The sequence below is a fragment of the Streptomyces sp. DH10 genome (assembly GCF_029813805.1).
GTDB lineage: Bacteria > Actinomycetota > Actinomycetes > Streptomycetales > Streptomycetaceae > Streptomyces > Streptomyces coeruleofuscus.
Genome location: NZ_JARVKU010000021.1, coordinates 1 through 57671, shown reverse-complemented (window position 1 = coordinate 57671; position 57671 = coordinate 1). Strand labels below are relative to the sequence as shown.

Annotated in this window: 46 protein-coding genes and 3 pseudogenes (1 of these 49 running past the window's edge); 11 read left to right on the top strand and 38 right to left on the bottom strand. The window is 69.0% G+C overall.

Going from position 1 to position 57671, the window contains the following annotated elements; all coding sequences use genetic code 11:
- The 8 genes from tmk to bldG all read right to left on the bottom strand — a co-directional run.
- Window positions 1-1820, bottom strand: partial view of a dTMP kinase gene (gene tmk, locus QC385_RS33620; RefSeq protein WP_279545141.1) — the 5' portion only. It extends 1351 nt beyond the left edge of the window; only the first 1820 of its 3171 coding nucleotides appear in the window; the start codon lies at window positions 1818-1820; its stop codon lies off the left edge, out of view.
- A 385-nt stretch (window positions 1821-2205) separates the two neighbouring features.
- Entirely contained in the window at window positions 2206-5037 is a 2832-nt protein-coding gene (gene topA, locus QC385_RS33615) for a type I DNA topoisomerase (RefSeq protein WP_279545140.1), read from the bottom strand.
- A gap of 246 nt (window positions 5038-5283) precedes the next feature.
- Complete coding sequence (locus QC385_RS33610; RefSeq protein WP_279545139.1) at window positions 5284-5481, bottom strand: hypothetical protein; 198 nt, start codon at window positions 5479-5481, stop codon at window positions 5284-5286.
- Between the two features lie 347 nt (window positions 5482-5828).
- Entirely contained in the window at window positions 5829-7364 is a 1536-nt protein-coding gene (locus QC385_RS33605) for a class I SAM-dependent methyltransferase (RefSeq protein WP_279545138.1), read from the bottom strand.
- Between the two features lie 255 nt (window positions 7365-7619).
- Window positions 7620-8201, bottom strand: coding sequence for a small secreted protein (locus QC385_RS33600; RefSeq protein WP_279545137.1), 582 nt, complete (start codon window positions 8199-8201; stop codon window positions 7620-7622).
- A 194-nt stretch (window positions 8202-8395) separates the two neighbouring features.
- Window positions 8396-10801, bottom strand: a complete 2406-nt coding sequence (locus QC385_RS33595; protein WP_279545136.1) for a sodium-translocating pyrophosphatase — start codon at window positions 10799-10801, stop codon at window positions 8396-8398.
- A gap of 275 nt (window positions 10802-11076) precedes the next feature.
- Window positions 11077-11511 carry an ATP-binding protein gene (locus QC385_RS33590; RefSeq protein WP_279545135.1) on the bottom strand — a complete coding sequence of 145 codons (435 nt, stop codon included), beginning with the start codon at window positions 11509-11511 and terminating at the stop codon, window positions 11077-11079.
- A gap of 136 nt (window positions 11512-11647) precedes the next feature.
- Window positions 11648-11989 (bottom strand): anti-sigma factor antagonist BldG, encoded by a 342-nt coding sequence (bldG, locus tag QC385_RS33585; protein ID WP_003991900.1) that lies wholly within the window; start codon window positions 11987-11989, stop codon window positions 11648-11650.
- 79 nt (window positions 11990-12068) lie between these two features.
- On the opposite strand from bldG, the gene QC385_RS33580 reads away from it, so the two are divergent.
- Window positions 12069-14585 (top strand): DEAD/DEAH box helicase, encoded by a 2517-nt coding sequence (locus QC385_RS33580; protein ID WP_279545134.1) that lies wholly within the window; start codon window positions 12069-12071, stop codon window positions 14583-14585.
- A 289-nt stretch (window positions 14586-14874) separates the two neighbouring features.
- Here QC385_RS33580 and QC385_RS33575 read toward each other — a convergent pair whose 3' ends face one another.
- The 18 genes and pseudogenes from QC385_RS33575 to QC385_RS33490 all read right to left on the bottom strand — a co-directional run.
- Window positions 14875-15231, bottom strand: coding sequence for an Rv3654c family TadE-like protein (locus QC385_RS33575; protein WP_279545133.1), 357 nt, complete (start codon window positions 15229-15231; stop codon window positions 14875-14877).
- Window positions 15232-15290: 59 nt separating this feature from the next.
- A complete protein-coding gene (locus QC385_RS33570) occupies window positions 15291-15656 on the bottom strand; it encodes a TadE family type IV pilus minor pilin (protein ID WP_279545132.1) in 366 nt (121 codons plus the stop codon).
- A pseudogene (locus tag QC385_RS33565) lies at window positions 15643-15765 on the bottom strand (DUF4244 domain-containing protein); the annotation flags it as partial. The pseudogene QC385_RS33565 and the gene QC385_RS33570, both read right to left, overlap by 14 nt.
- A gap of 76 nt (window positions 15766-15841) precedes the next feature.
- A complete protein-coding gene (locus QC385_RS33560; protein WP_279545131.1) occupies window positions 15842-16096 on the bottom strand; it encodes a hypothetical protein in 255 nt (84 codons plus the stop codon).
- A gap of 995 nt (window positions 16097-17091) precedes the next feature.
- A complete protein-coding gene (locus tag QC385_RS33555; RefSeq protein ID WP_279545130.1) occupies window positions 17092-17940 on the bottom strand; it encodes a helix-turn-helix domain-containing protein in 849 nt (282 codons plus the stop codon).
- A 12-nt stretch (window positions 17941-17952) separates the two neighbouring features.
- Complete coding sequence (locus tag QC385_RS33550; protein ID WP_336621341.1) at window positions 17953-18471, bottom strand: DUF6879 family protein; 519 nt, start codon at window positions 18469-18471, stop codon at window positions 17953-17955.
- Window positions 18452-18718 carry a hypothetical protein gene (locus QC385_RS33545; RefSeq protein ID WP_279545129.1) on the bottom strand — a complete coding sequence of 89 codons (267 nt, stop codon included), beginning with the start codon at window positions 18716-18718 and terminating at the stop codon, window positions 18452-18454. Before QC385_RS33545 ends, QC385_RS33550 begins: the two co-directional genes overlap by 20 nt.
- Before the next feature lie 154 nt (window positions 18719-18872).
- Entirely contained in the window at window positions 18873-19055 is a 183-nt protein-coding gene (locus tag QC385_RS33540) for a hypothetical protein (RefSeq protein WP_279545128.1), read from the bottom strand.
- Window positions 19052-19459, bottom strand: coding sequence for a hypothetical protein (locus QC385_RS33535; RefSeq protein WP_279545127.1), 408 nt, complete (start codon window positions 19457-19459; stop codon window positions 19052-19054). Before QC385_RS33535 ends, QC385_RS33540 begins: the two co-directional genes overlap by 4 nt.
- A gap of 249 nt (window positions 19460-19708) precedes the next feature.
- Window positions 19709-20140: a hypothetical protein gene (locus QC385_RS33530; RefSeq protein ID WP_279545126.1), complete on the bottom strand. Its 432-nt coding sequence runs from the start codon at window positions 20138-20140 to the stop codon at window positions 19709-19711.
- The gene (locus tag QC385_RS33525) at window positions 20133-20291 is read right to left on the bottom strand and encodes a hypothetical protein (RefSeq protein ID WP_279545125.1); all 159 of its coding nucleotides are present in this window, start codon (window positions 20289-20291) and stop codon (window positions 20133-20135) included. Before QC385_RS33525 ends, QC385_RS33530 begins: the two co-directional genes overlap by 8 nt.
- 328 nt (window positions 20292-20619) lie before the next feature.
- Window positions 20620-21738 carry a phage major capsid family protein gene (locus QC385_RS33520; RefSeq protein ID WP_279545124.1) on the bottom strand — a complete coding sequence of 373 codons (1119 nt, stop codon included), beginning with the start codon at window positions 21736-21738 and terminating at the stop codon, window positions 20620-20622.
- A 757-nt stretch (window positions 21739-22495) separates the two neighbouring features.
- Complete coding sequence (locus QC385_RS33515) at window positions 22496-22897, bottom strand: hypothetical protein (RefSeq protein WP_279545123.1); 402 nt, start codon at window positions 22895-22897, stop codon at window positions 22496-22498.
- Window positions 22898-23611: 714 nt separating this feature from the next.
- The gene (locus tag QC385_RS33510) at window positions 23612-25177 is read right to left on the bottom strand and encodes a recombinase family protein (protein WP_279545122.1); all 1566 of its coding nucleotides are present in this window, start codon (window positions 25175-25177) and stop codon (window positions 23612-23614) included.
- A 258-nt stretch (window positions 25178-25435) separates the two neighbouring features.
- Window positions 25436-26224, bottom strand: coding sequence for a type II secretion system F family protein (locus QC385_RS33505; protein ID WP_279545121.1), 789 nt, complete (start codon window positions 26222-26224; stop codon window positions 25436-25438).
- On the bottom strand, window positions 26221-27093 hold the full coding sequence (locus QC385_RS33500) for a type II secretion system F family protein (RefSeq protein ID WP_279545120.1): 873 nt from the start codon (window positions 27091-27093) through the stop codon (window positions 26221-26223). Before QC385_RS33500 ends, QC385_RS33505 begins: the two co-directional genes overlap by 4 nt.
- Complete coding sequence (locus tag QC385_RS33495; protein ID WP_279545119.1) at window positions 27090-28304, bottom strand: TadA family conjugal transfer-associated ATPase; 1215 nt, start codon at window positions 28302-28304, stop codon at window positions 27090-27092. The genes QC385_RS33500 and QC385_RS33495 overlap by 4 nt, the downstream gene beginning before the upstream one ends.
- Window positions 28301-28750 (bottom strand): annotated as a pseudogene (locus tag QC385_RS33490) (septum site-determining protein Ssd); the annotation flags it as partial. The gene QC385_RS33495 and the pseudogene QC385_RS33490, both read right to left, overlap by 4 nt.
- A 501-nt stretch (window positions 28751-29251) precedes the next feature.
- Here QC385_RS33490 and QC385_RS33485 point away from each other — a divergent pair.
- Window positions 29252-31336 (top strand): AAA family ATPase, encoded by a 2085-nt coding sequence (locus QC385_RS33485; RefSeq protein WP_279545118.1) that lies wholly within the window; start codon window positions 29252-29254, stop codon window positions 31334-31336.
- A gap of 281 nt (window positions 31337-31617) precedes the next feature.
- Here QC385_RS33485 and QC385_RS33480 read toward each other — a convergent pair whose 3' ends face one another.
- From QC385_RS33480 to ssd, 5 genes and pseudogenes are all read right to left on the bottom strand, one after another.
- Window positions 31618-32115, bottom strand: a complete 498-nt coding sequence (locus QC385_RS33480; RefSeq protein ID WP_279545117.1) for a hypothetical protein — start codon at window positions 32113-32115, stop codon at window positions 31618-31620.
- Between the two features lies 1 nt (window position 32116).
- On the bottom strand, window positions 32117-34288 hold the full coding sequence (locus QC385_RS33475; RefSeq protein ID WP_279545116.1) for a site-specific integrase: 2172 nt from the start codon (window positions 34286-34288) through the stop codon (window positions 32117-32119).
- A complete protein-coding gene (locus tag QC385_RS33470; protein ID WP_279545115.1) occupies window positions 34285-35976 on the bottom strand; it encodes a hypothetical protein in 1692 nt (563 codons plus the stop codon). The genes QC385_RS33475 and QC385_RS33470 overlap by 4 nt, the downstream gene beginning before the upstream one ends.
- 83 nt (window positions 35977-36059) lie before the next feature.
- On the bottom strand, window positions 36060-37520 hold the full coding sequence (locus QC385_RS33465; protein ID WP_336621340.1) for a site-specific integrase: 1461 nt from the start codon (window positions 37518-37520) through the stop codon (window positions 36060-36062).
- Window positions 37521-37624: 104 nt separating this feature from the next.
- Window positions 37625-38290 (bottom strand): annotated as a pseudogene (gene ssd / locus QC385_RS33460) (septum site-determining protein Ssd); the annotation flags it as partial.
- Window positions 38291-38865: 575 nt separating this feature from the next.
- Between ssd and QC385_RS33455 the strand changes: the two are divergent.
- A complete protein-coding gene (locus QC385_RS33455) occupies window positions 38866-39699 on the top strand; it encodes an HAD family hydrolase (RefSeq protein ID WP_279545114.1) in 834 nt (277 codons plus the stop codon).
- Window positions 39700-40036: 337 nt separating this feature from the next.
- On the opposite strand, the gene QC385_RS33450 is transcribed toward QC385_RS33455, so the two are convergent.
- Both QC385_RS33450 and QC385_RS33445 read right to left on the bottom strand, forming a co-directional pair.
- Window positions 40037-40858 carry an oxidoreductase gene (locus QC385_RS33450; RefSeq protein ID WP_279545113.1) on the bottom strand — a complete coding sequence of 274 codons (822 nt, stop codon included), beginning with the start codon at window positions 40856-40858 and terminating at the stop codon, window positions 40037-40039.
- 64 nt (window positions 40859-40922) lie between these two features.
- Window positions 40923-42185 (bottom strand): hypothetical protein, encoded by a 1263-nt coding sequence (locus tag QC385_RS33445; protein WP_279545112.1) that lies wholly within the window; start codon window positions 42183-42185, stop codon window positions 40923-40925.
- 295 nt (window positions 42186-42480) lie between these two features.
- Here QC385_RS33445 and QC385_RS33440 point away from each other — a divergent pair, with 295 nt between their 5' ends.
- The 6 genes from QC385_RS33440 (at window position 42481) to QC385_RS33415 (ending at window position 50698) form a co-directional block, all read left to right on the top strand.
- The gene (locus QC385_RS33440) at window positions 42481-44850 is read left to right on the top strand and encodes a bifunctional SulP family inorganic anion transporter/carbonic anhydrase (protein WP_279545111.1); all 2370 of its coding nucleotides are present in this window, start codon (window positions 42481-42483) and stop codon (window positions 44848-44850) included.
- A 377-nt stretch (window positions 44851-45227) separates the two neighbouring features.
- Entirely contained in the window at window positions 45228-47183 is a 1956-nt protein-coding gene (acs, locus tag QC385_RS33435) for an acetate--CoA ligase (RefSeq protein ID WP_279545110.1), read from the top strand.
- A 225-nt stretch (window positions 47184-47408) separates the two neighbouring features.
- Complete coding sequence (nhaA, locus tag QC385_RS33430) at window positions 47409-48845, top strand: Na+/H+ antiporter NhaA (protein WP_279545109.1); 1437 nt, start codon at window positions 47409-47411, stop codon at window positions 48843-48845.
- A gap of 119 nt (window positions 48846-48964) precedes the next feature.
- Window positions 48965-49453: a phage holin family protein gene (locus tag QC385_RS33425; RefSeq protein WP_020271817.1), complete on the top strand. Its 489-nt coding sequence runs from the start codon at window positions 48965-48967 to the stop codon at window positions 49451-49453.
- Window positions 49450-50388, top strand: a complete 939-nt coding sequence (locus QC385_RS33420; RefSeq protein ID WP_279545108.1) for an alpha/beta fold hydrolase — start codon at window positions 49450-49452, stop codon at window positions 50386-50388. Before QC385_RS33425 ends, QC385_RS33420 begins: the two co-directional genes overlap by 4 nt.
- Window positions 50389-50515: 127 nt before the next feature.
- Window positions 50516-50698, top strand: coding sequence for a hypothetical protein (locus QC385_RS33415; protein ID WP_078602692.1), 183 nt, complete (start codon window positions 50516-50518; stop codon window positions 50696-50698).
- A gap of 50 nt (window positions 50699-50748) precedes the next feature.
- Here QC385_RS33415 and QC385_RS33410 read toward each other — a convergent pair whose 3' ends face one another.
- From QC385_RS33410 to nth, 3 genes are all read right to left on the bottom strand, one after another.
- Entirely contained in the window at window positions 50749-51948 is a 1200-nt protein-coding gene (locus tag QC385_RS33410; protein ID WP_279545107.1) for a MarP family serine protease, read from the bottom strand.
- A 13-nt stretch (window positions 51949-51961) separates the two neighbouring features.
- The gene (locus tag QC385_RS33405; RefSeq protein ID WP_086603735.1) at window positions 51962-52657 is read right to left on the bottom strand and encodes an NUDIX hydrolase; all 696 of its coding nucleotides are present in this window, start codon (window positions 52655-52657) and stop codon (window positions 51962-51964) included.
- 97 nt (window positions 52658-52754) lie between these two features.
- The gene (gene nth, locus QC385_RS33400) at window positions 52755-53756 is read right to left on the bottom strand and encodes an endonuclease III (protein ID WP_279545106.1); all 1002 of its coding nucleotides are present in this window, start codon (window positions 53754-53756) and stop codon (window positions 52755-52757) included.
- Window positions 53757-54164: 408 nt separating this feature from the next.
- On the opposite strand from nth, the gene QC385_RS33395 reads away from it, so the two are divergent.
- Window positions 54165-54839 carry a Crp/Fnr family transcriptional regulator gene (locus QC385_RS33395; protein ID WP_010031945.1) on the top strand — a complete coding sequence of 225 codons (675 nt, stop codon included), beginning with the start codon at window positions 54165-54167 and terminating at the stop codon, window positions 54837-54839.
- A 115-nt stretch (window positions 54840-54954) separates the two neighbouring features.
- Complete coding sequence (locus QC385_RS33390; RefSeq protein ID WP_279545105.1) at window positions 54955-55773, top strand: nucleotidyltransferase domain-containing protein; 819 nt, start codon at window positions 54955-54957, stop codon at window positions 55771-55773.
- Window positions 55774-55778: 5 nt separating this feature from the next.
- Here QC385_RS33390 and QC385_RS33385 read toward each other — a convergent pair whose 3' ends face one another.
- Both QC385_RS33385 and QC385_RS33380 read right to left on the bottom strand, forming a co-directional pair.
- Entirely contained in the window at window positions 55779-56609 is an 831-nt protein-coding gene (locus tag QC385_RS33385; RefSeq protein WP_279545104.1) for an MBL fold metallo-hydrolase, read from the bottom strand.
- Window positions 56606-57484, bottom strand: coding sequence for an NUDIX hydrolase (locus QC385_RS33380; RefSeq protein ID WP_279545103.1), 879 nt, complete (start codon window positions 57482-57484; stop codon window positions 56606-56608). Before QC385_RS33380 ends, QC385_RS33385 begins: the two co-directional genes overlap by 4 nt.
- Window positions 57485-57671: the final 187 nt, after the last annotated feature.

The window sequence follows — 57671 nt, the reverse complement described above, 5'->3', positions numbered from 1 at the left end:
GAGGAGTCGATGTACCGGTCGGAGATGACGACCGCGCCGCGCTCCAGGGCTGGCCGTACGACGGTGTCGATGTGCTCGGCCCGGTCGGCCGCGTACAGCAGGGCCTCCGCGCGGTGCGACAGCCCCTCGCTCGACACGTCCAGCAGGATCGACCGCAGCCGCTTGCCCACCGGCGTCGCCCCCGGCTCGCGCGTGAGCACGACCTCGTGGCCCTTGCCGCGGATCCACTCGGCGAGCGCCTCGGCCTGCGTGGACTTCCCGGCCCCGTCGCCGCCCTCCAGGGCGATGAAGAAACCGGAGGCGGCGGGCGCCTGCTCCGGGTCGTCACCGCGCAACAGCGCGTCGCGCAGGTCCTGACGCAGCGGGACTCCGGAACGGTCGTCGACCTTGGCCAGTACCAGTGCGGCCACCGGCAGCAGCAGGGCGCCGGCCAGCATCAGTGTGAAGGCCGCGCCGCCGTGCGCGAAGACGAACTTGCCGCTTTCCAGCCGGTGCGGCCCGATCCCCGCCGCCACCGCCGGGGCGATCACCGCGCCGAGCGCCACGCAGACGCGGACGACCGCGTGCAGGTGCTCCGTCGTACGGGACCGCCGGTATTCCTCGGTCTCCTGGTCGAGCAGGGTGTGCCCGGTGTTGGCGGACATGCCCGCGCCGACGCCGGCCAGCGCGAGGATCAGCAGCACGCTGGTGACGTCCGGGACGAGCCCGGCGGCCAGCAGCGCGACACCGGTGAAGGCGATGGCCAGCGCGAGCAGCCGGCGGCGCGACAGGGCGGGCAGCAGCGAGGACGCCGTACGGATGCCGACGACGACGCCGCCGGTCAGCGCGGCCACGAACAGCCCGTAGAGCACCGGGCCGCCGCCCAGGTCCTTGGCGTGCAGCACGGCCACGGCGACGGCGGCGGACACCGCGGCGGCGACGGCCGCGCAGGCCAGCACCAGCAGCGGCATCACACCGGTGCGGCCCTTGTCGGCGCCGGTGCCGGTCTTCGGGCGGCGCAGCCCCTCGAGCGGCGACCGCGCGCGGGGGGTACGCGTGGCGGGCAGTTCCAGGAAGGTCAGCACGGACAGGGAGGCGGCGAACAGCCCTGCCGCGACGTAGGAGGCGAGGGCCGCCTGGTGCTGGGCGAACCAGTCGATGCCGGTGCCCAGCAGATTGTTGAACAGGGCCGCGACGACAAGGGCGACGGCCGCGAGCGGGATCGAGACGAAGCCGGTGCGCAGCGACAGACGGCGCAGGGTGTCCATGTGGTCGGGCAGCGGCCGTACCGTCGCGCCTTCCGGCGGCGGGGGCGGCAGCAGCGCGGGGGCCGCGCTCTCGCGGCACACCGTCCAGAACCGCTCGGCGACTCCGGTCACGAAGGCCGTGACAAGGAGAATGGCCAGCGCGTCATCGGGGGTCCAGTCGATCCACAGCGGGGCGACGATGAGCAGCGCCGCGCGCAGTCCGTCCGCGCCCACCATGGTCCAGCGGCGGTCCAGCGGGCCGTCCTGTGAGGTGAGCGCGGTGAGCGGCCCGAGGAGCACGGCGCCGAACAGGAGCGTCGCCAGGATGCGCACCCCGAAAACGGTCGCCACTGCGAACGCCACGCCTCGGTAGCCGCCCCCGAACGAGCCCTCGGCGACGGCCGTTTGGAGGGCGAGGACGACCAGCACGAGTAGGGCCAGGGTGTCGCCCACGCCGCCCACGAGCTGTGCGCTCCACAACCGCTTCAACTGCGGACGGCGCAGCAGGGCGCGGACGGCACGCTCGCGGGAGTCCGCGACCAGGGCGTCGTCGGGGGCTGGCTGAGAGGCCGTTGGATGCTCGGCTCGCGTCATGCATTCAGCCTATCGGGAGCCACCGACACGCTGTGATGCCCGGCCTGGCATGAGCACGCCCCGACACCGAAGTGTTGCCGGGGCGTTCGCTTTCCGAACCCTGGGCGAAGATCCGGACCCTGACAGTCCGGATACCGGACGGGCCCGACGCGAATCCCGAACGGGCGCGCGACTCCGAAACCGATCCCGCGCGAATCCCGAACGGGCACACGCGACTCCGGAACTGATCCCGCGCGAATCCTGAACGGTTCCGACGAATCCCGAACCGGTCCCGCACGACTCCCCGCGCAGATCCCGCGCGACTCCCCGCGCAGATCCCGCGCGACTCCCCGCGCAGATCCCGCGCGAGTCCTCGCGCAGATCCCGAACCGGCCCTGAACGGGCCTCAGTCCTCCGCCGGCTCCGAGGCGGTCACCGTCTTGGCGGCCGTCTTCTTCGCGGTGGTGGTCTTCTTGGCCGTCGTCTTCTTCGCGGTCGTGGTCTTCTTCGCCGCGGTCTTCTTGGCCGTTGTCGTCTTCTTCGCCGGAGCCTTCTTGGCCGCCTTCTTCGCGGTCTTCTTCGCCGGCGCCTTCGCGCGCTTCTCGGCGAGCAGCTCGAAGCCGCGCTCCGGGGTGATCTCCTCGACGCTGTCGCCGGAGCGCAGGGTCGCGTTGGTCTCCCCGTCGGTGACGTACGGCCCGAAGCGGCCGTCCTTGACGACGACCGGCTTCTCGCTCACCGGGTCCGTGCCCAGCTCCTTCAGCGGCGGCTTGGCGGCCGCCCGGCCACGCTGCTTCGGCTGGGCGTAGATCGCCAGCGCCTCTTCCAGCGTGATCGTGAAGAGCTGCTCCTCGGACTGGAGCGAGCGCGAGTCCGTGCCCTTCTTCAGATACGGGCCGTAGCGGCCGTTCTGCGCGGTGATCTCCTGGCCCTCGGCGTCGGCGCCGACGACGCGCGGCAGCGACATGAGCTTCAGGGCGTCGTCGAGGGTCACCGTGTCCAGCGACATCGACTTGAACAGGGACGCCGTGCGCGGCTTGACCGCGTTCTTGCCCGTCTTCGGGGTGCCCTCGGGGAGGATCTCCGTCACGTACGGGCCGTAACGGCCGTCCTTGGCGACGATCGTGTGGCCGGTGGCCGGGTCCGTGCCCAGTTCGTAGTCGCCGCTCGGCTTGGCGAGCAGCTCCTCCGCGAGGTCGACGGTCAGCTCGTCCGGCGCCAGGTCGTCGGGGATGTCGGCGCGCTGATGCTGCTCGGTGTCCTTCTCGCCGCGCTCGATGTACGGGCCGTAGCGGCCGACCCGCAGCACGATGTCGTTGCCCACGGGGAACGACGACACCTCGCGCGCGTCGATCGCGCCCAGGTCCGTCACCAGCTCCTTGAGGCCACCGAGGTGGTCCCCGTCGCCGTTGCCGGCGTCGGCGGCACCGCCCCCGCCTGTGCCCTCGCCGAAGTAGAACCGCTTCAGCCACGGCACGGACTGCGCCTCACCGCGGGCGATGCGGTCGAGGTCGTCCTCCATCTTGGCGGTGAAGTCGTAGTCGACGAGCCGCCCGAAGTGCTTCTCCAGGAGGTTGACCACGGCGAAGGACAGGAAGGACGGCACCAGGGCCGTGCCCTTCTTGAACACATAGCCGCGGTCCAGGATCGTGCCGATGATCGACGCGTACGTCGACGGGCGGCCGATCTCGCGCTCTTCCAGCTCCTTGACGAGGGAGGCCTCGGTGTAGCGGGCCGGGGGCTTGGTGGCGTGCCCGTCGACCGTGATCTCCTCGGCGCTCAGGGCGTCGCCCTCGGAGACCTGGGGCAGCCGGCGCTCGCGGTCGTCGAGCTCGGCGTTCGGGTCGTCGGCGCCTTCGACGTAGGCCTTGAGGAAGCCGTGGAAGGTGATCGTCTTGCCGGACGCGCTGAACTCGACGTCCCGGCCGTCGGCCGCCGTGCCGCCGATCTTCACCGTGACGCTGTTGCCGGTCGCGTCCTTCATCTGGGAGGCGACAGTCCGCTTCCAGATCAGCTCGTACAGCTTGAACTGGTCACCGGTCAGTCCGGTCTCGGCGGGAGTGCGGAAACGATCACCCGAGGGGCGGATCGCCTCGTGGGCCTCCTGCGCGTTCTTGACCTTCCCGGCGTACGTCCTCGGCTGCGGCGGCAGGTAGTCGGCGCCGTACAGCTGCGTGACCTGGGCGCGGGCGGCGGCGACCGCGGTGTCGCTCAGGGTCGTGGAGTCCGTACGCATGTACGTGATGTAGCCGTTCTCGTACAGCTTCTGGGCGATCTGCATGGTCGCCTTCGCGCCGAAGCCGAGCTTGCGGCTCGCCTCCTGCTGCAACGTCGTCGTACGGAACGGGGCGTACGGCGAGCGGCGGTACGGCTTGGACTCGACGGACCGGACCGCGAAGCTCGTGTTCTCCAGGGCGGCGGCCAGGGCGCGGGCGTTCGCCTCGTCGAGGTGGAGGGTGTTCGCGCTCTTCAGTTGTCCCAGGGAGTCGAAGTCGCGGCCCTGCGCGACCCGCCTGCCGTCGACGGTCTGGAGGCGCGCGACCAGCGACGACGGGTCCGACTGGTCTCCCGCGCGGCCGGTCGCAAAGGTGCCCGTCAGGTCCCAGTACTCAGCCGAACGAAAGGCGATGCGCTCGCGTTCCCGCTCCACGACGAGTCGTGTGGCGACCGACTGGACACGGCCCGCGGACAGCCGCGGCATGACCTTCTTCCACAGGACCGGCGAGACCTCGTAGCCGTAGAGGCGGTCGAGGATGCGGCGGGTCTCCTGGGCGTCGACGAGCTTCTGGTTCAGCTCGCGCGGGTTGGCCACGGCGGCCTGGATCGCGGCCTTGGTGATCTCGTGGAAGACCATCCGCTTGACCGGGACCTTGGGCTTGAGGACCTCCTGGAGGTGCCAGGCGATGGCCTCGCCCTCGCGGTCCTCATCGGTGGCGAGGAAGAGCTCGTCGGAGTCCTTCAGCAGGTCCTTGAGCTTCTTGACCTGCGCCTTCTTATCAGCGTTGACCACATAGATCGGCTGGAAGTCGTGTTCGACGTCCACACCGAGGCGGCGGACCTCGCCGGTGTACTTGTCGGGCACCTCGGCGGCGCCGTTGGGAAGGTCGCGGATGTGCCCGACGCTCGCCTCGACTACGTAGCCGGGGCCCAGGTAGCCCTTGATCGTCTTCGCCTTGGCAGGCGACTCGACGATGACGAGTCGGCGGCCGCCCTGTGCGGTCTCGCTGGTCGGGGACAACTTCGCTCTTCTCTCCGGTCGACGCTGGGGCCTCCCCAGGGTTCGTCTCCCGGGGTCGGGTCGTGGTGACGCTGCGGAGTGTGACGGTACATCCCGCCCCCGTGTCAAACGGGGAAAGCCCGCAACGGCCACTCGAACGGTAACCCGACTACCACCGTTCCTGCCGCCCGGAGTGCCCGGAGCAGGCCCGGGTCGATGCGGAGTGCAACCTCCCGGTTACCCACGGGAGCCTCACCGGCACGGGCTTCAGAGGCGGGTGAAGCACCAGGTTCCGGCCGCCAGGGCGAGCAGCGCGACGACGCTCGCGAGGGTCGCCGATGCGACCGGGCTCACACCTTGGGCGACAGGCTGGTGCTGGCGCACGCGCGTCACGGTCCAGGCCAGCAGTCCGCCTCCGAACAGGGAGAACACCGCTCCCGCGAAGATCGCCGGTTCGCTCTCCATCGCTCGCCGCGCCCCTTTTCTCCTGTCCGCGTCTCCCCAGCCAACGGAGGCTGACACGCGTGGGCGGCGGGCAGGCGAACCGGAGGTGAACGCCGGGGCGACACAGCTGCGGATCGGGGACGTCCGGGCCCTCACGGACCGTTTCGGACGAGGTGTTCAAATCGACTCGAATTTTATTGACGGGTCTCCTCACCGAGGGCCTGTGAGAGTTGAACACGGGATGGGGGGTGCGCTGAGTGACCCGTGGGGCAGGCGTGGTGCACGGCCGCCCCGCGGAAGTCCTGCCGGGCGCCCCCTCGGATGTGGTGCACGAGCGGGCCTCTCGGCAGGCGCCCCTGCCGAGTCCCTCAGCGGACCGGCTCCAGGAACCCCTGCTCGACGAGCAGCCGGATCTGCGCCGGAGTGCGGTCGCGCAGCAGCACCGGGTCCTCGCCGATCAGCTGGGCGATGGCGTCGAGGATGCGGCCGGCGCTCATCGTGCCGTCGCACACGCCCGCGAAGCCGGCGCCGACCGTGTCCACCCGGGTGGCCCGGCGCATGCCGCGGTTCTGGCGCAGCACGACATGCTCGGGATCCTCCGCGCCGGGCAGCCCGACCTGTTCCTGCACGACCTCGGCGCCGAGCCGGAAGTGTGCTTCGAGCAGGGCGGCGTCGTCGTGGTCGCGCAGGTAGTCGAGCCGGTCGAAGTGGGCCCGGATGGCGTCCCCGAGCGGCTGCTCGACCGGATGCGGCCACTCCTCCGCCGTGACGGAGGGCACGGCGGCGCCCGTCCTGCGCAGGGTGATCCAGCCGAAGCCGACCGCCTTCACCTTGCGCGCCTCGAACTCGTCGAGCCAGGCGTCGTACCGCGCCTGGTACTCCGCCACGTCCTCGCGGTGGTCGCCCGCGTCCCGCAGCCACAGCTCGGCGTACTGGTTGACGTCCTGCACCTCGCGCTGCACGACCCACGCGTCACAGCCCCGAGGCACCCATGACCTGAGCCGCTCCTGCCAGTCCTCCCCTTCCACGTGCTGCCAGTTGGCGAGGAACTGCGCGAACCCGCCCTCGTTCAGCCGCTCCCCCGCCTCCTGAACGAGCGTGCGGCACAGATCGTCCCCGCCCATCCCGCCGTCGCGGTAGGTGAGCCGTGCGCCGGGAGAGATCACGAACGGCGGGTTCGAGACGATCAGGTCGTACTTCTCGTCGTCCCGCACCGGCTCGAAGAGGGAGCCCTCGCGCAGATCGGCGGCCGGGGTGCCGGACAGCGCCAGCGTGAGGGCGGTGATGTGCAGCGCGCGCGGGTTGAGGTCGGTGGCGGTCACGCGCGTGGCGTGCTGCGCGGCGTGCAGCGCCTGGATACCGGAGCCGGTGCCGAGGTCGAGCGCGGCGGCGACGGGGGTACGGACGGTGATGCCGGCGAGCGTCGTCGAGGCGCCGCCGACTCCCAGGACGACTCCCTCGTCACGCCGGCCGATCCCGCCGGCGCCGCCGACCGCGCAGCCCAGGTCCGAGACGATGAACCAGTCCTCGCCACCGGGCCCGCCGTAAGGCCGTACGTCCACGGCGGCGGCGAGTTCGTCGCCGGCGCGCGTCAGCCAGCCGCTCTCCAGGCACGCCTCGACGGGCAGGACGTCCACCACGCGCGCGTGCGGCACGGGCTGCTGAAGGAGGAACAGCCGGACGAGCAACTCCAGCGGCGTGTCCCCGCGGGTCGCCCGGAGCGCGGGCACGGTCTCGCTCCGGGCCAGGGCCGCGTACGCGGGGGCGCCGAGCAGTTCGAGCAGCCCGTCGGCGGTGAAGGAGGCTCCGAGCAGGGCGTCCCGGAGCCGGGCGGCGACATCGGGACGGTCGGAGGAGGGCAGCGGGGACAGGGGTGACTGGCTGGCGTTACTCACGCCCCCCATTGTGTCCGCAGGCGCCGGTATCGCGAGTGCCCGTGCCGGGCAACGGGCGCGGCTCGGCGGACCGGCCCGGCAGTCGCACTCGGCTCAGCGGCGGACCGGCCCGGCAGTCACCCTCAGCTCAGCGGCGGACCGGCCCGGCAGTCACCCTCAGCTCAGCGGCGGACCGGCCCGGCAGTCACCCTCAGCTCAGCGGCGGACCGGCCCGACCGTCACTTCCGGCTCAACTGTCCCGTCGGCCCCAAGAAGGCTCGTTGCTCAGCTCTGGGTCGCCGGCGCCGTGGCCGCCTTGCAGCTGTCCTGCCGGGCCATCGCCTGGCCGACCTCGCCCTCCTCCAGGGTCCGGAGCGCGTCGTTCCCGCTCTTGCCGAGCTTGTCGAGCTCGGTGGCGATGTCCTTGAGGCCGTCCGCGAACTTGCCCTGGTCCTTGGTGTCGAGCGCGTCGACCTGCTTCTTCAGGGAGGCGTACGAGGTGGAGATCGTGTTGAGCTCCTTGACGGCGTCCTGCTGCTTCTTCTCGCCGTTCTCGACGTCCGGTGCCCCGGCCTTGGTCACCGCGGCCCCGATGGCCTTGTAGGCGTCGGACATGTCCTGGAAGGCCTTGGCGTCGGTCTTCTGGACGTCCTCCGGCTTGCTGTTGTCCGAGGTCTCCTTCTGGATCGAGGCATTGGCCGACTCGATCTTCTTGGCCTGCGGCTGTACGGCGTCGCAGACCTGCTTGGCCCAGGAGTCCAGCTTCTCGTTGTCGTCGCCGCCGCAACCCGACAGCGCCAGTACCAGTACCGCACCGCCGGACAGTGCGGCCGCGAGCTTCTTGTTCACCGGTTTGGTCCCTTCCATGGCTCTCGGCCCCGGAACATACACGCCGGATGCACGGCACCCGCACGCCGAGAGTCTATTAAGACCTTTTTGTAACCTTTTGCACCAAGCGAGAGAAGCCTCACGACGCGGTGGTGCAAACGCACAGAGCGGGCGGGCGACGCGTCAACGCGCGCCGCCCGCCCGCACCTTGAGCTGGGGCTTGGACGACCTCCCTACGAAACCACCGCCGGGTCTGCCGACTTGGGTTCCGGTTCGGCGTTGTCTTCGTCACCCATGGCGATTCCGCGCCGCTTTGACACGTACACCGCACCGGCGATGACGACGAACGCGAGGGCCGCGATCAGGATTCGTACTCCGATGCTCTTGTCCGGGCCGTAGGAAAACTTGATCACCGCGGGCGCGATGAGCAGCGACACCAGGTTCATGACCTTCAGCAGCGGGTTGATCGCGGGACCGGCGGTGTCCTTGAAGGGGTCGCCGACGGTGTCGCCGATCACGGTCGCCGCATGGGCCTCACTGCCCTTGCCTCCGTGGTGGCCGTCCTCGACGAGCTTCTTGGCGTTGTCCCAGGCGCCACCGGAGTTGGCCAGGAACACCGCCATCAGCGTGCCCGCGCCGATCGCGCCGGCCAGGAACGCGCCGAGCGGGCCGACCCCGAGCGTGAACCCGATGAAGATGGGCGCCATCACGGCGAGCAGACCGGGCGTGGCGAGCTCGCGCAAGGCGTCCTTGGTGCAGATGTCGACGACCTTGCCGTACTCCGGTTTCTCCGTGTAGTCCATGATCCCGGGCCGCTCGCGGAACTGCCGCCGCACTTCGAAGACCACGGCACCGGCCGACCGCGACACGGCGTTGATCGCCAGCCCCGAGAAGAGGAAGACGACCGCCGCACCCGCGATGAGACCCACGAGGTTGTTGGGCTGCGAGATGTCCATCATCAGGCTCAGCGGCGCCCCCGCCCCGGACAACTGCTCGCCCACGTCTCGGGCTCCGGTGAAGATCGCGTCCCGGTACGACCCGAACAGCGCCGCCGCCGCGAGCACGGCCGTGGCGATCGCGATGCCCTTGGTGATCGCCTTGGTGGTGTTGCCGACCGCGTCCAGGTTCGTGAGCACCTGCGCGCCCGCGCCCTGGACGTCGCCGGACATCTCCGCGATGCCCTGCGCGTTGTCGGAGACCGGCCCGAAGGTGTCCATCGCGACGATCACGCCGACCGTGGTGAGCAGGCCGGTGCCCGCCAGCGCCACCGCGAACAGCGCCAGCATGATCGACGTGCCGCCGAGCAGGAACGCCCCGTACACGCCGAGGCCGATCAACAGGGCGGTGTAGACGGCGGATTCGAGACCCACGGAGATACCGGCGAGGACGACGGTGGCCGGGCCGGTGAGCGAGGTCTTGCCGATGTCCCGGACGGGACGCCGGGTGGTCTCGGTGAAGTAGCCGGTCAGTTGCTGGATCAGGGCGGCGAGCACGATGCCGATGGCCACCGCCACGAGCGCGAGGATCCGGGGGTCGCCGTCCTTGCCGGTGATCGCCGCGTCCGTCACGCCGTCCAGGTCCGAGTACTTCCCGGGCAGGTAGACGAAGACGGCCACGGCCACCAGCACGAGCGAGATCACCGCGGAGATGAAGAAGCCGCGGTTGATGGCGCTCATGCCGCTGCGGTCGGCCCGCCTCGGCGCCACCGCGAAGATGCCGATCATGGCGGTGATCACCCCGATCGCCGGCACGAGCAGCGGGAAGCCGAGCCCGGCGTCGCCGAAGGCCGCCGAGCCCAGGATCAGCGCGGCGACCAGGGTCACGGCGTACGACTCGAAGAGGTCGGCCGCCATGCCCGCACAGTCGCCGACGTTGTCGCCCACGTTGTCGGCGATGGTCGCGGCATTGCGCGGGTCGTCCTCCGGAATGCCTTGTTCGACCTTGCCGACCAGGTCGGCGCCGACGTCGGCGGCCTTGGTGAAGATGCCGCCGCCGACACGCATGAACATCGCGATCAGCGCGGCCCCGAGGCCGAAGCCCTCGAGCACCTTCGGCGCGTCGGCCGCGTACACCAGCACCACGCAGGAGGCGCCCAGCAGGCCGAGGCCCACCGTGAACATGCCGACGACGCCACCCGTGCGAAATGCGATCTTCATCGCTTTGTGCGAGACGGCGGTGAGATCCTTTTCCGGCTCGCCTTCCGCCGGTGTCGCTTCACGCGCCGCCGCCGCGACACGCACATTGCTGCGTACGGCGAGCCACATGCCGATATAGCCGGTGGCCGCCGAGAACGCCGCTCCGATCAGGAAGAACACCGACCGACCGGCACGCTGATTCCAGTCGTCCGCGGGCAGCAGCATGAGCAGGAAGAACACGACCACGGCGAATACGCCGAGCGTGCGCAGCTGACGTGCCAGATAGGCGTTCGCGCCTTCCTGGATCGCCACCGCGATCTTCTTCATGCTGTCGGTGCCCTCGCCGGCCGCGAGTACCTGGCGCACCAGGACGCCCGCGACCACGAGTGCCGCCAGCGCGACGACCGCGATGACCACGACGAGAACGCGGTTGTCATCGGTCAGTACGGCGGCTGCGAGGTCTGTGGGATGGCCCGACTGTGGTGAGTTGAAAAGCCCCGCCATTCGTCCTCCTTGACGCTTGGGCTGAGCTCAAGATGTGGACGGGATTGTAGGTACCGGAACCTGATCAAAACAGAGCGCGATAAGTGGAATTGGCCTTCTGAGGTAATGCCCTGAAAGCATTCTCGGACTGCCGTGGAGCATGCGAATGATCGTGAACGAATTCACGCGAGGAACGGCACAGGAACTACTGTAAAGGCGACCACTGACACCCGCACATGACGAAGGGCCCCACGGGTGTGGGGCCCTCCGTCAAGAACGGTGTGCGCGGTGGCTTGTCAGGCCAGGATGGTCGGCGGCGGGGTGGTCGGCCAGGTCATCTTGATCGACCCGCCGTGCTCCCCCGCGCTGACCTCGACGTCGTCGACGAGTCCGCTGATGACCGCGAGGCCCATCTCGTCCTCCTCGGCCTCGCCGTCGGGGTCGCCGGGTCCGGCGCCTGTGCGCTCGCCGGGGACCGCGTGCGGGGCCTCGTCGCCGACCTCGATGGAGAACTGTTTCTCCTCCTCGATCAGCAGCACCTTCACCGGTGCCGAGATCCCGCCGGTCTGGTGCAGTCCGACGGCCCGCGTACAGGCCTCGCCGACGGCGAGCCTGACCTCGTCGAGGACGGCCTCGTCCACTCCGGCCCTGCGCGCCACCGCGGCCGCCACCAGCCGGGCGGTCCTGACGTGCTCGGGCAGCGCGCTGAAGCGGAGCTCAACGGTGGCCATGCATCCCCCTCGCAACTACGGGCGTGCTGTCGAGAGGCTCCGGGCCGCCGAAAAGCCCGGGCCCCCTCGGTCTTCACTTCTGCCGAACTCTTGCCGCGACTTCGGCCGGCCCGGGCACGAGGCCCGGGTCCGGCGGTCAGTCGGTCGCCGCCACCGCTTCCTCGACCGAGGTGTGAATGGGGAACACCTTGGTGAGGCCGGTGATGCGGAAGATCTTCAGAATGCGCTCCTGGTTGCAGACCAGGCGCAGTGAGCCCTCATGGGCCCGCACACGCTTCAGGCCGCCGACCAGCACGCCGAGCCCGGTGGAGTCGAGGAAGTCCACGCCCTCCATGTCGACGACAAGGTGGAAACTGCCGTCGTTCACCAGCTCGACCAACTGCTCGCGCAGCTTGGGCGCGGTATATACGTCGATTTCGCCACCGACCCTGACGATCGTGCGATCGCCCATGGTCTCGGTCGACAGGGACAGGTCCACGGATCCTCCAGCACCTTGCTATCGAGCGGTCGCCCTTGGGGCACCTCGGCTTCGTCCCCTGGACGGTTCGCCAGCCGCGATGGCATTCAATCACTTACGGGCAGGCGTGCACGACGCCTTGGCTCCATTGTCCGTCACGCCAGTGACACACTCGGTGCCGATGGCCAAGAATCACCGATCCGATCGACCCCCGACGGACCCCGCCTCCCGACCCGCGCCGGGCGCGGTCCTGGACCGCCTCGCGTCCGGTCCGAGCAGGGCTTCGCGCATTACTCATACGGAGCACTTGCCCCCGCGCGAGGGTCGGCATGCCGTCTGGCCGGACCGGATCCGCGCGGAGGTCGTGGCGGCCGTGCGGGCCGCGGGCATCGAGCATCCCTGGGCCCATCAGGCGCGTGCGGCGGAGCACGCGCTGGACGGCGAATCGGTCGTCGTCGCCACCGGCACGGCCTCCGGCAAGTCCCTGGCCTACCTCGCGCCGGTCCTTTCCACCCTCCTGGACGGCGCCGAGGCCCCGAACGGCCGCGGCGCGACCGCCCTCTACCTGGCCCCCACCAAGGCTCTTGCGGCGGATCAGTGCCGCTCCGTGAAGGAACTTTCACATCCGTTGGGCCATTCGGTACGCACCGCCGTGTACGACGGCGACACTCCGTTCGAGGAGCGCGAGTGGATCCGCCAGTACGCCAACTACGTCCTGACCAACCCGGACATGCTGCACCGCGGCATCCTGCCGTCCCACACCCGCTGGTCCTCCTTCCTGAAGTCGCTGAAGTACGTCGTCGTCGACGAGTGCCACACCTACCGCGGCGTCTTCGGCTCGCACGTCGCCCAGGTGCTGCGCCGGCTGCGCCGCCTGTGCGCCCGCTACGGCGCCTCGCCGGTGTTCCTGCTGGCCTCCGCCACCGCCGCCGAGCCCGCGGTGGCCGCCCGCCGCCTCACCGGCCTGCCGGTGGTGGAGGTCGCCGACGACGCCTCCCCGCGCGGTGAACTGGTGTTCGCCCTCTGGGAACCGCCGCTGACCGAGCTGCACGGCGAGAAGGGCGCTCCCGTCCGCCGTACGGCCACCGCCGAGGCCGCCGACCTGCTCACCGACCTCACCGTGCAGGGCGTGCGCTCGGTCGCCTTCGTACGGTCCCGGCGGGGTGCCGAGCTGATCTCCGTCATCTCCCAGGAGCGACTGGCCGAGGTCGACCGGTCACTGGCCCGGCGTGTCGCGGCGTACCGGGGCGGCTATCTCCCGGAGGAGCGCCGCGCACTCGAACGCGCCCTCCATTCGGGTGAACTGCTGGGCCTCGCCGCGACGAACGCCCTCGAACTCGGCATCGACATCTCCGGCCTGGACGCGGTCGTCATCGCCGGCTATCCGGGCACACGCGCCTCCCTGTGGCAGCAGGCGGGCCGGGCCGGACGGTCCGGGCAGGGGGCGCTGGCCGTCCTGGTCGCGCGTGACGACCCGCTGGACACCTTCCTCGTCCACCACCCGGAGGCCCTGTTCGACCAGCCCGTCGAGTCGACGGTCCTCGACCCCGACAACCCCTACGTGCTGGCCCCGCACCTGTGCGCGGCCGCCGAGGAGTTGCCCCTGACGGACGAGGACCTGGACCTGTTCGGCCCGGCCTGCGAGGACCTCCTCCCCCAGCTCGAGGCCGCCAAGCTGCTGCGCCGCCGCACCAGGGCCTGGCACTGGACCCGGCGAGAGCGGGCCGCCGACCTGACCGACATCCGCGGTGAGGGCGGGCGCCCGATCCAGGTCGTCGAGACCGGCACGGGCCGGCTGCTCGGCACGGTCGACGCCGGCGCCGCGCACTCGACCGTCCACGAGGGAGCGGTCCACCTCCACCAGGGCCGCACGTACCTGGTGCGGTCACTGGACCTGGAGGACTCCGTCGCCCTCGTCGAGGAAGCCGCCCCGCCGTACTCCACGGTCGCCCGCGACACGACGTCGATCTCCGTGCTGGAGACGGACGTCGAGGTCCCCTGGGGCGACGGCCGCCTGTGCTACGGCTCCGTCGAGGTCACCAACCAGGTCGTCTCCTTCCTCCGCAGACGGCTCATGACCGGTGAGGTGCTGGGCGAGACGAAACTCGACCTCCCTCCTCGTACGCTGCGCACCCGGGCCGTGTGGTGGACCGTCACCGAGGACCAGCTCGACCGCGCCCGGATCAACCCGGAGATCCTCGGCGGCTCCCTGCACGCCGCCGAGCACGCGTCGATCGGCCTGCTGCCCCTCTTCGCGACCTGCGACCGCTGGGACATCGGCGGCGTGTCGATCCCGCTCCATCCCGACACGCTCCTGCCCACGGTCTTCGTCTACGACGGCCACCCCGGCGGCGCTGGCTTCGCGGAGCGCGCCTTCCACACCGCCCGCACCTGGCTGACCGCCACCCGCCAGGCCATCGCCTCCTGCGAGTGCGACGCCGGCTGCCCGTCCTGCATCCAGTCCCCCAAATGCGGCAACGGCAACGACCCGCTGCACAAGAGGGGGGCGGTACGGCTCCTCACGGTGCTGCTGGAGGGCGCTCCCGAGGAGAAGGAGACGCGGGAGCAGCCGCCGGGAGGCCCAGGAGAGCCGTCAGAGCACCCGCCCGGGCCCTGAAGCCCCCGCCGCCGGAAGACCACCAACGGGAGCCGCCGGGAGGTCAGGAGGGGCACTCCAGCACCCGCCCGGGCCAGGTCCTCGCCCACAGGAGACCCAGAGGAGCCACCGCGAGGCCCAGGAAAGACGCCAAGCACCCGCCCGGGCCAGGTCCTCGCCCACAGGAGACCCAGACAAGCCACCGCGAGGCCCAGGAAAGACGCCAAGCACCCGCCCGGGCCCAGAACGCTCCCCACAGACGAGAGACCCAAGGGAGCCGCACCACCCGGGCCTCTGCCTCTCCCCGGGCCTACGGAAGACCCAACGGGGCCACCGGAGGCCCCGCCCGCGCCCTGACCTCCGCCTTGAACGGCCCCCGGCCCGACGCCGCCGTCACGTCGGAGATCTCCCCGACGATCTCGCACCGCACGAGCCGGACGCCCTGTGCCCGGGCCACCCGGGCGGCCCGGGCGCACGCCGCCATGCCGCCCTCGGCCCAGTGGTCCGCCGCCGCGAGCGCCGCGAGATCGGCACCGCCCGCCGCACGGTGCCGGACAACCACGGCCTGCCCCAGCGCGAGGACGATGCCGAACACCACGCACAGGACGGCGATCGCCCCGACACTCCAGACGGTGGCGGACCCCTGGTCCGAAGCGGCACCACTCACCCGTCGACACCTCCTGTCCCGCCGCCCCCGGCCCCGGCGCCGCACCTCACACCGCCGTCTCACCTGCCCACCCCCACCGTCTCCTCCACCGACGCCACGGCCTCCTCCCGTACGGCGAAGGACAGGCCGCGCAGCACCGGCGGCTCGGCCACGACGACCACCCGGACGTGTTCCGCGCCCCGGTTGACGGTCACCTTCGCGCCGGGCGGTGCCGCCTCGCGGGTTAGTCGCACGACCGCGTCGGGCGGGTCCTGCCGGGCCGCCGCGCGGGCGCCCGTCCGTGCCGCGTCCACGCACTGGATCTGTGCGGCCACGACCAGCAACCCCCACACCAGCGCCATCGCGAACATCACCAGCACGGGCAGCACCACGGCCGACTCCGCCGTGACGAACCCCCGGTCCGCGCCCCGCTCACATCCGCGCATTGAGGGCGTCCTTCACGATGTTCTGGAGCTCCGCGCTGACCGCACCGCTCGTGATGACCTTGTAGAGCACCACCGCGAACGCCACCGCCGCGACGATTCCCATCGCGTATCCGATGGGTGAGAACTCACCGATGGCTGCTGAGGAAGCCCCCAGGGCGTTGTCACTGGGGGCAAGGGGGGAGCGGCTAGGCAGGAAGCCGGACGCCGTGGATCACGTCCGGCCCGACGTCTATGCCCAGCGTGGCCAGTCCGGCAGCACGCCGACGCTCATGGGTGACGCGCGCGTATTCGGCCCGTTCGTGGGCCAGGAAGTACGGCCGGATCAGACGGACGTCTTCGCCCCTCAGCGGCTCCGGGGCAGCGTTGTACGCCGCGTACGGGCTCCGGGGCAGCGGGGACGCTGTGGGCACTGCGGGAACCGCTTCGGGCTCCGTGTGCACGGGCCGGTGCTTACCCTTCCCGGGCAGCACGACGGCAAGGAAGATGCGAAGGCATGCCAAGAGGGCATGCGCGATAGAGTTGCGCACGGCGACAGCTCTCCTAAGTGGTGTCGTCCGGGCCTCGGGAGTGTTACCAGCACTCGCCGGGGCCGCCTTGTTTTGTTGTGTGACGAACGCTAGCACTCGGTGCCGACAAGCACGAGGTAAAGCCCCGCCCATGCGCCACAGGGGGACGTGCGCACGGACGGGGCTCATCCGGTCCGCTCAAGGGTCGGCGTCAGCGAACCGGGGTCAGAGTGCGTCGGTCGTTCGGGTGGCCGTAGATCATGTGCGTGTGCATGAGTCGCACGATCGTTCCGGCCGTCGTCTTGCTGCGCGTTGTGATTGCTGCGGTCACACCTTCACGCAGCCTTGCGCACACTGGGCAGGTGTCGGGGTCGACCGGTCCAAGTCGGGGAGTCCGAAGATCAAGAAACAGGTTCAGCACTCCGTTCCCCCCTTCTTGACTCGGCACTCAGGCAGTGCGCACGGTGCACCGGAACCGGGTGGGAGGTAGACGACGCCGGAACGTACGTCCAGTGCTCCGCCGTACTCCGTCCACCAGCCTTCCGGAGAGTCCGCGTACGGGCCGGAAGGGTCGTCTGTGAGGCTGACTAACTCCGGGTCCGGTAAGACGCTTAGACGGGCGCTGACGCGTTTTGCTGGGGCTGTCATGCCGGGCACTCTTGGTGCTCGTACCGGTCGGCACTCGATCCGGCGGACGCGCGCTCAACGGCCACCCGGCGGCACGTCTCCAGTGACTTGAACGGCTTCCGGCACTTCCGGCACTTCTCACCGGGCGGGGCGTAAGTCGTGTACTCGTGCTGTCGCGCGTCAGTCGCGGTCTTCGCCGTCGTCTTGGCCATGCCTGCCGTCCCCTCGCGTGGTCCGATCGCAACCACGCTAGAAACAGCGGAACCTCAACTCCCAGCGGATTGCACGAGGTTGCACGCCAATCATCCGAGCGCATCCATAGCCGAAGTGATCAGCGCACGAGCGGCGGCACCGTAGACAGCCAAGTCGGCCAATTCCGCGAACGTTTGGGCGTACATGGCGACTTCGCTGGGCTGCGTGATCGTGAGGTACCCAGAGATCAACTCGACGTTGACTTGAGCGGCGTCGTAGATCCAGAACCCTTCAGCGGGCCAACGCTCCCGATCCGGCCTCATGGGCACAACTCCCAAGCTGACGTTGGGAAGTGAGGCAATCGAGATCAGGTGGCCAAGCTGTCCCGACATGACTTCCACGCCGCCAATCCCGGACCGCAACACCGACTCTTCAACGAGGAACGCGAACCGTCGGTCACCCTCGTACAGGACCCGCTGACGCTCCATACGAGCCGCTACAGCGTCGGCCACATCGTCCACCAGACCACGCCGCCGCTGGATCGCTTGAAGAGCCGCTGTCGTGTACGGCTGTGTCTGGATCATGCCGGGCACGAGCCATGAGGAGTACGAGCGGAAACGGCGGGTCCGTTGGTACAGCGGTAGGCGCGATTCCTGAGCTTGCTTGAGTCCGGCGCGCTCCATGCGTCGCCACCCGACCCACATGCCCTCAGCCGTCCGGAGCATGGCAATCAGGTCTTCGGTCTGATCCTCAGCCCCGCATGCACGGCACCACGCCCGGATGTCTTCAGCAGACGGAGGGGTACGGGCGTTCATGATCCGAGAAGACTTGGATCGGCTCCACTGGCATAGGTCGGCCAGATCAGCGCCGGTCAGCCCAGCATCCCGGCAAAGCTCACCGAGTCGATCGGCAAGAGCCTGCCGGGCTTGCTGGGCACTGGAAGATGCGGAGACAGCCATGGTGCGCGTTCGTCAGACAGGCTTGTATTCCGCGTGCGGGATCGCTCGTTCCCACGCGGCTTCGTACGCCTTGACGTACTGCGCGGCAAGGTGCGGGTCGTGCCAGACCTCCATGCCCGGACCCGTCCACTGACCCTCTCCGCTGAAGTGGTGAAGGATCACGGTCTTCTCGTCGATGACCCAGCCATCCAGCGCGGGCAGCAACAAGTCACGGGCCAGCGAACGGGGGAGCCAACGCACGTCTTCACCCGCTGCGACGTTCGTGAACGTGCCGTCGTACTCGTACCGGACGTAGTCGCTCAGCGGCTCGGAGACAACGCGAAGCCGCCGCATGGCCACGCCCCGTGCAGTCGTCGCCGCCACCACGTCCAGCCATGGGCGCCACCACGACTCGCGGTCGTCCGGGTCGTACCGGTGCCCTTCCTGCCAGCGGATGAACTCCGGGTCGTCGCGCATGTAGCTGTCTCGCATCTCAAGATGCATTGCTGACCGCTGCGCCGTGGCGAGTGCTTCACGTACCGCTGTTGCCACCGTTGGCCTCACTGTCCGGACGGGGGATGAACTGGAGCATGTTTGCGGGCAACCGGATCACGCTTTCGTGGTCCGGCACATCGGTTGAGTGGCCGGGCACCGAACCGACTTCCTGAGCCTGCCGGACAGTCTCCGCGTCCGCCGTCCATGACTGGATGATCAGGTCTCCAGTCGTGTCGTCCAGCCAGATCGTGGGTGAGCCGTCGTCGGGGGTGTTGGGCCAAATCCCCAGGAACTTTAGGGCCATTGGGCACTCCTGTACCGAGTCGGTTGCACAGACGTGCACGAGCCTCACCCCTACGCGTGGTCAGCGCAAGAGGGCAGGCAGGTACGCAGAAAGCCCCCTGAGCGCCCAGGATCGTTCCCGGGTACTCAGGGGGCTTCGTGGTGTTGCTGGGCGCCTAGAAGACGTCCGGGGCGTTCACGGCGTCGAACGCGTCGGCACCGGTCGGCAGTCTGCCCGCATCCCGCGCGAACGCGAGACGGAACGTGCGGAAGAGCGGGTGCGCCTCAGCCTCAGCGTGCGAGGAAGAAGCGCGAGCGATCCGGTTTGCAAGCTCCGCCGTCGTCGGCTTCAGGCTCACAGCTTCACCCCCTTGTCGTCCGTGCTCTTCAGCAGTGACGCAATCAGCGCGTCAAGGTCGTCGCCCCCGTCGCCGTCGGCAGGCTTCGCGGCGTACCCCAGGGCGCTGAACCACTGCCCGACGAAGCGTGCAAGCGGGTGCGCAACGTCGGCTTCTCCCCGCCGTCCGGGAACAACAAGCCCGTCGGCAATGATGCGCGCGACAGCGGCACGGTAAAGCTCCCTGAGCGCTTCCCTGTCGTCGTCCGGCAGCGGAGCACCCCCAGCGGCGGAACGGGCGACAGACGGACGCTCAGCCCCCTTCCGCTGTCGGTAAGCCTTATCGCGACAGGGCTTGCCGCAGTATTCGGCGTGTGTCTTGCGCGGCTCGAATTGCCCGCCGCAGACGGCACAGCTTTTGATCATCTTGATTTCCTTCCGTCGCCCCGAGCAAGGGGCCGCGCGACGCGTGCGTTTTCCGAGCTGGGGCCGGGATCGCTGAGACGTAATCCGGCGAACTTTCGGCGCACCCTCCCCATACGCAAAGCCAAAAGCGAAGCTGACGACCCGTCAGATACTTCGTTGACCAGGACATTAGCCCCGAGCCGGCATTTATCTGACGGACCATCACATAGCTACTGCGAATCCATCAGTCTACTCACGTGAGTAGGCTGATCAGCGACGCTTGAATTGGATAGGTGCACCCGGCCCGATGCCGCTCCCGACCATTGCCGCATGACTCGCCGTGAAGGTCCCCGTCTGGGCGTTGTACAGAAAGGCGGCATTGTCGACCGGACCGACGTCGATATACCCGCGCTGCCGGGGTGCGCCTAGCTCAATCCCCATTTCCGCCGCACGCTGTACGCACTCGGCAAACGGCAGGAAGTGAAGCCCATGATCCTGGGCGCAGCGCCAATCCAGCGTGACGAGACTGCCCGCTTCGGTACGCGCGACCACAGCCCCGGCAACCGGCCCATATGTGTCGCATTCGGCGCACCGTACCGGCGTGAATTCGTAGTGGCGCGCGAGACTCGCACCATAGCTAATCAGCGCTCGGTCATTACGAATGCGGCGCTGTGCGATTCGCGCCCTGGTCTTCTCAAACACTGTCGTTCACCAGTCCCCAGGATCGAAGGTTCAGCCATTGCTCGCAGTCGGCGCACACCATGCCGTCAGTCGTCAGCGGCGGATTGTTGAAACGCTCTTTCAAGCGCGCGACGTAGATACGCGACAAGTCGGCAGTACCGAATTCCGTCACTGCGCTGTGCGTAGTCGCTATGTCACATTTCACATGTCCCGCCACATTTCGCGCTGATGGAACCATTGTGTGCACGCGCGGCAAACAAGCGTGTGGCGCGCGTTCTTGACGGACGCAATCCGCACATTCGCACGCCTCAGAACTTCGCTTAGCTCGACCACTTCCACGAACGAAGGGGTATGAAATGGCATGCCGCCGTCGCTGATTGCTTCGGCCCTGTCTCGCCCCCGGCAATCGGCCGTTAGTGCACACGGGAGAAGCCCCGGAAAACCTGCCGCTTCAGCGCGTGCGGCCATGGCTTCCCGGAGCTTCACCGATTCATTCAGACTCACGCTGCGGGCTTCACGATCTGGACGTGAGCGGCATTGGCAACGACGACGTCACCGATTCGGGCGCGACCGGCGAAAGCAACCTGATCCTTATAGAAAAGCTCAGGGTGATCAGTGGCCGAAGCCACCCCCAGGTTCTCGCGCATGGCCACAGCAGTGTTCCCCAGCGCTGCCACAATCGCCGTGTCGGCAGGCACGGACGGAATGGCCACGATCGCAGGAAGCTTGTCGAGAAGCGCGCCGTCAATGGCGCCCAGGAAGGCCGCTTCAGTGTTCGGGTGCATCAGGATCGTGTCAGGCACGGCACGCGCCGTCTTGACCCGCGCAACGGCGCCCAGGACGCTCGCCACGGTGACAGTCGCGGCGGTCACGGTGCCCAGGTCGAGAAGGCCAGGAACGGTTACGTCACCGTCGGTTCCGCCGCTCACAATGACGTCGTCGACCCCAGCGCCCAGAGCGGAGAGAAGCGCAGCATAAAGGCTGGCTTCAAGCTGCGGGTAATCCTGAACGTCGTCGTGGTCGGCCTTGACCATGGCGGCAACCTTCACAGTCTCGAAGGTGCCAATCAGGCCGGTTGCAATGGTGCCCGGCTGAAGCTCATCATTCCGGCCGGTAATGCTGGCCTGAAGCTGCGGAACAACCGGCACGTAACCGCGCGTGGAATCGTGCGTGAAGGTCTGCACCCGGGCGAGAAGCTGAGAACCATTCGGCGCCTCAGCAAGCATGATCGGGGCGGGCTTCCAGTTGTCCGTGTCGAGTGCGTCAAGGGCGTCGGCGGAGCGCTCGACAAACGAGAAAGTCTCAGCGCGAGATACTCGTATTCCGAGAATTCGGACGTCATCAAAAGAGCGCTTCGCGACGTCGTCGGGACGCTGACGCGCACCCAGGGAAACCATGTGGTTGAAGTCGGCGGAGTCGCGCTCAGTCTCAACGGCGTCGCCCACAAGGCCGCGCACGGCGGCGTCATTCCTCGCAATCTCGGAGAGAAGACGCTCTTCAGTCTCCTTCGCTCCGGCGGGCAGGTTCTTTCCGTACTTTGCCTGAAGCGCCGTCAGCTTCGCAGTGGCGGCTTCCCGCTTCGCGATGTGGTCGGCGGCAAGGGTGGCGTTAAGGGTCATGGGTGTATTCCTTCGGGGAATTGTGCTGGTTGGTCGCTACACAGCGGTAGAAGTGCGGAGCGTTACGGAACTCCGTCGACTTGTCCGAATCACCCCGTAAAGCCTGAGCCGGCTGGGGGGCTTTTGGTAACTCTTCGTAGTATCTGACGGACCGTCAGGCACGCTAGGGCTCAGCGATAAGTGCGAGCGTGAGAATTTCGGTAATCACCGGAGCTGAAGCCCGCGAACATAACGGCGGCTTCGCTTCTTACCGGAAGGAGAAACGACGCTTCGGTTGTGAACCTCGTAACCGGCTTGACGTAGCAAGTCGCGCATTACGGCCGGAGAGGCACGAAAATGCCGCCCGTTCCAATCGGCCCAACGTCGGATAAACAGGGAGAGAATGCCAACCGTAAGGTCGTCGGCGTCGGCGTTGTCTACTGTCAGCGCGCGGAGTCCGTCACAGAAGGTGTGCCATTCGTCGGCTGTGAAATTGGGCGCCGTCGGTCGCTCTGTTCGAAGCTCAGCCATTGCGCGACGCCCCAGCGATGTTCCGCATTGCCTCAGCGGCAGCGACCTTCCGGTGACGCTCCATACAGCCATCACAAACGAAGTTGCTGCGCGGGTGAAACTGATTACACGGAACACCAGTCCAGCAAGCCCGGCAGGTGCGAAGCGGTATTTCATTACGCATGGTGTGAGTCCTTGACGAGAAGGTGCCGGACGGGCAACGGGAGCATCAACCGCCACCGGCCCGGAGAATTGAGGGAATGTGCGCTCAGGCCATAACGCGCTGAACCGTCGTCTGAACGACAGTCAGCGGAGCCGTGCGGCGCTTTCCGTTCACGTAGGTCTGAAGGTGAGTTGCCCGACGCTCCGCCATGGCTTCGAGCGTTTCGCGCGGATACCTCATGCGCGCCTTGAAGAACTCGCGCTCCATACGATCCGGCCCAGCGTTCTCGCGGTGAAGCCGGTCATAGGTGCGATGACAACGCGCGCACATGGGTCGGTAATGCGTCGTGTCCGTCGAGAAGTGACGGCGCTTGTCTGTCAGCTCATTCGGGTCGGCGTGGTCGTATGCCCAATGGGCGGCGTCGCCCCAGCACCAAACACACTGATGAAGGCTTGCCGGTCCACGTTCGGCCCGAACGGCGTTATGGGCGTTCTTATACGGGTCCATGAGAGAAGTCCTAGGGTGTGGTGGGAATGCAAAAAGCCCCCTCCCAGGGAGCAACCGAACGCGCCACCACACGCGTAACAGAAGCTCAACCCGGAAGGGGGCTAAGAGTGTGCATTGACCTGAGTAATAGGCCACCGGCACACGGCGGGTTCATGGGGCGGGTGATTGTGGTGGACCCGCAGCGGGCGCGAACGCCCTTCTACTTATATGAAGGGAGTCGGTGACTCGGGCGCGATACAGCGGGAAAAGGTCGTCGGTGACGTTGTGATGAAATGACGTCGACTCCGGATTGCACTAAGAGCTTCTATATACGTTCTGAATTTCAAGTCATTTCGTCACTACGTCACAACCCCCAGGTCAGAAGCCTGCCGCCTGCCCGCTGTGGTGACGCTGCGCCGGAGCCCTGAGCACCCGTCTCCGCCCCGCTGAGCGCTTCGACGTCTGCCGGTAGCTCCACGCCCCGCACAGCCCCGTATGCAGGCATGCAGAAGCCCCCGACCCTTCCCGCTGTGGGACTGGCCGGGGGCTTGTCTGTCGGCTACGCGCTCAGGGCTTCAGGGTGCCCCTGGAAGGCCGCTAGAAGCGCTTCTAGCCGCTCTATGCGCTGCCGGGTCAACAGGGTCCCGTCACCGCGCCATTGGGCGGCGTACAGAGCGTCAAGACGCTTCGTCAGACAGCGGACTTCAGCAGCGAGGAATGCGCGGTCTTCGTTGCTCATGCGGCAAGCTCCGCACCTGCGATAGCGGCAAGCTCCGCCGCAGCGTCAGAGTAGAAGTCGGCATTGAGCTTGAAGCGGGTACGGTGCTCTGGCTTCCTGGGGGCAAGACGGTTGACCGTGAAAGTTGCTTCAGCGTCGTGCAGCATTTCCCGCCGCGCGTCCACGTCCGCAAGCCGCCATTCGTCGGAGTACGTCCGGTCAGTTGGCACGGCTTCCCGCTTCGGCTCGACCTTTTCCCGCGATTCCAGTTCGGCAAGCCGTGAGTCAAGCGCGTCTGCGCGCCGCTGCCATTCTGCCGCCGCTGCGTTGCTCCGCTGCCGCCCCTTCTGTTCTTGGTGTTCTTTGAACTCCGCGAGTGTGGCAGCGATTTCGGGTGCCGGGTCGTATCCGGGGATTTCCCTGATCTCTGTCACACGAAGTCCGCCGATGACGGTAAGGAACTTGTCTTCAACGCGCTTTTCTGCCCAGTCGGCATTCAGGTTTATCGGCCGTCCGCAGCGCTGCCCGCGCGACGTCGCGCCGCACTTGTACATGCCCTTTGGGCGGTCGAGATAGGCGCGGCCCCCGCAGCCATCGCAAACGATGACGCCGAGCAAGAGCGCCTTCGTGTCGCGCCGGACGGCGGGCTTTGCCTTACGGGAGTCGAGAAGTGCGCCGATTGCATCGAACTCTTCGCGCGTCAGAATCGGTTCAGTGGTCGCCATAATCGGTTCGCCGTTGGCGTCGCGTACCGGATTGCCGTCATGTGTCTTCCAGCCGAGAAGCGCCGTGTTCCGCAGCAAACGGGGAATCATGGCAGGACGCCACGAGAAGCGCTCACGGGTCACGCTGCGCCCCTTCGTCGCTCCGGTCTTGCCGCCGGTCTTCCGACCGTTCTTCAGCGCCCAGTGATCGCGTGGGGAAGGAATGCCTTCTTCGTTCAAGTCGGCGGCAATGGCGTTCGCGGTCTTACCGGCGAATAGGTCGCGAATGATCCGCTCAAGAACGGCGACGGCTTCCGAGTCTTGGCCCAGCGTCCATCCGCTGCCTTCAAGTTCCTTCGGCGCGTAGCCGTAGAACGGCCGTCCACCACGCCAACGAAGCTCCATGGTGCGCATTGCCGTCTGTGCGCCGCTGACGCGCTCACGGATTGACTGAGCTTCGAACTCAGCGGCAAATGCGAAGATTTGAAGGATCAGTTGCGTGATCAGGTCCACGCCGTTGCGGAAGTCGAGAACCAACCTGCCGCCCGGTCCCTCAGCGAAAACCAGCACTTTGCGGCGGTCACGTGCCCACTGAACAAGTTCGTTCAGGTCGGCCATGCTGCGAATTGCGCGATCAAAACGCCAGTAACAGAGAACGTCGAATTCGTCGGCGCGCTCAGTAAGCCACGATCCCAGTGCGGGGCGCGTGAAGGGCGTTGTCTTGCTCGCGCTGACGCCCAGGTCTACGGCTTCCCCGATGATCTCGGCGCCCAGGAAGGCAGCGGATTCCTCGTTTGCCGCCGTCTGACGCTCCGGCGACGTGGTTTCGTCCGTGAGGACGCTGAGGCGGACGGCGGACAGTGCACGAAGGGTGGTCATACTCGCGCGGAAGGGAGTCGGTGACTCGGGCGCGGGGGTCAGGGTCGGTGCCACTGGTTTCACTCCCAGGTGGGGGTGAGTCCTGACCCTTCGGATACTCGGAGGTGACCATCCCCGCATCCCTCCGTGCCGCACGCGCCCCGCGCATCACGGCACCCAGCCGTGCCCGTACCGCCTGATACATCTCAACCCCCGTAGGAAAGAGTTCGAACTTCTGCTCGTCGTCGCTGACTTGTTCTGCCGATCCGGGTTTCCGCCTCAGCCGCCACCCCCTCCGAGCACGCCGCCCGCGAGCCCGATCACCACGGGCAGCACACCGACCGCGATGAACGCGGGCAGGAAGCACAGCCCGACCGGCGCGCTGACCATGACGCCCGCTCGGCGCGCCCTGGCCGTCGCGGCCCGGCCCCAGTCGGCGCGGGCCTCGGCGGCGAGTCGTGCGACCGGTGCGGCGGCGGGCAGTCCTGACACATCGGCCCGTTCGAGCAGCCGGGCCAGGCCTCCGGCGCCCGGGAGGGCGGCCAATCTCCGCCAGGCGGCGCCCGGTTCGCCGCCCAGCCGTACCTCCGCCGCACCCTGGGCGAGAGCGTCGCCCACCGGACCGCCCAGGGCCTCTCCCACGGCCTGCGCGGCGACCACCGGGCCGGCGCCCGCCGCGATGCAGGCCGCCAGCAGATCGGCGGCCAGGGGCAGTTGCCGCGCCGCCTCGGCGAGGCCGGGTGCCGCTGGGTTCTTGCCGGCTGCCTCCTGCCGCAGCCGCCACCGCCACATCCCCACCGCGCCGGCCACTCCGACAGCGACACCGACCGGGCCGCCGATCAGCGCCCACGCGGCGCCCGCGACGCCCACGGGGGCCAGCCATCTCCGCGCGGTCCGGCTCAGGGCGAGGCGCGGGGCGGAAGGGGGCGCTTCGCGGGGTGACAGCTCGGCCAGCCGGCGCCGCATCCTCCGGCGGTGCCGGGCCTGCTTGAGCCGGCGCACCGACCACCAGAGGGTCATCGCGATCCCCACCGCCACCCCCAGCCTGTGGACAACTTCCCCGCTCATGCCGCCACCTCCGCGCCCCGCACGATCCGCAGCACCCACCACAGCCCCAGGCCCTCCAGCACACCGCCGGTCACCAGACAGCCCAGGCCCGCCGTGGTGTGGAGCAGGACATGGAGGGGGTCGGCGCCGAGGGCGGTGCCGATGAGGAGCCCCAGGGCCGGCAGCCCGGCGAGCAGCACCGCCGTGGCCCGGGCACCCGCCAACTGGGCGCGCAGGTCGGAGCGTTGGTCCCGTTCGGCGCGCAGGGCGGCGGCGAGCCGGTCGAGTCCGGCCGCGAGCCCCGCGCCCTGGTCCACGGCCACCCGCCAGCACGCCGCGAGTCCCCGCAGCCCCTCGGCACCCGGTTGCCTCGCGGCGGTCGCGAGCGCGTCGGGCACGTCGCCGCCGAACCGTGCCGCCGCCAGCACCGTCGCCTGTGCGTCCGCGAGTCCGCCGCAGTCCCGCGCGGCCCGCAGCAGCGCCTCTCCCGGCTGGCGTCCGGCCCGTACCTCACCGGCGAGCGCCCCGCACAACGCGATCACCGCGTCGCCCCGGCGCTCCCGGTCCCGCCGCGCCTGGCCCGCCAGCCGGACCCGCCGCAGCAGCGGCACCCCGGCCGCTCCGAGGACGACCGGCAGCACCGACGCCCCGAGCACCGCGAGCACCAGCCCGGCCACCGGCGCCCACCACTCGGGCCGCAGCCGCCCACGGACGCGCCGCACCCCACCGGCCATTTGCCGCCACCCGGGCGGCCCGGTCCCGACTGTCCCGCCGCCCGCGAGCAGCAACCGCGCCCGCCGTGCCGCCGAGTGACGCTCCCCCAGCAGCAAGACCGCCGCACCCATGCACGCCACGGCCGCACCCATGGACATCTCAGCCGCCCCCGTCATGACTCCGCACCCTTCACCGCGAGCTCACCCGGCCCGCCCTCGCTTCCCTGACCCCGAAGCAGCCCCCGCAGCCGCTCCCACCCCCGCTCGCGCAGGAAGGCCTTCGCTCCCCACCGCAGCGCCGGCACCGTCCGCACCAGCCCCGACGGGTCCCGCTCCAGCACATGCACCTCGGCGATCCGCCGCCGCCCGGTCCGGTCGCGCACGAGGTGCAGCACCACGGAGAGAGCGGCCGCCACCTGGCTGTGCAACGCGGCCCGGTCGAGCCCGGCGGCCGTACCCAGGGCCTCCAGCCGGGCCGGTACGTCGGCGGCGGCATTGGCGTGCACGGTTCCGCATCCGCCCTCGTGGCCGGTGTTCAACGCGGCCAGCAGATGCACCACTTCGGGTCCGCGCACCTCGCCCACGACCAGCCGGTCGGGCCGCATCCGCAGCGCCTGGCGCACCAGGTCCTCGAGGGTGACGAGCCCCGCGCCCTCCTGGTTGGCGGGTCTGGTCTCCAGCCGCACGACGTGCGGATGGTCCGGCCGCAGTTCCGCCGAGTCCTCGGCGAGGACGATCCGTTCGTCCGGCCCCACCAGTCCCAGAAGGGCACTCAACAGCGTCGTCTTGCCGCTGCCCGTGCCACCGCTGACCAGGAAGGACAGCCGCGCGTCGAGCAGCGCGCGCAGCACTCGGTCCCCACCCGGCGGCACCGTGCCCGCCGCGACCAGCTCGCCGAGTGTGAAGGCACGCGGCCGTACGACGCGCAGAGACAGGCAGGCGCAGCCCACGGCGACCGGCGGCAACACGGCGTGCAGCCGGGTCCCGTCGGGCAGCCGCGCGTCGGCCCAGGGCCGGGCGTCGTCCAGCCGGCGCCCGGCCACGGCGGCGAGACGCTGGGCGAGCCGTCGTACGGCGGCCGCGTCCGTAAAGCGCACCGACGTGAGCTCCAGGCCGCCGCCCCGGTCGACCCAGACCCGGTCCGGGGCCGACACCAGCACGTCGGTCACCGACGGGTCGGCGAGCAGGGGCTCCAGCGGCCCGCTGCCGACCAGCTCGGACCGCAACTGCGCGGCGGCCCCCAGAACTTCGGCATCCCCGAGCACCCGGCCCTGTTCCCGCAGCGCTTGCGCCACGCGCGCGGGGGTCGGCTCTGCCCCGCTCTCGGCCAGCCATCGCCGCACCCCGTCGAGCAGTTCCGCGCCCTTGAGTCCGGCCAGGGTGCTCACGCCGCACCCGCCTCGACGAGTGCCCGCTCCCAGAACTCCTTGCAGAACCGGGCGAGCGGTCCGCGCGGGGCGGCACCCGGGGGTGCCGTGTCTCCGTCCGGGCGCAGCAGCTGCGGCTCGACCGGTACCTCGCCGACCAGGGGCAGTCCGAGCAGCCGGGCCACTTCCCGGGCGTCGAGCCCCGGCGGGTACGGACCGCGGACCGCCACCCGCAGATCGCGCAGGACCATGCCGACGGCGGACGCCACCCGTCCGGCGGCCGCGACGGCGCGCAGCTCGGTGGGTACCACCAGTACGCCGACGTCGAGTTGGGTGAGGACCTCGGCGACGCCGTCGTCGATGCGGCGCGGCAGGTCGACCACGACCGTGCCGCCCCGGCGCCGGGCCGCGGCGAGCACCGAGCGCACCGCCTGGGGCGGGACGGCGATCCGGTCGCCGCGGTGCCAGATTCTTTCCGCAAAGATCGTGTCCCTCGCAGGTCACGTCTCTTTGGGCGACGGGCGAAGCCTCAGCCCGTGTCGCATTGGCTCGGAGCGTTGCGTCGCACAGCTGGCTCGCCGGGACCCTATCAGGTGACCAGAGTCACATTGGCTCGTAGGAGGGGGACCGACGACCGGAACCCCGCGCCAGCCTCTCTAGCAGACTGCGAAGCGACCTGACAGTGTGCCGATCCGTCGGTGATGCCACGGAGTGGTTAGGGATTTGGGGCCTCGGTTCGGATGGTCCGATGTCACATCCGCCTGGACGGACTCATGTTGATGTTTCACTTGTGCTGAATTCAACGGATGCTAGGCAAGTTGCGATCACGCTGGCTCGATGGAAGCGTAATACCTGGTGGGGTCTTCCAGGGTGACCGACCTTTCCGTGGAAGCGGCATCCTTCCCGTGGCGAGTTGGGAGTCTGGTCCGCTCGCCGCAACTCACAACGAATTCGAAACAGTGGTTCAAATGGCCGAAATCCGCGACCTAACAGCAGAGATACATGACGTCAGGGAATGGATCAAAAGCGCCGGGCAGGCCCTCCTGACACTGGAGTACAAGGACCATCCTAAATTCCCTGGCTTCATCCGGAGCGAGGACATTGATTCGCCATCAGAAGCAGGGGCTGCTCGTGGACGCCAGCCTCTTCTCCTCATGGCTCGTAGGGGTGCCCGCAAGTCAGAACCAGCCAAGACGTCAACACACAGGTCGTTTGCGGCACTCATCGATTTTCTCCGCTTTCTCACTGAGGAGGGGAAAAAAGAGAACCAGCCGGAGAAATGGGAGGAGGAGGCACGTGCACTTGCCAAGAGATTGATCAAAGGCTATTACGACGAGATAGACCCAGGGGATATGAAACGGTACCGCGGAGATGTCCCCTCAACATTCAGGGATAGCCACCTTCTCCTCGCCCTTGCACGCCTGAAGATGGCCCGCAGCCTTCTTGGTCTTGAGTCAGCAGATGACGAACGCCTCAAGAAAGTAATTCACAAGCTATCAGCCGCCATCTCTGACGACGTTCACCGCAGTCGGTTCAACATTGACGAGCAATCTAGGCATCTATTTCACGATTACATAACGCTCTTCGCGGTGCGAGCTGCGGACACCATCCGCTCCACCTATAGGGTGGAGCCGATAGCCGTGGAGATAACTGATCACTACCCAAATTTGGCCAAAATAGTGCATCGAGATATCCTAGCCCAGCTCGGCGCATACTACGCCCAGGATGTCTCGCGCTTCGACCCCGCAGAACTCGCCTTCCGGATGTGTCTGCTCCATAGGCTCGACGAACACGCGTTCGCGCAGATTGGCGGCCCGGCGCTCCGCGTCATCAAGGAAGCGCAATCCTTGAACGGGTCTTGGCCTACCGCGAGGCGCGTATTCCTCCAGAATCATCAGATCAATGGCCGCGGGGGAGAATTGCACGTGGGGAGCAATGACATAGCACTTGCCCTCTCAGCCATTCTGTGCGGCGAGATAAACCGAGGCCAGGACGAAAACGTCCCTCTATTGCTAGATGTACTTCACAGTGCTTTCCTCAACGCCAAGGCAAGCGTTTGTGACCTGGGGCACAGAAAGGGATGGTCTAGCGACCGGACTCGGCCACGGGACCACGTGGAGTCATGGACTACTGCTGTGGTTCTGTCCTTCTTTGATCGCTACCACACAGCTTTGCGAAGGCTGCGGCAGCGAGAAATACTTGGGAAATACCCGTCAGTTACATACGCCAAGGCAGACGATTTCCACTGGCCGGATCTCACACCATCGATTCGTTCCGCTCCAGAAGACGAGGGCACCTTCGAGGTCCGCGATCCTACAGCGAGCCGCAAGCTCAACGAGAAAATAAACGAAAAATTCCTGGCTCCTGTGAAAAACAGCCCCGTAAGGCGACCGGAGAATATTTCACTACTACTTTCTGGCCCTCCCGGGACAGGAAAGACGAGTCTTGTGGAAAAGATGGCGGAATCTCTTAACTGGCCCCTGCTAACTCTCTCTCCGCCTGACTTCCTTCAAGGGGGACTTGAGAAATTCGAAGTCTCTTCGGCAAAGATCTTCGATGACCTGCAGAAGCTCCGGAGAGTGGTGGTTCTGTTTGATGAGTGCGAGGACTTTTTCCTCCGCCGAGACACGGAGAATACGCGGGCAGTAAGCGAAAGGACAATCGGTGCATTCATCACCGCCGGGATGCTTCCCAGGCTGGTCCGTCTACGTGAGCAGGGCTGGCTCATTTTTGTCCTGTCGACTAACATAGCGATCGATCAACTCGATCCCGCAGTCATCAGACCCGGCAGGTTTGACTTCGAACAATTTCTCCCGCACCCGTCTCAGGAAGCCCAGGAGGAGTATATACGCGCACAGAGGTTGGACGGTGAGCCCGCTACGCGCCTGCGTGATGTATTGCGTAAATGCACAGGCGATCAGCCAATTTCCTTCCGCATCCTCGACGAGCTCATCGCGTTCCTCAAATACAATAACCGCGCTAGTGAGGATGAGCTGGAGAGTCAGATACGTAGACGGATGAGTCCTGGACCTCCCCGGCTTGAGAATTCGTAAGGTCTTCTCGGAGGAGTGGTCGGCGCTCGTCAGCGAGCGATCCCCCAGTGAACGGTGCCGGACCGCGGTGATGCGACAGGGACGGTCTCAGTGCTTGGCTGCGGCCCTGGCAGAGGGATGGACCCGGGCCGCGGGCCAGAGCTCGACGGCGAGCGCCATGACAGGCGGGCCCGTGCATGCCCCAGCGGGCCACGGCGGCCCCGCGCACGTCAACGCATTCCGTCGGCAGCTCCAGTCGGCGCCGCCTTTCCGGCCAGAGAACGGCGGCGCCTGGACGACGGTCAACTGCAGGAGCCGATTGTGCCAGAGACGGGTCCTATAGGCGCCAGGGCGGCGACCTTGCCGTCGGCAGCTCTTTCGGCACGCAGTCGCTCGATTTCGAGGTGCTGTGCGGCGATCCGGGACAATGCCAGTTGCTTGAACTCTTTGAGTTCGGCGAGTTCGGCGTTCTGTTCTTCCAAGCGTGTTTCGAGCTTGGCGTTCTTGTCTTTGAGTCGTTGGATCTGAGCGGTTCTAGGGTCGACGACGATGCCGGCCTCTTGGAGAAGCTTCAGCCGTCGGTCGAACTCTTCGGCGAGGTGCTGGTAGGGGCCGGGGCGGGTGGTGCCGTCGCGGTTCTTCTTCGGGTAGAACGCGGTGCGGGTCACGCCCGCTTCGGCCGCCAGGGTGCTGAGGTCGCATTTGCCGCCGGGCGGCAGTTCACCGCGGAGCAACCGGTCCGTCGCGGCCCGGATCGCTTCTTCCTTCTGTTTCCGGGTCTCTTCAGTGATGCGTCCCATGTCAGGCCCCCTGCGCGGTCGCGGCGTCGATCTCGGCCAGGACGCGCAGGTCGCGGTCCAAGTCGGCTTGGAGGCGGGCCTTTTCCGTCTGTTGGCCACGCCTGATGTTGCCGATGAAGATCTTTTTGTTCTCCGCGCTGTCGGCCCAGACAGGGCGGTGGCTGAGATGGTGGGTGGCCTGCGGGCAGCGGGCGGAGTCACACATGCCTGCCAGCGGTTTGTCCGCCCCTGGTGTCCCTGCGAGGGTCAAGCACAAGGCCTTGGCCGGGTCGATGAACCAGCAGTAGTTGGCGATGCCCAGGTACAGCGTCTTTGCCCGTTTCGAAAGGAGGTTGATGACTTCCTGATCGCCCGGCTTCACTCCTGGTGCGGCGGCTTCCATTGCCTGCAGTTCCTGGTCGACGGAGGCGAAGAAGTCGATCAGGTCCCGTGCTCCGGGGCCGGTGGGCATGATTCCCTTCTGTGAGTCGCGGAAGGCTGCCAGTGTCAGGTTCTGGTTGCGGGTCTGCTCTTCCGCGGCGACATCGGCCAGAAATTCGGCCTGTGCGCCTCCGGGACGTGCTGCGTAGCCCTCGGTGGTCACGACGGTCACGTGCTTGAGGTGGATCTTCGCGGCCAGCAGTCCGCCTGGCCTGTGCGCGAGTTCCATGGCCAAGGTGCGGCGGGTGATCCGCAGGTTGATCGGTTCGTCCGGGATTGGAATCAGCCCCAGTCGCTGCCCTTCGGGACTGTTGACCCAGGTGCGCAGGGTGTTGCACCGCCCGATGAAGGTGAAGCGGCCGAACGCGTAAGGAGACGGGCTCTGGGGGTCCTGGAGGTCGACCGCCAGTTGGACGGCGTCGTAGGCCTGGCGGACGGTGACCCATTCGTCCCAGACGCCGCCGAGTTCCTGCCCCTTGATCAGTTTGGTCCGCAGCCTGTAGCGCATCCGGCCGGCTTTCAGATCCTGGGGTGGCACACAGGCATCGACCGGCATCTCCATCAGTTCACTCGCCCGCATCCCGGTCAGCAGTGCGACCACGACCATGCAGGCCGTCCGGACCCGGTCCACCAGGAAGTTGAGTGCCATGGCTCCGGCGACCCCTTCGGTCCAGGGCACCTCGCTGCTGCCGTCCGCGCGGGTCACGGCCGGTGCGTCCCGTCCCCATCGAGGTCTGACGCCGACTGCCGCCACTGCCTGCTCCAGCAACGGGCGCATGGTGGGAAGCCATCGGTGAGCGAAGGTCAGCTTGCCCGCTTTGCGGGCAACGGCGTTCAGGCTCACCTGCAGCAGAGGGTCCTCTTCGGACCACCCCTCGTGCAGGCGGCTGGCCACCTCAGTGGGCTCAAGAAGTTGCAGCGGCTCGTCATCGGCGATGTGGGCGCTGATCGCCGCACTGAGGCGGGCCTGCCACCGCTCATTGCTGGTCCAGGTGGGGGTTTCCTCCTCCTGCCGGACACAACGGACCAGTTCCAGAACGTGCGGGCCGAGTGTCTCGACGATGTAGAGGGCTGCTGCCAGCCATGGCTGCAGAGCCTCCTGCCGCAGCGGCTGGGCCACGTTCTCCCCCCGGGCCTTGCAGCCGGCGACCTCGAAGGGCGCACGGCCCGACCACGGAACGAATCCCTCTGTGAACCGGTCTGCGGTAAACAACTCGTTGTAGAACGCGGGCTCCTGCATGACCTGCACTGCGTGCATCCGTGCCTCCTGAGAGGCCGGCCGCAGGACTCTTCCCTTGCGGTCCCGGACGTCGCTGCGGTGGAGGTAGTAGGCCTGGCAGTGCTGCTGGGTGACATCGGCCAGCGATGTGACGCCGTGCCCGGTGAGCCAGTTGAACCACTCGGTGAGTTTGGTGAGACGGCCGTGACCGGTCTTGACCGCGACGGGGTAACGGAAGGCTTGCGGCAGTTCGCGTACGGCTTCATGTCCCGGGGCCAGGCGGGCGAAGGAGAACTCCTGAGCCACCACGCGCCAGCGTGGATTACGGACCTTGGAGAAGTCCAGCTTGCGTTCGCTGGGTCTGAGACTGACCGGCAATCCCTCGACGTCAGCGAAGGACCAGATCAGATCCCCGACGCGGGGACGGATCCCGCCCTTCCTGACCGTCAGGCCAGCTGCCTCGCAGATGTCGATCGCGGCGAGCGAACCAGCCTGCTGGCCAGCTTCCTCAGCCGTGCCGGTCACCGTCGTCATCGTGTTCCTTCTTCCGGCCGCAACGGTAGTTCGGTGTCGTCGTCGATGACCTGCGCGGTTGCGGCGAGGAGAGCCTTGGAAGTGAAGTGGGCGTCGGGGGCAAGTAGCTCGGCCAGGCGCTGGTCGTAGCGACCAAAGACACCCATGAACTCGGCCTGGGTCATCTGGTCCCACTGGCGGGCGAAGAACGCCCGCAGGCGCATCAGGTTGGGCAGGTGCCGAGGCGTGAACAGGGCGAGCGGACAGAGCAAGCACACCCACGGGCGGGCCGGGCACGGTTGTCCCTTCGGACCGTGCAGGCCCGACAGCTGGTCGCCGCAGGCGGCGGTGAACACATCTCGTGCTCCGCCGACTAGCGCGTCCAGGGCCTCGTCGTTCAGACCCAGGGCGGCGACCTTCTCGGGGTAGTCGCGGACCAACACGGCAACGTCCTCGTCGGCCAGGACCACCGGTGCCTCGGCCCGTCGCAGCATGTCGTTCTGTGCTTCGGCGATGATCTCGTCAACGAGCTCGCGCTGCTTCGGGGTCCCGGCCTTCAGATAGTGGTCGCCTTCGACCTGAGGACTTCGGTTGGGATCCAGGGTCGCGCGCCTGCTGCCCGCCCATGCTCGGCGGTCCCGCATCGAGTCGTAGGTGGTGCGGATCCGGTGCATGTTCATGGCCAGCGGTTTCCCGTCGTCCCCCATCAGCCCTCGGTCCACGACCCACTGCCGGATCGTGGTGACGGTGGCCGGCCGTGTGACCCAGGGACCGTGGTCGTGCGGGTCGTAGCGCACCCAGAGCGCCTCCCGGGCATCTGGCGGAGCGAACTGGCGAGCCAGCGCGGAGTGATCGGTCCACTGCCGCAGCAAGCGGGTCGCCCGGGTGGTCAGCGTCCGGCTCTCCTCGGCCGTGCGGCCCTTGATGTAGTTGAGCAGGATCGTTCGGTCACCGGCCCAGTCGACATCAGTCAGCCCAAGGTCATCCAGACCGTCCGGCACGATGCCGGTGTAGACCCCGAACAGCAGCCGGTAGCCGAGCATGGTGCTGACATTGGGGAAGAGCTTGGCGGCCTCCCAGCTGCGACGCCAGCGAAACCTCGTCCGGGGCAGCCCTGAGGGATGCGACGAGGACCAGGTCGCGAACGGAGCCGCCTCCACCGGCCCCAGTTGGGCATAGAGCCAGAGCATGTTCGCGTCCGTCCAGCCGTCACCCTCGCGGGGGTCCCGGGCCGACTCGGCCGTCTTCACCGCCAGCCGGTGGGCCGCATACGACTCCTTGACCGCGGTGCGGCAAACCTCGGTCAGGCGTGCCCACTCGGTCTCGCTGTAGGGCTGCAGGTATTTGCGGTCACGGCGGCGGTCCGAGACGAACCTCCGGCCGTCGACCAGTTCACGGACATCGGGACGCAGTACCCCCTGGAGATCATCAAGGCGTCGCAGCATCATCCGTGCACGGCTTTCCTGCACCGGCCGGTGCTTCCCACTCATCCAGAGCGCGGCCAGACGGCCACGAGTCAGCTCGGCCGCACCACCGGTGAAACCCAGCTCGCTCAGACCGTTCGTGAGAACCCGGATCCCTGTCAGATAGCCGGCCAGCGTGTTCTCCTGGTCGATCCTGCCGTGCGGATGCACGAGGTCGGCTAAGCCGTGCAGCAGTTCACGAGCCAGCACCGGGTTGCGGGTGGAGACCTTCTCGCCGTGGGCCACGCTGTTCACCCACCGCGTGCAGTCGGTGCCGTCGCTGAAGATCGCGGTGATGCCCGGTGGCTCATCGATCACGGTAGCTGGCATCAGATGTCACCTTCGTCGTCTTCGTCGAATTCCTCGGCCGCCTCGCGGTCTGCTGCCCGCGACAGGGCCGTGGACCGGCTTTCTGGCGCACGCAGGTCGGCGAAGATCCGCGTTGTATCAAGACGGTTCAGGTACTTTTCCGTGGTCAGAGCACTGGAATGTCCCAACAGGTCGCGCAGGACCAGCAGCGGTTCATGGCTGGTGAGGTAGAGCGCCAGCGCGGCATCCGTGTCACCAGGCTGGACCCTCTGTGCCAAGCGCACGTAGTAGCCGGACACGAGCTTGGCCATCGTCTGCATGGCGAAGGTGTGGCGCCCTCGGTGCGGATGAACATGCGGGAACCGCGGCTCGTAGCGTTCCCGAATCCGGTCCGAGACGCGTTCGAAGACCGTGTTCCACGCGGTGAACGGCCGTCCCGGGCCACATACCGACAACAGCATCGACCCGCCGCCGGGCTCGACCAGCCGGCGACGCTCACCCGGCCCCAGGTCCTCCCACTGCATGCGGACGCCGTTGATCCGGCCGCCCCGGGCATCGGCCTCGGTCACGATCAGCGGCTCACCCCAGCGGGCCGGCGGCATCCACGTCGAGCCCGCCACGGCGGTCGCACGCTCGAATGCCAGGTAGCCGTGGAGCTCGACAAGCGTGTCGTAGTCGACCCACGTGTTGCGGAACTTTCCGCCCTTGGTGATGGCCCACGGCAGCGGCACTAGCGTCGGGATCTCGGTCCGCCGCTTCGGCAATGCCGGAACCTCGCAGGCCAGCAGGTAGGTGAACTCCTGCTTGCGCGGTCCGGAGGCGAACAGGAACCGGCCCACAGCCGCATTGCGGGCCATCTCCCGGCCCCGGTAGCCGCGCTCTTCCGAACCGTCCGGCTCTAGGCGGGCCAGACCCTTGAGGAACAGGTCAGCGAAGTCGTCTTCGAGGTACTTGATCGTCACGTGCCCCTTCGCCTGGCGGCGACGGGCCTGATTGACTTTCCCCTCACACAACTGCCCCTCGAAGAGGCCCGTGGCGTGGTCGTAGGTGAACGGCAAGGCGGTGGCGTATCCGTTCTCGATCGCCCAGGAGTAGAACTTGCCGAGCATGGCCATGTGCTGGTTCCACGTCGACGCCCTGAACCGGGCCTCAAGAGGTCCCCGGGCGCGATGGACCGCGTAGGTACCCAGCAGGGCCTTGAGCCGATCCCTGCCATCAAACAGACCTACTCCGTGCTCGTCGCCGAACTCCATCCACTCGCGCACGGCGCGGACGTACGACGGCCACGAGTTGTCCGACGGGACCTTGTTGGTCGGTAACTCACAGGCCCAGCGGTTCACGACCGCGGATGGACGCAGCCCTTGATCGTCCTCGAAGAGCAGGTCTTCATCGAAGATCAACGACATGCCTTCGGGGATGACCGGCTTGAACTCCAGTCCCCAGGTCTCCCAACCGGAAGACGAGTAGATCACTTGTTGCATGCCCGGGGACGCTACCCGGCGGGACACCCTTCCCGGGCCCCAACAAACAATCTCTGACCATGGGCTTCGCTCTCAAAGCGACACTGCAACTAAGCAGAAACAACCCAGCTGAGCACCCGCAGCGAGTGCAGTTCAGGCAGCGACTCCTCCAGAGCGCCCCCGCCGACCCGCCCGCGTGAGGAGGCGAACGCGGGCCAGCGCAGCCCGTCGGCCGTCTCACCGCCGAGGAGTACGTCGAGTCCGCCGCCCAGCGGATCGGCGTCCACGAGGAGTGTGCGCAGCCCCTCGCGCGCTGAGGTGACGGCGAGCGCGCACGCGAGCGTGGACGCTCCGGCCCCGCCGCGGCCGCCGATGACGCCCACGGTGAGGGCGGGCCGGCCGACGCCCTCGGCCACATCGGCGATGCGGTCGACGAGCCACTGCTCGCCGTCGGGCAGCATCAGGACGTGCTCGGCGCCGATCTCGACGGCCCGCCGCCACACCCCGGAGTCGTCCTGGTCCCGGCCGACGAGGACGACTCCCCTTCTGCGCGCGGCCCCGCGTACCCGCCGTGCGGCGTCGTCGCCCACGAGGACGAGCGGCGCGGCCTCCCAGCCGCCTCTGCGGTCGGGTACCCCGTGGTGCACCTCGGGTGTGGCGCCCGCCGCCGCGCACAGGCGCAGCAGGTCGTCGAGGAGTTCGCTGTCCTCGGTGACGATCAGCGGTCCGCCCTGCCGCCCTCCGGCGGCCGGCGGCGGATCGTGTGTGACGGCTCCGGCCACGGTCTCCATCCCCCTTCACTGCGTGACTCGCACGGCCCCTGCGGCCCCGCGATTCCCAACGTGGGAGAACCGGCAAGGCGGCCTCCCTTTGAACGGCCGACACCAACCGGCCAAACGCCCCCGGCAATCGGAGCCGGGCCATGAACCCGCCCCGAGCCGGGTGCGCTGGAATCACGGTGCAGTGATCCCGGAAATCGTGTGGATCTTGGTGGATAACTGTGGACGCCTCGACGGTTGTGAATATCGCCGTCACCCATACCGGTGACGCCCGCAGGCCCTCAGTGCGACTTTCCACAGAGCAGCCCGATGACTACGGAACGTGATGAACCATGGGCATGTCAACAACCCGCTCGAAGCGGCAGCAGAGCGGCAAAACCGGCCGCGCGAAGAAGGAGAAAACCCATCCGGACATGCGACGACCCCCGCCGGGGGGGAGAGCGGGGGTCGTCCCCACGGCCGACTCGGGGGGGGAGGAGTCGGGCCGGGTTAGCACGGTCGCGAACGATCCGTGACTTCCATGGTGTACCCGAGAGCCCTCTCAGGCAAACCCACGCGCCCCACCTTACGCCGAATGGGCTGCCCCTATGCTCAAGGGCGTGGAAAACCACTCCTTGCCCCGCACAGCGGCCTTCTTTGACCTGGACAAGACGGTCATTGCGAAGTCGAGCACGCTCACGTTCAGCAAGTCGTTCTACCAAGGCGGTCTGATCAACCGCAGGGCCGTCTTGCGAACTGCATATGCCCAGTTCGTCTTCCTGGTCGGCGGCGCCGATCACGACCAGATGGAGCGCATGCGCGCCTACCTCTCCGCGCTGTGCCGCGGCTGGAACGTGCAGCAGGTCAAGGAGATCGTCGCCGAGACGCTGCACGACCTGATCGACCCGATCATCTACGACGAGGCCGCCTCCCTCATCGAGGAGCACCACACCGCCGGCCGCGACGTGGTGATCGTGTCCACCTCGGGCGCGGAGGTGGTCGAGCCGATCGGCGAGCTGCTCGGCGCGGACCGCGTCGTGGCGACCCGCATGGTCGTGGGCGAGGACGGCTGCTTCACCGGCGAGGTGGAGTACTACGCCTACGGCCCCACCAAGGCCGAGGCCATCAGGGAGCTGGCCGCGTCCGAGGGTTACGACCTCAGCCGCTGCTACGCCTACAGCGACTCGGCGACCGACGTGCCGATGCTGGAGTCCGTCGGCCATCCCCACGCCGTGAACCCGGACCGCGCGCTGCGCCGCGAGGCCCTCGCGCGCGGCTGGCAGATCCTGGACTTCCACCGTCCGGTCCGGCTCAAGCAGCGGATCCCCGCATTCTCAGTCCCGCCCCGTCCGGCGCTCGTCGCGGTCGCCGCGATAGGCGCCGCCGCGGCCACGGCCGGCCTCGTCTGGTACGCGAACCGGCGCCGGGCGACCGTCGTTTGACCTGGGCGACACGAAGTCCTATTTGAACGCAAAAGTAAAGAAGTGCAGTCTGGACTTCCGCTTACTCCGGGGCAGGAGTACAAAGGACTCAACGGCCCGCGAGACCAAGGACATCCGAGAGGATCACCTTAATTACGCATTTGGCCCCACGGACCGAGCATGAACACCGGGCACCCACGCGACGTCGACCCGTCGATTACGGGCCAGCCGCACCAGGGACGGGCAAAGTTCCCGACCTGATGGGCATATATCGAGGACGCTTGGTACCCCGATGCTCATGCCAGCGGCGGTACGAGTTCTCGTACCGCCGCATTTATGTGCCGACCCGGTCCTGCTGTCACGCAGCTCCGCGCTGCAACGCCTCGCACACCGCCGTCGACTCGCGTGCCCCCAGCTCGACCGCCCTGCCGCAGTGGGCGATCCAGGCGGCCATGCCCTCCGGTGTGCCGGACACGTACCCGTCGAGGGCTTCCAGGTAGGCCTCACGCCCCAGCTCGGCGTGGCCCACCTCGGCCGGGCAGACCGACTTCGGGTCCAGGCCGCTGCCGATCAGGACGATGCGTTCGGCCGTGCGGGCGACCAGGCCGTTGTGGGACGTGAAAGGACGCAGCGCGAGGAGTTCGCCGTGCACGACGGCGGCCGTCACCAGCGCCGGCGCGCTGCCGCCTGCGATGATCAGCTCGGCCAGCCCCTCCAGCCGGCCATGCGCCTCGGCCGCGCTCGGCAGCGACAGCCCGACGAGCGGCTCGTCGACCTGCTCGCCCTCCTGCCGCGGCCGTCCCACCTGGTCGGCCTTGTCGGCCGCCGCCACCAGGTGCAGCCGGGCCAGGACCCGCAGGGGCGACTGCCGCCAGATGGACAGCAGCTGACCCGCCTCCGCGGTGAGCCGCAGGGAGGCGCCCACGGTGCGCGCCTCGTCGCCGCTGAAGTCCGTACGCCGACGGACCTCCTCCAGTGCCCAGTCAGCGCCGGCCAGCGCCGCCGAGCCACGGGCGCCGCGCAGCGCCGCCTCCGAAGTGATCGCGTTACTGCGCCGCCGCATGATCCGGTGCCCGTAGACCCGGTCCACGGACTTGCGCACGGACTCCACGGAATCGGCCACCCCGGGCAGCGCCCCCAGGGCCGCGAGAGGGTCGGCGGTCGCGCCTGCTGTACTCATGAGTACGACCCTACGCACCCCGGGGGCCCGCCCCACGGCGGAGTGGCCATCTTCACTCGGGCCGCTACCTCGCAGCCGGAGCCCCGGGCACGCCCTTCGGGGCCGGGGCGGGCCGGCCCGCGAGGAACGACGCCCAGCCCTGCTTCGGCGCCTCGCCGACCTTCAGCCTGCGCAGCCTCTCCAGCGTCGCCGGGTCCTGGGCGTCCAGCCAGTCCGCGAGCTGCCGGAACGACACACAGCGCACCTCCTCCTTGGTGCACACCGTCTCGATGACCTCCTCGACGGCCCGCATGTAGGTGCCGCCGTTCCAGGACTCGAAGTGGTTGCCGATGATCAGGGGCGCACGGTTGCCGTCGTAGGCCCGGTAGAAGCCCTTGAGCAGGCCGTCACGCATCTGGTCGCCCCAGAAGTCATGCATGGCGGGGTTGCCCTGGGTGGTGGTGCCCGACTGGTTGACCATGAAGTTGTAGTCCATGGTGAGCTGCTCGAAGGAGTGGCCGGGGAACGGCACGAGCTGCATGGACAGGTCCCACAGTCCCTGCTTCCGCTTCGGCCACACCTGGTCGGTGACGCCGCTCGTGTCGTAGCGGAAGCCCAGGTCGCGGGCCGCCTCCATGAAGTTGCGCTGGCCTTCGAGGCAGGGGGTGCGGGCGCCGATGAGCTCCTTGTCGTAGTCGAAGGGCAGCGGGGACGCGTTCTTCATCCCGGCGTTGGTCTTCCAGGTCTTCACGAACTGCTTGGCCTGGGCGACCTCGTCCTTCCAGTCCTGCACGGACCACTCGCCGACCCCGCCGCCGCTGCCGCAGAAGTGGCCGTTGAAGTGGGTGCCGATCTCGTTGCCCTCCAGCCACGCCAGGCGCAGCTGCTTCACGGTGGCGGCGATGCCGCGGCGGTCGCTGAAGCCGATGTCGGAGCGGCCCGGGGAGTGCTGGGGCGGCCGGTAGAGGTCCCTCTTCTCCTCCGGCAGCAGGTACACGCCGCTCAGGAAGTAGGTCATGGTCGCGTTGTTCTGCCGGGCGACCTTGCGGAAGTGGGAGAACAGCCTCTGGCTGTCCTCGCCGGCGCCGTCCCAGGAGAAGACGACGAACTGCGGGGGCTTCTGGCCGGGCCGCAGCCGCTCGGGTCTGGGCAGGTGGGGCTGCGCACCGGTGTAAGCGGTGGAGCCGTCTCCGATCAGCCGGACCGCGCTCTTCGGCGCCTTGGCCGGCTTCGCCTTCTGCGGGGCGGGGGCCTCCTGCCGCGATGTGCCGGTCCCGCAGCCGGCGAGCGATGCGGCGCAGAGCGCGGCGATCACGGAGCCCGCGGCGATCCTGTGGGTGGCTGCCATGTTCCGCCCACCTTCTTCCTTCTCTCGGGTGCGGACAGCGCCGCCAAATTCGCACGAGACCGAGAAGGAATTAGTGCGACAAGCCGATCACATGGCCACTTCACTCTCTGGGGTGATTTATTCGCCCATTTGCCCGTAAAGTCCTTGCTTCCCCTTTACTCTGCATTACGATCCGTTTACCGAGCGTTGAATCATCCCGCCGATTTACACCGTGACCACGGCCGCGACCGGCCCCCGCCCTGAGCGGAGAGCCCCGTTGCGCGACCGCGCAGCCCCGGAGGAGACGGGAAAGAACATGTCAGCCTGCGTCCCCACCCGTGCCGCCGATCCGAACCGGACCGAACGCACCCATCCACCCCACAGCCCGCCGCCGGGCGGCCCCCGCCGCTTCCGGATCGCGGGTGCCGACGTGTCGGCCTCGATCGCGGTCTTCCTGATCGCCCTGCCCCTGTCCCTGGGCATCGCCCTCGCCACCGGCGCACCGCTCCAGGCCGGCCTCGTCGCCGCCGCCGTGGGCGGGCTCGTCGCCGGACGGCTCGGCGGCTCCCCGCTCCAGGTGAGCGGGCCGGCCGCCGGACTCACCGTCGTCACCGCCGATCTCATCCAGCGCTACGGCTGGCGGACGACCTGCGCCATCACGGTCCTCGCCGGCCTCGCCCAACTCGGCCTGGGCTGCCTGCGCGTGGCCCGTGGCGCCCTCGCCGTCAGCCCCGCCATCGTGCACGGCATGCTCGCCGGGATCGGCGTGACCATCGCCGTCGCCCAGCTGCACATCGTGCTCGGCGGCACACCGCAGAGTTCCGTCCCGGACAACCTCCGCGCCCTGCCCGCCCAGTTGGCGGACATGGGCCTCGCGGCCGTGTCGGTGAGCGCGCTGACCCTGGCGCTGCTGCTGCTCTGGCCGAGACTGCCCGGCCGGGCCGGACACCTGCTGCGCAAGGTCCCGGCCGCGCTCGTCGCCGTGGCCGGAGCCAGCGCGGCCGCCGCCCTCGCCGGGCTCCGCCTGCCCAAGGTCGACCTGCCGACCTGGAGCAACCACGCCCTGGCCGGGCTGCCCGAGGGTCCCGTGCTCGGCCTCGTCGCCGCGGTGCTCACCACCACGCTGGTGTGCAGCGTGCAGTCGCTGCTCGGCGCGGTCGCCGTGGACAAGCTGGTGGCCGGCCGCCCGGGTCTGCCCGCCCGCGTCCGGCGCTCCGACCTCGACCGCGAACTGCTCGGGCAGGGCGCCGCCAACATCGTCTCCGGCTCCCTCGGCGGACTGCCCATCGCGGGCGTGGCCGTGCGGACTTCGGCGAATGTGCACGCGGGCGCGGTGAGCCGGAACTCCACGATGCTGCACGGCGTTCTCGTAGTGATCGCCGCGCTGCTGATGGTCCCGATCCTGGAGCTCATCCCGCTCGCCTCGCTCGCCGCCCTGGTGATGGCCGTCGGCATCCAGATGGTGTCCCTGCACCACATCCGCACGGTGACGCGCCACCGAGAGGTGTGGGTCTACGCCGTCACGACCCTGGGCGTGGTGTCCCTCGGCGTTCTCCAGGGCGTGGCCCTGGGCATCGCCATGGCCGTCGGCGTCGCCCTGCACCGCCTCACCCGCACCCGCATCACGCACGAAGAGACGGAAGGAGTCCATCACGTACACGTCAGAGGACAGTTGACGTTTCTCGCGGTGCCACGGCTCAGCCGGGCCCTGCATCTCGTACCCCACGGGGCCGACACCGTCGTCGAGCTGGACGGGTCGTTCATGGACCACGCGGCGTACGAGACGTTGCAGGACTGGCAGAAGACGCACACCGCGCAGGGCGGCACCGTCGAGATCACCGGCCGGCACCCCGGCACCCGCATCTCCGAGCCCCAAGCCGTCACCGGCTGCCGCTGCCGGCCCTGGACGCCCTGGCGCAACCACCAGTGCGACCGCCCCCAGCCCGCTCCCCTTGCCCGCAACGACCGGGGCGGGACGGACCGCACCGAGCCGGACCCGGCAGGCACCGGCGGAGCCAGTGGGCACGAACTGGTGCGTGGCATCAGCGCGTTCCAGCGCAACACCGCGCCCTTGGTCCGCAGCGAGCTGGCCCGGCTGGCGCGAGAGGGGCAGCGGCCGTCGCAGCTCTTCCTGACCTGCGCCGACTCACGACTGGTCACATCGATGATCACCTCCAGCGGTCCAGGCGACCTGTTCGTCGTGCGCAACGTGGGCAACCTCGTCCCACGGCCGGGCGAGGAGAGCGGCGACGACTCGGTCGCGGCCGCGATCGAGTACGCCGTCGACGTGCTGCGGGTGCGGTCCATCACGGTGTGCGGGCACTCGGGCTGCGGCGCCATGCAGGCGCTGCTCAACTCCGAACCCGGCGGCGCCCAGACCCCGCTGAAGCGGTGGCTGCGGCACGGGCTGCCGAGCCTGGAGCGCATGGCCGACGACAGCCTGCCGTGGGGCAGCCTGGCCGGGCGGGCGCCCGAGGACGCGGTCGAGCAGCTCTGCCTGACCAACGTGGTCCAGCAGTTGGAGCACCTGCGCGCCCACGACTCGGTGGCCCGGGCCCTCGACGAGGGCACGCTGGAGTTGCACGGGATGTACTTCCACGTGGGCGAGGCCGAGGCCTACCTGCTCACCGAGACGGACGACGGCGTCGTCTTCGACCGCGTACGCGAGGCGGACCTGACGGCGTGAGCGCGTGACGTCGTGAGCCCGTGTCGCCGTGACGTCGTGAGCCTGTGTCGGCGAGACGTCGTAAGTCCGTGTCGGCGTCTGCCCGGCACGGGCGCGGGTGAGCGGCCCGGACGGCCTCACGGCCCCGACGGGGCCCGACGGCCTGCGGGGGCCGCACACCCCCACCGCCTGCGCACCACACCCCGCCCCCTTGGGTGACGCGCGTTACACAGGCTGAACTTTCCCAGGTCGGCGTCCGTGGGTACGGATGACGCCGGCCGCCGACACCACAGCCCGACAGGTCTAAACCAATCGGCAGTCGGCCCTTGTCATCGCACCCCCGGGTCTGATGAGCTGTGGCCTGGGACACAACGGACACCCTGGGAAAGGCAGATGCCGTGAGCAACGAAAGCCTGGCCAACCTGCTCAAGGAAGAGCGCAGGTTCGCACCCCCCGCCGACCTGGCCGCGAACGCCAACGTCACCGCGGAGGCGTATGAACAGGCCAAGGCTGACAGGCTCGGCTTCTGGGCCGAGCAGGCCCGTCGGCTGACCTGGGCCAAGGAGCCCACCGAGACGCTCGACTGGTCGAACCCGCCGTTCGCCAAGTGGTTCAAGGACGGCGAGCTCAACGTCGCCTACAACTGTGTCGACCGCCATGTGGAGGTCGGGCACGGCGACCGTGTCGCGATCCACTTCGAGGGCGAGCCCGGCGACGGCCGCGCCATCACCTACGCCGAGCTCAAGGACGAGGTCTCCAAGGCCGCCAACGCGCTGCTGGAACTGGGAGTTCAGGCCGGCGACCGGGTCGCCGTCTACATGCCGATGATCCCCGAGACGGCGATCGCGATGCTGGCCTGCGCCCGCATCGGCGCCGCGCACTCCGTCGTCTTCGGCGGTTTCTCCTCGGACGCGCTCGCCACCCGTATCCAGGACGCCGACGCGCGCGTGGTCATCACCTCGGACGGCGGCTACCGGCGCGGCAAGCCGTCCGCGCTGAAGCCGGCCGTGGACGAGGCCGTCGAGAAGGCGGGCAACGTGGAGCACGTCCTGGTCGTGCGCCGCACGGGCCAGGAGGTCGCCTTCACCGAGGGCCGCGACGTGTGGTGGCACGACATCGTGCAGCGGCAGAGCGCCGAGCACACCCCGCAGGCGTTCAACGCCGAGCACCCGCTGTTCATCCTCTACACCTCGGGCACCACGGGTAAGCCGAAGGGCATCCTGCACACCTCCGGCGGCTACCTCACCCAGACCGCCTACACCCACCACGCCGTCTTCGACCTCAAGCCGGAGACGGACGTCTACTGGTGCACCGCCGACGTCGGCTGGGTCACCGGCCACTCGTACATCGTCTACGGCCCGCTCGCGAACGGCGCGACGCAGGTGATGTACGAGGGCACCCCCGACACGCCGCACCAGGGCCGCTTCTGGGAGATCGTGCAGAAGTACGGCGTGACGATCCTCTACACCGCGCCGACCGCGATCCGCACGTTCATGAAGTGGGGCGACGACATCCCCGCCAAGTTCGACCTGTCCAGCCTGCGCGTGCTGGGCTCGGTGGGCGAGCCGATCAACCCCGAGGCGTGGATCTGGTACCGCAAGAACATCGGCGGCGACCGCACCCCGATCGTCGACACCTGGTGGCAGACCGAGACCGGCTCGATGATGATCACCCCGCTGCCGGGCGTGACCGCGACCAAGCCCGGCTCCGCGCAGACCCCGCTGCCCGGCATCGCCGCGACGGTCGTCGACGACGAGGCCAACGAGGTGCCCAACGGCGGTGGCGGCTACCTGGTGCTGACCGAGCCGTGGCCGTCGATGCTGCGCACCATCTGGGGCGACGACCAGCGGTTCATCGACACGTACTGGTCGCGCTTCGAGGGCAAGTACTTCGCCGGTGACGGTGCCAAGAAGGACGACGACGGCGACATCTGGCTGCTCGGCCGGGTCGACGACGTCATGCTCGTGTCCGGGCACAACATCTCCACCACGGAGGTCGAGTCCGCGCTCGTCTCCCACCCCTCGGTCGCCGAGGCGGCCGTGGTCGGCGCGGCGGACGAGACGACGGGGCAGGCGATCGTCGCCTTCGTGATCCTGCGCGGCACGGCCTCCGAGACCGAGACCCTGGTCGACGAGCTGCGCGCGCACGTCGGCACCGCCCTCGGCCCGATCGCCAAGCCCAAGCGGATCCTGCCGGTGGCCGAGCTGCCCAAGACCCGCTCCGGCAAGATCATGCGGCGTCTGCTGCGGGACGTCGCCGAGAACCGCCAGCTCGGTGACGTCACCACGCTGACCGACTCCACGGTCATGGACCTGATCCAGGCCAAGCTCCCGGCCGCGTCCAGCGAGGACTGATCACCGCACAGGCATGGCGCTGCGGACGAAGGGGCACCCGGCGATCGGACGCCGAGTGCCCCTTCGGTACCCCGGTGGCGATCACCGGGTGCGTTCGGCCACATGTTTTCCTAGGATGTCTCCCTAGGGTGTTTACCTGAACTAAGAAAAACAATTGCTCCATGGTGCGCCGGGAAGTCTGGTCGGCATGTGTTCAGCCCTGCCCACCGACCGGAGGTCTCCCCCGTGACCGCGCCCCGCCCCTCCACCCCCCGCAAGGTCCTCGGCCGGCTCTCCCTCCCCGAGCGGACCTACGTGGCGGACGCGCTGCGCACCGAGACCGTCGGTGGTGTGCTGCTGCTCGCCGCCGCAGTCACCGCGCTGCTGTGGGCGAACATCCCCGCACTCCACGACAGCTACGAGAGCGTCTCCCACTTCCACGTCGGCCCCGCCGCCCTCGGCCTGGACCTGTCGGTCGCGCACTGGGCCGCCGACGGGCTGTTGGCCATCTTCTTCTTCGTCGCCGGGATCGAACTCAAACGCGAGCTCGTCGCGGGTGATCTGCGCGATCCCAAGGCCGCCGCGCTGCCGGTCGTCGCCGCGCTGTGCGGGATGGCCGTACCGGCGCTCGTCTACGTCCTCACCAACGTCACCGGAGGCGGTTCCCTGGCCGGCTGGGCCGTGCCCACCGCCACCGACATCGCCTTCGCGCTCGCGGTGCTCGCGCTCATCGGCACCTCCCTGCCGAGCGCGCTGCGGGCCTTCCTGCTCACGCTCGCCGTCGTCGACGACCTCTTCGCGATCCTGATCATCGCGGTGTTCTTCACCGACGACCTGAACTTCGCCGCGCTCGGCGGCGCCGTCGCGGGTCTGGTCCTCTTCTGGCTGCTGCTGCGCAAGGGCGTACGCGGCTGGTACGTGTACGTGCCGCTCGCGCTCGTCATCTGGGCGCTGATGTACAACAGCGGCATCCACGCCACCATCGCCGGTGTCGCCATGGGGCTGATGCTGCGCTGCCACCGCCACGAGGGTGAGGACCACTCCCCCGGCGAGCACATCGAGCACCTCGTACGGCCCCTGTCGGCAGGGCTGGCCGTACCGTTGTTCGCCCTGTTCAGCGCGGGTGTCTCGGTGTCCGGCGGCGCGCTCGTCGAGGTGTTCGCCACGCCGGAGACGCTCGGCGTGGTCCTCGGACTCGTCGTCGGCAAGACGCTCGGCATCTTCGTCGGCACGTGGCTGACGGCCCGTTTCACCCGGGCCTCGCTCAGCGACGATCTCGCCTGGGCGGACGTGTTCGCGGTGGCGAGTCTCGCCGGCATCGGCTTCACGGTCTCGCTGCTGATCGGCGAACTGGCCTTCGAGGGCGACGAGACGATGACCGGCCAGGTCAAGGCCGCCGTGCTGCTGGGCTCGCTCATCGCCGCGACACTCGCGACGGTCCTGCTGAAGATCCGCAACGCCAAGTACCGCCGCCTGTACGAGGCCGAGGAGCGCGACGAGGACCTCGACGGCATCCCGGACGTCTACGAGGAGGACGACCCGGCGTACCACGAGCGCCTGGCCGCCCTCTACGAACGCAAGGCCGCCGACCACCGCCGGATCGCCCAGGAGAAGGCGGCCGCGCGCCACGGGCTTGCCGAAGTACCGGGCGGGGCAGGCGATGACCACCACCGTCCGGCATGATCTGACGGGACGGTACAAAAGACGGGACCGTACGCAGTCAGGCCCTACGCAGTCGGACGACTGCGGCCGGTCAGGCAAAGACGCGGAAATCGGACCGTACGCAGAAGAGGGAGACCGCGATGAGCGCACCCGACGGCAGCCCGGTCGGCGCCGAACGCACCATCGGCCAGCTGTTCGCCTCGGCGACGGCGGAAATGTCGGCGCTGGTGCACGACGAGATCGCGCTGGCGAAGGCGCAGCTCAAGCAGGACGTGAAGCGCGGCGCGACCAGCGGCGGCGCCTTCTCGATGGCGGGGGCGGTACTGCTGTTCTCCCTGCCGATGCTGAACTTCGCGCTGGCGTACGGCATCCGCACCTGGAGCGACTGGAACCTCGCGATCTGCTTCCTGCTGTCCTTCGCGGCGAACGTGCTGGTCGCGGTCGTGCTCGCGCTGATCGGCGTGGTCTTCGCGAAGAAGGCCAAGAAGAGCAAGGGCCCGCAGAAGGTCGCCGCCTCGATGAAGGAGACCGCGGGCGTCCTGCAGAAGGCCAAGCCGCACCCGCGTCCGGAGCTCGCGCAGGACCGGGTCCCCGAGGCCATCGAGGCTGTGGCACGCTCGTCGTCATGACCGACCCCGCCACACCTTCGGCACAACCGGCCTCGGCCGTGCGGCTGGACGGCCCCTGGAGCCACCGCGACGTCGCCGCCAACGGCGCCCGCTTCCACATCGCCGAGCTGGGTGACGGGCCGCTGGTCCTGCTCCTGCACGGCTTCCCGCAGTTCTGGTGGACCTGGCGGCACCAGCTGGTGGCGCTCGCCGACGCGGGCTTTAGGGCCGTCGCCATGGACCTGCGGGGCGTCGGGGGCAGCGACCGCACGCCGCGCGGTTACGACCCCGCCAACCTCGCGCTCGACGTCACCGGCGTCATCCGCTCCCTCGGCGAGCCCGACGCCGCGCTGGTCGGCCACGACCTGGGCGGGTACCTCGCGTGGACGGCCGCCGCGATGCGCCCCAAGCTGGTGCGGCGGCTGGCCGTCGCGTCCATGCCACATCCGCGGCGCTGGCGCTCGGCCATGCTGCGGGACGTCAAGCAGACCCGCGCCGGTTCACACATCTGGGGGTTCCAGCGGCCCTGGATCCCGGAGCGGCAGCTCACCGCCGGCGACGGGGCGCTGGTGGCCGAGCTGATCCAGGACTGGTCCGGGCCGCGCCCGCCGGAGGAGGAGGCGCTGGAGATCTACCGCCGGGCCATGTGCATCCCCTCCGCCGCGCACTGCGCGGTCGAGCCGTACCGCTGGATGGTGCGCTCCCTGGCCCGCCCGGACGGCATCCAGTTCAACCGCCGGATGAAGCGCCCCGTGCGTGTACCGACGCTCCATCTGCACGGCTCGCTCGACCCCGTGATGCGCACGCGCAGCGCGGCCGGATCCGGCGAGTATGTCGAAGCCCCGTACCGCTGGCGCCTGTTCGACGGCCTCGGCCACTTCCCGCACGAGGAGGACCCGGTCGCGTTCTCCTCGGAACTCATCAACTGGCTGAAGGATCCCGAACCCGATCGGTGACCGGGTGACCGCGACCGGTATCCGCACGTGAACGCTTGTGCTACGAACGGCCAATTGCCTGGCGCATAGGCCAATTGGACGCCCCGGGGGCGGTTATCGACCATGAGGCGGGGGCACACGTCGGGGTATGGGCTGGACGCACGACTACAGTGACGCAAGCCGCAATCGCCGCTCGGCGGGCGGTGCGAACCCCCACCAGCGAAGCGGCGCACCGCAGATGGCGACCGCGGACCCCAGGGTCGGGATCCCGCGCATCCTCCGCCGCCGGGCCCGCTGGGTCTCCGTACGTCTGCGCCACACACGCGACTGAGGCGTCACCCGCGTGAGTGACCCGTCGGCTGCCCCGCTCCAGCACCACACCTAGAGCGCGCAGCTGTCGCTGCCCACCTGCTGGTTGGCGTTGCGCCCCTTGGTGATGTCCTCCTGGATCTCGTCCACGGTCAGCGCGTAACCCGTCTCGACGTCGTCGAGGGACTTGGCGAAGACTACGCCGTAGACCTTGCCGTCGGGTGTGAGCAGCGGGCCGCCGGAGTTGCCCTGGCGGACGGTCGCGTAGAGGGAGTAGACGTCGCGGCGGACCGTGCCGCGGTGGTAGATGTCCGGGCCGTTGGCCGTGATGCGGCCACGCACGCGTGCGGCACGCACGTCGTACGCCCCGTTCTCCGGGAAGCCCGCGACGATCGCGCCGTCGCCGCTGCCCGCGTCCTCGGTGGTGAACCGCAGCGCGGGCGCCTCCAGGTCCGGCACGTCCAGTACGGCGATGTCGCGCCGCCAGTCGTAGAGCACGACCGTGGCGTCGTACTTCTTGCCCTCGCCGCCTATCTGCACGGTGGGCTCGTCGACCCCGCCCACCACGTGCGCGTTGGTCATCACGCGGCGGTCGTCGAAGACGAAGCCGGTGCCCTCCAGGACCTTGCCGCAGCTCGGGGCGGTGCCCATGACCTTGACGATGGAGCGCTGGGCGCGGGTGGCCACCGGGCTGTTCGCCAGGGCCGGGTCCGGCGGCTGGACGTCGGTGATCGGCTCGTTCGCGAACGGGCTGAAGACCTGCGGGAAGCCGTTCTGCGCGAGGACCGACGAGAAGTCCGCGAACCAGGTGGCGGCCTGGTCCGGCAGCGCCTGGGAGACGCCGAGCAGCACCTTGGAGTTGCGGACCTCCTTGCCGAGCGTCGGCAGCGTGGTGCCCGCGAGGGCCGAACCGATCAGCCAGGCGACCAGGAGCATCGCCACGACGTTGACGAGCGCACCGCCGGTGGCGTCCAGGGCCCGGGCCGGGGACCAGGTGATGTGCCGGCGCAGCTTGTTGCCGAGGTGCGTGGTGAGGGCCTGGCCGACGGATGCGCAGACGATGACGACGACGACCGCGACGACGGCCGCGGTCGTGCTCACCTCCGCGTTGTCCGTGATCGCGTCCCAGATGACGGGCAGCGCGTACACGGCGACGAGACCGCCGCCCAGGAAGCCGATCACCGACAGGATGCCGACGACGAATCCCTGGCGGTACCCGACGACCGCGAACCACACGGCGGCGACCAGCAACAAGATGTCCAGCACGTTCACGAAGGCCACCCTGTCATGCGCGCCAGTCGAGCGGGACCTGCTTCTCGCGGTCCCAGGGCCGCTCCCAGCCCGAGTAGTGCAGCAGCCGGTCGATGATTCCGGCCGTGAAACCCCAGACAAGTGCCGATTCGACCAGGAATGCCGGACCTCGGTGGCCGCTGGGGTGGACGGTGGTGGCGCGGTTGGCGGGATCCGTGAGATCCGCCACGGGGACGGTGAAGACCCTGGCGGTCTCGTTCGGATCGACGACCCCGACCGGGCTGGGCTCGCGCCACCAGCCCAGCACCGGGGTGACGACGAAGCCGCTGACCGGGATGTACAGCCGGGGCAGGACGCCGAACAGCTGGACGCCGGAGGGGTCGAGGCCGGTCTCCTCCTCCGCCTCCCGCAGGGCCGCCCGCAGCGGGCCGTCGCCACGCGGGTCGCCGTCCTCCGGGTCGAGGGCGCCGCCGGGGAAGGAGGGCTGGCCGGCGTGCGAGCGCAGGGAGTGCGCGCGCTCCATGAGCAGCAGCTCCGGCCCGCGCTCGCCCTCACCGAAGAGGACCAGCACGGCGGACTGCCGCCCGGCGCCGTCCTCCGGCGGCAGGAAGCGGCTCAGCTGCCGCGGCCGGACCGTCTCCACGGCGTGCACCACCGGGTCCAGCCAGCCGGGCAGGCCCTCCTTGCTCACCGTCACCGGCCCGCCCTGTGTGTCGCTCGCCCGTGTCATCGCCACCCCTGTCGTCCTGCCGCTTCCAACGCGCGGCGGCCCTGAGATCGTTCCGTGAACGGCCGCGATCCCCTGATCGAGGGGTTCGTGGGGCAGCTCATCCGGCCCCCAGCGGCGGCGCCGGTTTGCCGCCCGCGTCCAGGTAGGCCTGCGGGGGGTTCAGACGCTGGCCGGGGAAGCCGCCCTTCTCGTACTTGAGCAGCTTCCCGGCCTTCTCCGGGTCGGTCTCGCCCTCGCCGTACGCCGGGCAGAGCGGGGCGATCGGGCAGGCGCCGCACGCGGGCTTGCGGGCGTGGCAGATCCGGCGGCCGTGCCAGATCACGTGGTGCGAGAGGTCCGTCCAGTCGCTCTTCGGGAACAGCGCGCCGACCGCGGCCTCGATCTTGTCCGGGTCGGTCTCGGCGGTCCACTGCCAGCGGCGCACCAGGCGCTGGAAGTGCGTGTCCACGGTGATGCCGGGCCGGCCGAAGGCGTTCCCGAGGACGACGAACGCGGTCTTGCGGCCGACGCCGGGCAGCTTGACCAGGTCCTCCAGCCGACCGGGGACCTCGCCGCCGAAGCCCTCCACGAGGGCCTTGGACAGCCCTATGACCGACTTGGTCTTGGCCCGGAAGAAGCCGCACGGGCGGAGGATCTCCTCCACCTCCTCCGGGTTGGCGGCGGCCAGGTCCTCGGGGGTGGGGTACTTGGCGAAGAGGGCGGGGGTCGTCTGGTTGACGCGCAGATCGGTCGTCTGGGCGGACAGGACCGTCGCGACCACGAGCTGGAAGGGGTTGGTGAAGTCCAGCTCGGGGTGGGCGTACGGGTAGACCTCGGCGAGCTCGCGGTTGATACGGCGGGCCCGGCGGACCAGGGCCGTACGGGACTCACCACTCGGGGGGTGGACGACGGTCCTGGCCGGGGCGGTGCCCTTGATACGGGCCGTGGCCTTCTTGGGGGCGACAGTGACCTTCTTGGCGGCGGGGGCCTTTTTGGCGGGCGCGGCCTTCTTCGCAGGCACGGCCTTCTTCGCGGAAGCGGCCTTCTTCGCGGAAGCAGTCTTCTTCACCGAGGCAGCCTTCTTCGCGGACGCGGCTTTCTTCACGGCCGCAGCCTGCATGGCAGATGCCTGCTCACTCGCGGCCCCGGCCCTCCTGGCAAGCGTCTTCTTCGCCGGCGCCGACTTCCCGGAAGGCTCCGCCTCCCCTGTCGCTTTCGCCGTTTTCCTACCGCCATCGGGGCTCTGTTCGCCCACGGCGGAATCGCGACGTACAACCACCCGCGTAGCCCCCTCGGCCTGTGCTCTCACCGGCGATTTGGACACCCGGCCAGCCTAAGGCCCGGCACCGACATCCGCCCCGGACCCCGAAGATCGGCGCCCAATTGGACCCCTGCCGCGTACCCCGGGACAGGTGTGCGGCATCCTTGTGACAGATCACACTGTTTGGACCGTCCGGCAATATGGGCACCACGGTGCCTTGGTACGCGGGGGCAACAGCCCCTGAGCAGGTCGACAAGGAGAGAACTCGTGGACGACGTTCTGCGGCGCAATCCGCTCTTCGCGGCGCTCGACGACGAGCAGGCCGCGGAGCTCCGCGCCTCCATGAGTGAGGTGACCCTCGCGCGCGGTGACTCGCTGTTCCACGAAGGTGACCCCGGCGACCGCCTGTACGTGGTCACGGAGGGGAAGGTCAAGCTCCACCGCACGTCCCCCGACGGCCGCGAGAACATGCTGGCCGTGGTCGGCCCCGGCGAGCTCATCGGCGAGCTGTCGCTGTTCGACCCGGGCCCGCGCACCGCGACCGCCACGGCGCTGACCGAGGTCAAGCTGCTCGGCCTCGGCCACGGCGACCTCCAGCCCTGGTTGAACGCCCGCCCCGAGGTGGCCACGGCGCTCCTGCGCGCCGTCGCGCGCCGGCTGCGCAAGACCAACGACGCGATGTCCGACCTCGTCTTTTCGGACGTCCCGGGCCGTGTCGCCCGCGCCCTGCTGGACCTGTCCCGCCGGTTCGGCGTGCAGTCCGAGGAGGGCATCCACGTCGTCCACGACCTCACGCAGGAGGAGTTGGCCCAGCTGGTCGGCGCGTCCCGCGAGACGGTCAACAAGGCACTGGCGGACTTCGCCCAGCGCGGCTGGCTGCGCCTGGAGGCCCGCGCGGTGATCCTCCTGGACGTGGAACGCCTCGCCAAGCGCTCGCGCTGACGCGCACGCTCCCCTGGCCGCATCGGGCCCTGTCTCCTCGCGGGACGGGGCCCGACGTCGTACTCGGCACGAAAACCAGCCGCGCCGGCCTCCCCCTTCACGGCACAGTGACCGCATGGCCGGAACCCTTCGACGCCCGGGACTCGACGCCCAGGGCTTCATCGCCCGGGAGGGCTCCCTCGCGCGCGTGCCCGACGCCTTCCGTCCGGTCGTCACCGCGACGGTGCAGCGGCTGGCCGACGTGTTCGGGGCGCGGCTGCACAGCGCGTACCTCTACGGGTCGATCCCGCGCGGCACCGCGCGCGTGGGGCGCAGCGACCTCGACCTGCTGCTCGCCCTGCGTGAGGAGCCGACCGACACGGACCGGGCCGAGGCCCGTGCCCTCGGTGCGGCGCTGGACGAGGAGTTCGGGCAACTCGACGGGCACGGGACGCTGCTGTTCAGCCGGGCGCGGCTGCTGAGCGACCTGGAGCGGTGCGACCTGGGGTGGTTCGTCGCCTGCCTGTGCACCCCTCTGCTGGGCGAGGACCTGACCGCGCACCTGCCGCGTTACCGCCCCGACTCGCTGCTTGCCCGCGAGACCAACGGCGATCTGGCCCTGCTCCTCCCTCGCTGGCGCCGGCGGATCGCCGAGGCGGGCGGCACGGAAGAGGCCCGCCGTCCCCTCGTCCGCTTCATGTCCCGGCACCTCGTGCGCACGGGCTTCACCCTCGTCATGCCTCGCTGGAACGGCTGGACCAGCGACCTACGGGAGATGGCCGAGGCGTTCGCCCGGTACTACCCGCGGCGCGCCGAGCAGCTGCGGGCCGCGGCCGTCCTCGGCCGGGAGCCGACGGGGGACGCCGCCGTGCTCGCGTCGTACGTCGACGATCTGGGGCCCTGGCTCGCCGGGGAGTACGCGCGCGTGCACGGCGTCAAGGCGCCGCGTCCTTGAAGGCCCTAGATGAGCCCGTGCTCCTCCAGGTAGTCCAACTGCGCCCGTACGGACAGTTCCGCCGCCGGCCACAAGGAGCGGTCGACGTCGGCGTAGACGTGGGCGACGACCTGCCCGGGGGTCCGGTAGCCGTCCTCGACGGCCGTTTCCACCTGGGCGAGGCGATGGGCGCGGTGGGCGAGGTAGTACTCCACGGCGCCCTGGGCGTCCTCCAGGACCGGGCCGTGGCCCGGGAGCACCGTGTGGACGCCGTCGTCGACCGTGAGGGACCTGAGGCGCCGCAGGGAGTCCAGGTAGTCGCCGAGCCGGCCGTCGGGGTGGGCCACGACCGTCGTCCCGCGGCCCAGGATCGTGTCGCCGGTCAGGACCGCCCGGTCGGCGGGGAGATGGAAGCAGAGGGAGTCGGCGGTGTGGCCGGGGGTCGGGACGACCTTCAGTTCGAGGCCGCCGGTGGTGATCACGGCCCCGGCGGCCAGACCCTCGTCGCCCAGCCGCAGTGCCGGATCGAGCGCACGCACGCGCGTGCCGGTCAGTTCCGCGAACCGGGCGGCGCCCGCCGCGTGGTCGGGATGACCGTGGGTCAGCAGGGTCAGGGCGACCCGCTTGCCGGCCTGCTCGGCCGTGGCGACGACATGGCGCAGGTGCCCGTCGTCCAGCGGGCCCGGGTCGACCACCACCGCCAGGTCCGAGTCGGGCTCGGAGAGGATCCAGGTGTTGGTGCCGTCCAGGGTCATCGCCGACGGGTTGGGGGCCAGGACGTTGACGGCCCGCGCGGTGGCGGGACCGGAGAGGACCCCGCCGCGAGGCTGGCCGGGAAGGGCTGCTGCGTCCGTCATGCGGTGGCTCCACCGGTCGGGGCGGTCGGGATGTGCTTGGTGAACTCGTCGTGGCCCGGCCAGGAGAGCACGATCTCGCCGTCCACCAGGCGGGCGGTGGCCAGGACGGGCGTGAGGTCACGCCCCGGGGCGGCCGCGAGCGCCTGGGCGGCGCTCTCGTACGCCGTCAGCTGGCGCAGGGTCGCGATGGTCGGCGGCATCATCAGCAGCTCGCCCCTGTCGTACCCGGCCGCCGCCTCGCCCGGCGCGATCCACACCGTGCGGTCGGCCTCCGTGGAGGCGTTGCGGGTGCGCTGCCCCTCGGGGAGGGCGGCCACGAAGAACCAGGTGTCGTAACGGCGGGCCTCGAACTCCGGGGTGATCCAGCGGGTCCAGGCGCCGAGCAGGTCGGAGCGCAGGACCAGGCCGCGGCGGTCCAGGAACTCCGCGAAGGACAGGTCCCGGGCGACCAGGGCGGCACGGTCGGCCTCCCAGTCGGCGCCGGTGGTGTCGCCGACGACCGAGTCGGGAGCCGGGCCGGCGAGCAGCACGCCCGCCTCCTCGTACGTCTCCCGTACGGCCGCGCAGACGATCGCCTGGGCCGCCGTCTCGTCGACGCCGAGCCGGTCCGCCCACCACGCGCGCGTGGGGCCCGCCCAGCGGACCTGGTGGTCGTCGTCCCGGGGGTCGACGCCGCCGCCCGGATACGCGTACGCGCCTCCGGCGAAGGCCATGGAGGCGCGTCTGCGCAGCATGTGGACGGCGGGGCCGGTGCCGGTGTCCTTCAGGAGCATGACGGTGGCCGCGCGCTTCGGGGTGACCGGGGTGAGGGTGCCGGCCGCGAGTGCGCGGATGCGGTCCGGCCACTCCGGGGGGTACCACTGACCGTTCGCCATGGGCGCGAGGCTATCCCGTGACGGGCGGATGTTCGAGTGGCCCTGGAGACGGATTCCGCAGCTAGGGCGTGTCCGCAAAGTCCCGTCGTCCGCCCGGAGGGCGGGCCTCGCGGCGTCCGGTGCGTGCTCTGGGGGTCCCCCCGGCCGAAGGCTGGGGGAGTGCCGGGCGGACGCCCGCGTACTGGTT

Coding starts and splice junctions, on each gene's coding strand:
- QC385_RS33610 (WP_279545139.1), bottom strand. CDS start 5,481: ATGGAGAGCGAACCGGCGATCTTCGCGGGAGCGGTGTTCTCCCTGTTC.
- QC385_RS33605 (WP_279545138.1), bottom strand. CDS start 7,364: ATGGGGGGCGTGAGTAACGCCAGCCAGTCACCCCTGTCCCCGCTGCCC.
- QC385_RS33600 (WP_279545137.1), bottom strand. CDS start 8,201: ATGGAAGGGACCAAACCGGTGAACAAGAAGCTCGCGGCCGCACTGTCC.
- QC385_RS33595 (WP_279545136.1), bottom strand. CDS start 10,801: ATGGCGGGGCTTTTCAACTCACCACAGTCGGGCCATCCCACAGACCTC.
- QC385_RS33590 (WP_279545135.1), bottom strand. CDS start 11,511: ATGGCCACCGTTGAGCTCCGCTTCAGCGCGCTGCCCGAGCACGTCAGG.
- QC385_RS33580 (WP_279545134.1), top strand. CDS start 12,069: ATGGCATTCAATCACTTACGGGCAGGCGTGCACGACGCCTTGGCTCCA.
- QC385_RS33570 (WP_279545132.1), bottom strand. CDS start 15,656: ATGCGCGGATGTGAGCGGGGCGCGGACCGGGGGTTCGTCACGGCGGAG.
- QC385_RS33555 (WP_279545130.1), bottom strand. CDS start 17,940: ATGGCTGTCTCCGCATCTTCCAGTGCCCAGCAAGCCCGGCAGGCTCTT.
- QC385_RS33545 (WP_279545129.1), bottom strand. CDS start 18,718: ATGGCCCTAAAGTTCCTGGGGATTTGGCCCAACACCCCCGACGACGGC.
- QC385_RS33535 (WP_279545127.1), bottom strand. CDS start 19,459: ATGATCAAAAGCTGTGCCGTCTGCGGCGGGCAATTCGAGCCGCGCAAG.
- QC385_RS33520 (WP_279545124.1), bottom strand. CDS start 21,738: ATGACCCTTAACGCCACCCTTGCCGCCGACCACATCGCGAAGCGGGAA.
- QC385_RS33515 (WP_279545123.1), bottom strand. CDS start 22,897: ATGGACCCGTATAAGAACGCCCATAACGCCGTTCGGGCCGAACGTGGA.
- QC385_RS33510 (WP_279545122.1), bottom strand. CDS start 25,177: ATGACCACCCTTCGTGCACTGTCCGCCGTCCGCCTCAGCGTCCTCACG.
- QC385_RS33505 (WP_279545121.1), bottom strand. CDS start 26,224: ATGAGCGGGGAAGTTGTCCACAGGCTGGGGGTGGCGGTGGGGATCGCG.
- QC385_RS33500 (WP_279545120.1), bottom strand. CDS start 27,093: ATGACGGGGGCGGCTGAGATGTCCATGGGTGCGGCCGTGGCGTGCATG.
- QC385_RS33485 (WP_279545118.1), top strand. CDS start 29,252: ATGGCCGAAATCCGCGACCTAACAGCAGAGATACATGACGTCAGGGAA.
- QC385_RS33480 (WP_279545117.1), bottom strand. CDS start 32,115: ATGGGACGCATCACTGAAGAGACCCGGAAACAGAAGGAAGAAGCGATC.
- QC385_RS33475 (WP_279545116.1), bottom strand. CDS start 34,288: ATGACGACGGTGACCGGCACGGCTGAGGAAGCTGGCCAGCAGGCTGGT.
- QC385_RS33465 (WP_336621340.1), bottom strand. CDS start 37,520: ATGCAACAAGTGATCTACTCGTCTTCCGGTTGGGAGACCTGGGGACTG.
- QC385_RS33455 (WP_279545114.1), top strand. CDS start 38,866: ATGCTCAAGGGCGTGGAAAACCACTCCTTGCCCCGCACAGCGGCCTTC.
- QC385_RS33450 (WP_279545113.1), bottom strand. CDS start 40,858: ATGAGTACAGCAGGCGCGACCGCCGACCCTCTCGCGGCCCTGGGGGCG.
- QC385_RS33445 (WP_279545112.1), bottom strand. CDS start 42,185: ATGGCAGCCACCCACAGGATCGCCGCGGGCTCCGTGATCGCCGCGCTC.
- QC385_RS33440 (WP_279545111.1), top strand. CDS start 42,481: ATGTCAGCCTGCGTCCCCACCCGTGCCGCCGATCCGAACCGGACCGAA.
- QC385_RS33425 (WP_020271817.1), top strand. CDS start 48,965: ATGAGCGCACCCGACGGCAGCCCGGTCGGCGCCGAACGCACCATCGGC.
- QC385_RS33420 (WP_279545108.1), top strand. CDS start 49,450: ATGACCGACCCCGCCACACCTTCGGCACAACCGGCCTCGGCCGTGCGG.
- QC385_RS33415 (WP_078602692.1), top strand. CDS start 50,516: ATGGGCTGGACGCACGACTACAGTGACGCAAGCCGCAATCGCCGCTCG.
- QC385_RS33405 (WP_086603735.1), bottom strand. CDS start 52,657: ATGACACGGGCGAGCGACACACAGGGCGGGCCGGTGACGGTGAGCAAG.
- nth (WP_279545106.1), bottom strand. CDS start 53,756: ATGCAGGCTGCGGCCGTGAAGAAAGCCGCGTCCGCGAAGAAGGCTGCC.
- QC385_RS33390 (WP_279545105.1), top strand. CDS start 54,955: ATGGCCGGAACCCTTCGACGCCCGGGACTCGACGCCCAGGGCTTCATC.
- QC385_RS33385 (WP_279545104.1), bottom strand. CDS start 56,609: ATGACGGACGCAGCAGCCCTTCCCGGCCAGCCTCGCGGCGGGGTCCTC.
- QC385_RS33380 (WP_279545103.1), bottom strand. CDS start 57,484: ATGGCGAACGGTCAGTGGTACCCCCCGGAGTGGCCGGACCGCATCCGC.